This is a genomic window from Ruegeria sp. (assembly GCF_965199275.1).
Taxonomy (GTDB): domain Bacteria; phylum Pseudomonadota; class Alphaproteobacteria; order Rhodobacterales; family Rhodobacteraceae; genus Ruegeria.
Map to the genome: position 1 here is coordinate 1 of NZ_CBDAQX010000035.1, position 54744 is coordinate 54744.

The 54744-nt window shown below is 60.8% G+C and carries 61 protein-coding genes and 3 pseudogenes (1 of these 64 only partly in view); 42 read left to right on the forward strand and 22 right to left on the reverse strand.

What is annotated here, in order from left to right:
• From ACOERD_RS28590 to ACOERD_RS28620, 7 genes are all read left to right on the forward strand, one after another.
• Nucleotides 1–390, forward strand: a 390-nt coding sequence (locus ACOERD_RS28590; protein ID WP_419741270.1) for a hypothetical protein, incomplete at its 5' end; no start/stop codon positions are given.
• 31 nt (nucleotides 391–421) lie between these two features.
• A complete protein-coding gene (locus ACOERD_RS28595; RefSeq protein ID WP_419741271.1) occupies nucleotides 422–721 on the forward strand; it encodes a hypothetical protein in 300 nt (99 codons plus the stop codon).
• Nucleotides 718–1221, forward strand: a complete 504-nt coding sequence (locus ACOERD_RS28600) for a DUF1833 family protein (RefSeq protein ID WP_419740845.1) — start codon at nucleotides 718–720, stop codon at nucleotides 1219–1221. The genes ACOERD_RS28595 and ACOERD_RS28600 overlap by 4 nt, the downstream gene beginning before the upstream one ends.
• A gap of 13 nt (nucleotides 1222–1234) precedes the next feature.
• The gene (locus tag ACOERD_RS28605; protein WP_419740846.1) at nucleotides 1235–1699 is read left to right on the forward strand and encodes a hypothetical protein; all 465 of its coding nucleotides are present in this window, start codon (nucleotides 1235–1237) and stop codon (nucleotides 1697–1699) included.
• Nucleotides 1696–7308 carry a host specificity factor TipJ family phage tail protein gene (locus tag ACOERD_RS28610; RefSeq protein ID WP_419741272.1) on the forward strand — a complete coding sequence of 1871 codons (5613 nt, stop codon included), beginning with the start codon at nucleotides 1696–1698 and terminating at the stop codon, nucleotides 7306–7308. Before ACOERD_RS28605 ends, ACOERD_RS28610 begins: the two co-directional genes overlap by 4 nt.
• 28 nt (nucleotides 7309–7336) lie before the next feature.
• Nucleotides 7337–8047, forward strand: coding sequence for a DUF4376 domain-containing protein (locus ACOERD_RS28615; RefSeq protein WP_419737949.1), 711 nt, complete (start codon nucleotides 7337–7339; stop codon nucleotides 8045–8047).
• A 45-nt stretch (nucleotides 8048–8092) separates the two neighbouring features.
• Nucleotides 8093–8269, forward strand: a complete 177-nt coding sequence (locus tag ACOERD_RS28620; protein ID WP_419737950.1) for a hypothetical protein — start codon at nucleotides 8093–8095, stop codon at nucleotides 8267–8269.
• 131 nt (nucleotides 8270–8400) lie between these two features.
• Here ACOERD_RS28620 and ACOERD_RS28625 read toward each other — a convergent pair whose 3' ends face one another.
• The gene (locus ACOERD_RS28625; RefSeq protein WP_419741273.1) at nucleotides 8401–8583 is read right to left on the reverse strand and encodes a hypothetical protein; all 183 of its coding nucleotides are present in this window, start codon (nucleotides 8581–8583) and stop codon (nucleotides 8401–8403) included.
• Between ACOERD_RS28625 and ACOERD_RS28630 the strand changes: the two genes are divergently transcribed.
• The 4 genes from ACOERD_RS28630 (at nucleotide 8576) to ACOERD_RS28645 (ending at nucleotide 12095) form a co-directional block, all read left to right on the forward strand.
• Nucleotides 8576–10318, forward strand: coding sequence for an IS1634 family transposase (locus ACOERD_RS28630; protein ID WP_419737624.1), 1743 nt, complete (start codon nucleotides 8576–8578; stop codon nucleotides 10316–10318). The two genes, ACOERD_RS28625 and ACOERD_RS28630, sit on opposite strands and share 8 nt — an antisense overlap.
• Before the next feature lie 136 nt (nucleotides 10319–10454).
• Nucleotides 10455–10631, forward strand: a complete 177-nt coding sequence (locus tag ACOERD_RS28635; protein WP_419737950.1) for a hypothetical protein — start codon at nucleotides 10455–10457, stop codon at nucleotides 10629–10631.
• Nucleotides 10621–11217: a hypothetical protein gene (locus ACOERD_RS28640; protein ID WP_419737951.1), complete on the forward strand. Its 597-nt coding sequence runs from the start codon at nucleotides 10621–10623 to the stop codon at nucleotides 11215–11217. Before ACOERD_RS28635 ends, ACOERD_RS28640 begins: the two co-directional genes overlap by 11 nt.
• Before the next feature lie 137 nt (nucleotides 11218–11354).
• Entirely contained in the window at nucleotides 11355–12095 is a 741-nt protein-coding gene (locus ACOERD_RS28645) for a dCTP deaminase (protein ID WP_419737952.1), read from the forward strand.
• Nucleotides 12096–12258: 163 nt separating this feature from the next.
• On the opposite strand, the pseudogene fliI (ACOERD_RS28650) reads toward ACOERD_RS28645, so the two are convergent.
• A pseudogene (fliI, locus tag ACOERD_RS28650) lies at nucleotides 12259–12621 on the reverse strand (flagellum-specific ATP synthase FliI); the annotation flags it as partial.
• A 121-nt stretch (nucleotides 12622–12742) separates the two neighbouring features.
• Between fliI (ACOERD_RS28650) and istA the strand changes: the two are divergent.
• Both istA and istB read left to right on the forward strand, forming a co-directional pair.
• The gene (gene istA, locus ACOERD_RS28655; RefSeq protein ID WP_419737605.1) at nucleotides 12743–14251 is read left to right on the forward strand and encodes an IS21 family transposase; all 1509 of its coding nucleotides are present in this window, start codon (nucleotides 12743–12745) and stop codon (nucleotides 14249–14251) included.
• A complete protein-coding gene (gene istB / locus ACOERD_RS28660; RefSeq protein WP_419737606.1) occupies nucleotides 14238–14969 on the forward strand; it encodes an IS21-like element helper ATPase IstB in 732 nt (243 codons plus the stop codon). Before istA ends, istB begins: the two co-directional genes overlap by 14 nt.
• A gap of 194 nt (nucleotides 14970–15163) precedes the next feature.
• On the opposite strand, the pseudogene fliI (ACOERD_RS28665) reads toward istB, so the two are convergent.
• Nucleotides 15164–16060: pseudogene (gene fliI, locus ACOERD_RS28665) on the reverse strand (flagellum-specific ATP synthase FliI); the annotation flags it as partial.
• A gap of 105 nt (nucleotides 16061–16165) precedes the next feature.
• On the opposite strand from fliI (ACOERD_RS28665), the gene ACOERD_RS28670 reads away from it, so the two are divergent.
• Genes ACOERD_RS28670 through ACOERD_RS28710 form a run of 9 tightly spaced genes read left to right on the forward strand, consistent with a single transcriptional unit; the run spans nucleotide 16166 to nucleotide 20710 of the window.
• Entirely contained in the window at nucleotides 16166–16555 is a 390-nt protein-coding gene (locus ACOERD_RS28670; RefSeq protein ID WP_419741274.1) for a FlgB family protein, read from the forward strand.
• Between the two features lie 12 nt (nucleotides 16556–16567).
• On the forward strand, nucleotides 16568–16954 hold the full coding sequence (flgC, locus tag ACOERD_RS28675) for a flagellar basal body rod protein FlgC (protein ID WP_170479807.1): 387 nt from the start codon (nucleotides 16568–16570) through the stop codon (nucleotides 16952–16954).
• Nucleotides 16955–16966: 12 nt separating this feature from the next.
• Nucleotides 16967–17257 (forward strand): flagellar hook-basal body complex protein FliE, encoded by a 291-nt coding sequence (gene fliE, locus ACOERD_RS28680; protein WP_419741275.1) that lies wholly within the window; start codon nucleotides 16967–16969, stop codon nucleotides 17255–17257.
• Between the two features lie 3 nt (nucleotides 17258–17260).
• The gene (locus ACOERD_RS28685) at nucleotides 17261–17533 is read left to right on the forward strand and encodes a flagellar biosynthetic protein FliQ (protein ID WP_170379938.1); all 273 of its coding nucleotides are present in this window, start codon (nucleotides 17261–17263) and stop codon (nucleotides 17531–17533) included.
• Entirely contained in the window at nucleotides 17533–18243 is a 711-nt protein-coding gene (locus ACOERD_RS28690; protein WP_419741276.1) for a flagellar hook-basal body complex protein, read from the forward strand. The genes ACOERD_RS28685 and ACOERD_RS28690 overlap by 1 nt, the downstream gene beginning before the upstream one ends.
• A gap of 15 nt (nucleotides 18244–18258) precedes the next feature.
• Entirely contained in the window at nucleotides 18259–19044 is a 786-nt protein-coding gene (flgG, locus tag ACOERD_RS28695) for a flagellar basal-body rod protein FlgG (protein WP_419741277.1), read from the forward strand.
• On the forward strand, nucleotides 19044–19460 hold the full coding sequence (gene flgA / locus ACOERD_RS28700) for a flagellar basal body P-ring formation chaperone FlgA (protein WP_419741278.1): 417 nt from the start codon (nucleotides 19044–19046) through the stop codon (nucleotides 19458–19460). Before flgG ends, flgA begins: the two co-directional genes overlap by 1 nt.
• On the forward strand, nucleotides 19460–20191 hold the full coding sequence (gene flgH, locus ACOERD_RS28705; protein ID WP_419741405.1) for a flagellar basal body L-ring protein FlgH: 732 nt from the start codon (nucleotides 19460–19462) through the stop codon (nucleotides 20189–20191). Before flgA ends, flgH begins: the two co-directional genes overlap by 1 nt.
• A 9-nt stretch (nucleotides 20192–20200) precedes the next feature.
• The gene (locus ACOERD_RS28710) at nucleotides 20201–20710 is read left to right on the forward strand and encodes a flagellar basal body-associated protein FliL (RefSeq protein ID WP_170689414.1); all 510 of its coding nucleotides are present in this window, start codon (nucleotides 20201–20203) and stop codon (nucleotides 20708–20710) included.
• Between the two features lie 5 nt (nucleotides 20711–20715).
• Here ACOERD_RS28710 and ACOERD_RS28715 read toward each other — a convergent pair whose 3' ends face one another.
• The 10 genes from ACOERD_RS28715 to ACOERD_RS28760 all read right to left on the reverse strand — a co-directional run bounded on the left by ACOERD_RS28715 (nucleotide 20716) and on the right by ACOERD_RS28760 (nucleotide 29181).
• Entirely contained in the window at nucleotides 20716–21096 is a 381-nt protein-coding gene (locus ACOERD_RS28715; protein ID WP_170689413.1) for a hypothetical protein, read from the reverse strand.
• On the reverse strand, nucleotides 21093–22178 hold the full coding sequence (locus ACOERD_RS28720) for an EscU/YscU/HrcU family type III secretion system export apparatus switch protein (RefSeq protein WP_419741279.1): 1086 nt from the start codon (nucleotides 22176–22178) through the stop codon (nucleotides 21093–21095). The genes ACOERD_RS28715 and ACOERD_RS28720 overlap by 4 nt, the downstream gene beginning before the upstream one ends.
• On the reverse strand, nucleotides 22175–22948 hold the full coding sequence (locus ACOERD_RS28725) for a flagellar biosynthetic protein FliR (RefSeq protein ID WP_419741280.1): 774 nt from the start codon (nucleotides 22946–22948) through the stop codon (nucleotides 22175–22177). Before ACOERD_RS28725 ends, ACOERD_RS28720 begins: the two co-directional genes overlap by 4 nt.
• The gene (gene flhA, locus ACOERD_RS28730) at nucleotides 22945–24972 is read right to left on the reverse strand and encodes a flagellar biosynthesis protein FlhA (RefSeq protein ID WP_419741406.1); all 2028 of its coding nucleotides are present in this window, start codon (nucleotides 24970–24972) and stop codon (nucleotides 22945–22947) included. The genes ACOERD_RS28725 and flhA overlap by 4 nt, the downstream gene beginning before the upstream one ends.
• Nucleotides 24973–25041: 69 nt before the next feature.
• Nucleotides 25042–25275 (reverse strand): hypothetical protein, encoded by a 234-nt coding sequence (locus ACOERD_RS28735; RefSeq protein WP_419741281.1) that lies wholly within the window; start codon nucleotides 25273–25275, stop codon nucleotides 25042–25044.
• Between the two features lie 127 nt (nucleotides 25276–25402).
• Entirely contained in the window at nucleotides 25403–26584 is a 1182-nt protein-coding gene (locus tag ACOERD_RS28740) for an ISNCY family transposase (protein ID WP_419737631.1), read from the reverse strand.
• 69 nt (nucleotides 26585–26653) lie between these two features.
• Nucleotides 26654–27157 (reverse strand): transglycosylase SLT domain-containing protein, encoded by a 504-nt coding sequence (locus ACOERD_RS28745; protein WP_419741282.1) that lies wholly within the window; start codon nucleotides 27155–27157, stop codon nucleotides 26654–26656.
• A gap of 73 nt (nucleotides 27158–27230) precedes the next feature.
• Entirely contained in the window at nucleotides 27231–27659 is a 429-nt protein-coding gene (locus tag ACOERD_RS28750; RefSeq protein WP_170463010.1) for an Lrp/AsnC family transcriptional regulator, read from the reverse strand.
• Between the two features lie 49 nt (nucleotides 27660–27708).
• On the reverse strand, nucleotides 27709–28923 hold the full coding sequence (locus ACOERD_RS28755) for an MFS transporter (protein ID WP_419741283.1): 1215 nt from the start codon (nucleotides 28921–28923) through the stop codon (nucleotides 27709–27711).
• A gap of 3 nt (nucleotides 28924–28926) precedes the next feature.
• The gene (locus ACOERD_RS28760) at nucleotides 28927–29181 is read right to left on the reverse strand and encodes a metal-sensing transcriptional repressor (protein WP_170379951.1); all 255 of its coding nucleotides are present in this window, start codon (nucleotides 29179–29181) and stop codon (nucleotides 28927–28929) included.
• Nucleotides 29182–29314: 133 nt separating this feature from the next.
• Between ACOERD_RS28760 and ACOERD_RS28765 the strand changes: the two genes are divergently transcribed.
• From ACOERD_RS28765 to ACOERD_RS28795, 7 genes are all read left to right on the forward strand, one after another.
• Nucleotides 29315–29929 carry a ribonuclease D gene (locus ACOERD_RS28765; protein ID WP_419741284.1) on the forward strand — a complete coding sequence of 205 codons (615 nt, stop codon included), beginning with the start codon at nucleotides 29315–29317 and terminating at the stop codon, nucleotides 29927–29929.
• Nucleotides 29926–30888 (forward strand): KpsF/GutQ family sugar-phosphate isomerase, encoded by a 963-nt coding sequence (locus ACOERD_RS28770; protein ID WP_170643530.1) that lies wholly within the window; start codon nucleotides 29926–29928, stop codon nucleotides 30886–30888. The genes ACOERD_RS28765 and ACOERD_RS28770 overlap by 4 nt, the downstream gene beginning before the upstream one ends.
• An 11-nt stretch (nucleotides 30889–30899) precedes the next feature.
• Nucleotides 30900–31499: an LPS export ABC transporter periplasmic protein LptC gene (gene lptC, locus ACOERD_RS28775; protein ID WP_170379954.1), complete on the forward strand. Its 600-nt coding sequence runs from the start codon at nucleotides 30900–30902 to the stop codon at nucleotides 31497–31499.
• 45 nt (nucleotides 31500–31544) lie between these two features.
• A complete protein-coding gene (locus ACOERD_RS28780; RefSeq protein WP_419741285.1) occupies nucleotides 31545–31997 on the forward strand; it encodes an LptA/OstA family protein in 453 nt (150 codons plus the stop codon).
• Nucleotides 31997–32755, forward strand: coding sequence for an LPS export ABC transporter ATP-binding protein (lptB, locus tag ACOERD_RS28785; RefSeq protein ID WP_170379956.1), 759 nt, complete (start codon nucleotides 31997–31999; stop codon nucleotides 32753–32755). Before ACOERD_RS28780 ends, lptB begins: the two co-directional genes overlap by 1 nt.
• A 252-nt stretch (nucleotides 32756–33007) precedes the next feature.
• A complete protein-coding gene (hpf, locus tag ACOERD_RS28790; protein WP_170379957.1) occupies nucleotides 33008–33571 on the forward strand; it encodes a ribosome hibernation-promoting factor, HPF/YfiA family in 564 nt (187 codons plus the stop codon).
• A 57-nt stretch (nucleotides 33572–33628) separates the two neighbouring features.
• Entirely contained in the window at nucleotides 33629–34093 is a 465-nt protein-coding gene (locus ACOERD_RS28795; RefSeq protein ID WP_170550318.1) for a PTS sugar transporter subunit IIA, read from the forward strand.
• A gap of 292 nt (nucleotides 34094–34385) precedes the next feature.
• On the opposite strand, the gene ACOERD_RS28800 is transcribed toward ACOERD_RS28795, so the two are convergent.
• Both ACOERD_RS28800 and ACOERD_RS28805 read right to left on the reverse strand, forming a co-directional pair.
• On the reverse strand, nucleotides 34386–36128 hold the full coding sequence (locus ACOERD_RS28800) for an IS1634 family transposase (RefSeq protein WP_419737624.1): 1743 nt from the start codon (nucleotides 36126–36128) through the stop codon (nucleotides 34386–34388).
• Nucleotides 36129–36382: 254 nt separating this feature from the next.
• Complete coding sequence (locus ACOERD_RS28805) at nucleotides 36383–36898, reverse strand: CAP domain-containing protein (RefSeq protein ID WP_419741286.1); 516 nt, start codon at nucleotides 36896–36898, stop codon at nucleotides 36383–36385.
• Between the two features lie 169 nt (nucleotides 36899–37067).
• Between ACOERD_RS28805 and ACOERD_RS28810 the strand changes: the two are divergent.
• A pseudogene (locus tag ACOERD_RS28810) lies at nucleotides 37068–37667 on the forward strand (L,D-transpeptidase).
• Nucleotides 37668–37807: 140 nt separating this feature from the next.
• Complete coding sequence (locus tag ACOERD_RS28815) at nucleotides 37808–37990, forward strand: hypothetical protein (protein WP_170379961.1); 183 nt, start codon at nucleotides 37808–37810, stop codon at nucleotides 37988–37990.
• 75 nt (nucleotides 37991–38065) lie between these two features.
• Here the strand turns inward: ACOERD_RS28815 and hemH are convergent, their stop codons facing one another.
• Entirely contained in the window at nucleotides 38066–39115 is a 1050-nt protein-coding gene (hemH, locus tag ACOERD_RS28820) for a ferrochelatase (protein ID WP_419741287.1), read from the reverse strand.
• Nucleotides 39116–39171: 56 nt separating this feature from the next.
• The gene (locus ACOERD_RS28825; protein WP_419741288.1) at nucleotides 39172–40002 is read right to left on the reverse strand and encodes a class I SAM-dependent methyltransferase; all 831 of its coding nucleotides are present in this window, start codon (nucleotides 40000–40002) and stop codon (nucleotides 39172–39174) included.
• Between ACOERD_RS28825 and ACOERD_RS28830 the strand changes: the two genes are divergently transcribed.
• The 4 genes from ACOERD_RS28830 to ACOERD_RS28845 are packed head-to-tail and all read left to right on the forward strand — an operon-like array spanning nucleotide 39983 to nucleotide 42327.
• Nucleotides 39983–40747 carry a double zinc ribbon domain-containing protein gene (locus ACOERD_RS28830; protein ID WP_419741289.1) on the forward strand — a complete coding sequence of 255 codons (765 nt, stop codon included), beginning with the start codon at nucleotides 39983–39985 and terminating at the stop codon, nucleotides 40745–40747. The two genes, ACOERD_RS28825 and ACOERD_RS28830, sit on opposite strands and share 20 nt — an antisense overlap.
• A gap of 37 nt (nucleotides 40748–40784) precedes the next feature.
• Complete coding sequence (gene grxC / locus ACOERD_RS28835) at nucleotides 40785–41042, forward strand: glutaredoxin 3 (protein ID WP_170455778.1); 258 nt, start codon at nucleotides 40785–40787, stop codon at nucleotides 41040–41042.
• A complete protein-coding gene (locus ACOERD_RS28840; protein ID WP_419741290.1) occupies nucleotides 41042–41872 on the forward strand; it encodes a carbon-nitrogen hydrolase family protein in 831 nt (276 codons plus the stop codon). Before grxC ends, ACOERD_RS28840 begins: the two co-directional genes overlap by 1 nt.
• 14 nt (nucleotides 41873–41886) lie before the next feature.
• A complete protein-coding gene (locus ACOERD_RS28845) occupies nucleotides 41887–42327 on the forward strand; it encodes a MarR family winged helix-turn-helix transcriptional regulator (protein WP_170379967.1) in 441 nt (146 codons plus the stop codon).
• Between the two features lie 110 nt (nucleotides 42328–42437).
• Here the strand turns inward: ACOERD_RS28845 and ACOERD_RS28850 are convergent, their stop codons facing one another.
• Nucleotides 42438–42872 carry a hypothetical protein gene (locus tag ACOERD_RS28850; protein ID WP_419741291.1) on the reverse strand — a complete coding sequence of 145 codons (435 nt, stop codon included), beginning with the start codon at nucleotides 42870–42872 and terminating at the stop codon, nucleotides 42438–42440.
• A 10-nt stretch (nucleotides 42873–42882) separates the two neighbouring features.
• Entirely contained in the window at nucleotides 42883–43629 is a 747-nt protein-coding gene (ubiG, locus tag ACOERD_RS28855) for a bifunctional 2-polyprenyl-6-hydroxyphenol methylase/3-demethylubiquinol 3-O-methyltransferase UbiG (protein ID WP_419741292.1), read from the reverse strand.
• A gap of 49 nt (nucleotides 43630–43678) precedes the next feature.
• Between ubiG and pip the strand changes: the two genes are divergently transcribed.
• From pip to ACOERD_RS28890, 7 genes are all read left to right on the forward strand, one after another.
• A complete protein-coding gene (pip, locus tag ACOERD_RS28860; RefSeq protein ID WP_419741293.1) occupies nucleotides 43679–44656 on the forward strand; it encodes a prolyl aminopeptidase in 978 nt (325 codons plus the stop codon).
• On the forward strand, nucleotides 44653–45471 hold the full coding sequence (locus ACOERD_RS28865) for an ABC transporter substrate-binding protein (RefSeq protein WP_419741294.1): 819 nt from the start codon (nucleotides 44653–44655) through the stop codon (nucleotides 45469–45471). The genes pip and ACOERD_RS28865 overlap by 4 nt, the downstream gene beginning before the upstream one ends.
• 159 nt (nucleotides 45472–45630) lie before the next feature.
• A complete protein-coding gene (gene rimP / locus ACOERD_RS28870; protein WP_170463029.1) occupies nucleotides 45631–46221 on the forward strand; it encodes a ribosome maturation factor RimP in 591 nt (196 codons plus the stop codon).
• Nucleotides 46221–47831, forward strand: a complete 1611-nt coding sequence (gene nusA, locus ACOERD_RS28875) for a transcription termination factor NusA (protein WP_419741295.1) — start codon at nucleotides 46221–46223, stop codon at nucleotides 47829–47831. Before rimP ends, nusA begins: the two co-directional genes overlap by 1 nt.
• Nucleotides 47832–47854: 23 nt before the next feature.
• Nucleotides 47855–48478 carry an RNA-binding protein gene (locus tag ACOERD_RS28880; protein WP_170463031.1) on the forward strand — a complete coding sequence of 208 codons (624 nt, stop codon included), beginning with the start codon at nucleotides 47855–47857 and terminating at the stop codon, nucleotides 48476–48478.
• 8 nt (nucleotides 48479–48486) lie between these two features.
• Nucleotides 48487–50961, forward strand: coding sequence for a translation initiation factor IF-2 (gene infB / locus ACOERD_RS28885; protein WP_419741296.1), 2475 nt, complete (start codon nucleotides 48487–48489; stop codon nucleotides 50959–50961).
• A 258-nt stretch (nucleotides 50962–51219) separates the two neighbouring features.
• Nucleotides 51220–51984, forward strand: coding sequence for a caspase family protein (locus ACOERD_RS28890; RefSeq protein ID WP_419741297.1), 765 nt, complete (start codon nucleotides 51220–51222; stop codon nucleotides 51982–51984).
• A 28-nt stretch (nucleotides 51985–52012) separates the two neighbouring features.
• On the opposite strand, the gene ACOERD_RS28895 is transcribed toward ACOERD_RS28890, so the two are convergent.
• The 3 genes from ACOERD_RS28895 to tdh all read right to left on the reverse strand — a co-directional run.
• Nucleotides 52013–52795, reverse strand: a complete 783-nt coding sequence (locus ACOERD_RS28895; RefSeq protein ID WP_419741298.1) for an alpha/beta hydrolase — start codon at nucleotides 52793–52795, stop codon at nucleotides 52013–52015.
• A gap of 56 nt (nucleotides 52796–52851) precedes the next feature.
• Nucleotides 52852–53727 (reverse strand): tryptophan 2,3-dioxygenase, encoded by an 876-nt coding sequence (locus tag ACOERD_RS28900; protein WP_419741299.1) that lies wholly within the window; start codon nucleotides 53725–53727, stop codon nucleotides 52852–52854.
• A gap of 64 nt (nucleotides 53728–53791) precedes the next feature.
• Nucleotides 53792–54744: the 3' portion of an L-threonine 3-dehydrogenase gene (gene tdh, locus ACOERD_RS28905; protein ID WP_419741300.1), read on the reverse strand. 76 nt of this gene lie beyond the right edge of the window; the window shows 953 of its 1029 coding nt (coding positions 77–1029); the start codon falls outside the window, past its right edge; it ends in the stop codon at nucleotides 53792–53794.

The window sequence follows — 54744 nt, forward strand, 5'->3', positions numbered from 1 at the left end:
GAGGCGGTGCTGACCTCGGCGCAATCGCGGGCCCTGCTGGCGGGGCGCGCGGACAGCCCCGATCAGGCCCGGGCCCAGGCGATCCTGCGCGAGGCGGCGCGCTATCATGCCGGCGGCGTGGCCGGTGTGCCGGGCGTGCCGGGGCTGCGCGGCCACGATATCCCCAGCCTGCGCCTGCCGGGGCGCAGCGGTTCAGAGGCATCAGGGGCCGGGCCGGGACCGCGCGTTGATATCTCGATCGACAATCGCGGCACCGCGCAGCGGGCGGTGGAGGCGCACGCCAGTTTCAGCCCCGATCGCTGGGTGATCGGCCTCGTCGTCGAGGACATCCTCACAAACGGCCCCATCGGCCAGGCCGTCCGCACCACCACCGGGGAGAGCCCCTACTGATGTCCGCCCCCCTCTCTCCCACAAGGCCCGCATGGCCCGCCTATGCACGGATCGACCCGGCCCGGCAGATCCTGCCCGTCACCGTGGTCGAGCGCACCGGCTCCTGGGCAGCCGGGAGGCAGGTATCACGCGCAGCCCCGATGAAGACCTCATCCGGTTCCGCGCCTGGGCCGGGGCCAATGCCCATCGCCCGTTTCGCTTTCCCGACGAGACCGGGGCGCGGGTCATGATGCGCGTGGTGGGCGGGGATGGCGGCATCAGCTACCGCGCGCATGTCTCGCCCGCCGGGCGGCGCAGCTGGGAACTTGAGATGGAGCTGGAAACCACATGAGCAAAGCCGAAAACGCCGCGCGCGCCCGCGCGCGCATTGCCGCAAGCCCGAAAGACAGCCAGTTGGCGGCGCTGGAAATCGCGCACCCGGAGCTTTCCGCCCGGGTGCGCATCATCAATGACGGCCAGAGCCGCGACCGGGTGGTCGGGGGGCGCAAATATATCGCCCTGGGCTTTGAGGCCCGCATCGCCACGGACGCACCCGACCGGGTGCCGGCGGCGGAACTGGCGATTGACAATGTGGGCCGCGAGCTCACCGCCTGGATCGATGGGGCGCGCGCCACCGCCAGCGGCATCCATGGCATCACCGTGCGGGTCATGATCGTCACCGCGCGCGCGGATACCCCCGTTGCCACCCCCGATTATGACGTCACCATGGATGTGCTGCAGATCACCGCCACCAGCCGCAAGGTGACCGCCCGGCTGGGCTTTGATCCGCTCCTGGGCCGCGCGGGTGTAACCCTGCGCCACGATCCCGCCACCTCTCCCGGCCTGTTCTGATGGGGCTGTTCTGATGGAAGCTCAGCTGATGGAGACGCACTGGACAGAGCGCTGGATCGGGCATCGGGCGGAAGATTGCGCCGCGCTGGTCTCGCATGTGCTGCGCGTCGAGTTCGGGTCCGACATCGCCCTGCCCGCCGCGCCGGGCGGCATCCGCGCCAATGACGCGGCCATCCGGGACGCGCTCATGTGTGAAGCCGGGCGCAAAACCGGATGCACAACCGGGCGCGCAACCGAAGGCGGGATCGCCCGGCGCCTGGGTGCGCGCGAGAGGGCGTGCGACGGGGACGGGGTGCTGATGCGCGCGCGCGGACGCCGCGCGGGGCTGGGCCATCACATCGGGCTTTATGCCGACATGACCGAGCCGGCCTGCCTGCACTGGCAACCGGGGCTGGGCACGGTGCTGCACCGGTTGCGCATATTGCCCGCGCGCGGGCTTGTGGTGGTCGGGCTCTATCGCTGGGAGACAGGATCATGACCTCAAAAACACCCTCAAAAACACCCTCGCAAACGCCCTTCAAACCCCCTGTGACGGCCTCTCAGGTCGGCTTTGCAAGCGCCGATCTGTGGCCGCACCCGCTGACCGCGCAGGCCCGGGTGCCGGAGATCATCCTGCCCCTGCCCGCGCGCACCCCTGACGCCCCACCTGAACCCTTGAGCGTGGCCCAGGCGCTGGATCTCGCCTGGCCCGCGCGGGGGTCCCTGCCGGTAAACGTAAGCCTTGACGGGATCGCCCTGCCGCCCGGGGCCTGGGCGCACACGGCCCTGCGCCCCGGCCAGCGCCTCACATTGCGCGCAGCCCTTCAGGGCGATGATTCCAACCCGCTTGCGGCCATCCTGACCATCGCCACCATCGCCATCGGCGGCTGGGCCGCCTCCGCCATCGCCTCAAGCGGCGCGCTTGGTTTTGGGGCCGGCAGCCTGGGGGCACAGGTTGCCGGCGCCCTGGCCGGGGCCGCCATCTCCACCGCCGGCGGGCTGATCATCAACGCGCTGGTGCCCGTGCGCGACGCGGACGGGCTGGACCAGGACGCGCCCGCCCGCCGCGATTATTCGCTGAGCGGCGGTGCCAACCGGGCCCGGCCCTACGCGCCGCTCCTGCTCACCTTCGGACGCCACCGCGTCTTTCCCGATCTCGGCGCAAAACCCTGGACCGAGTTCGAGGATGACGCGCAGTTCCTCAATCTCAGCCTCACATTCGGCCTGGGCAACCTGCATCTGGAGCGCGCCGACCTGCGCATCGGCAACCAGCCGCTGTCGGACTTTCCAGGCGCACAGGCGCAGATCCTGCGCGGGCCCGATCCCACATGGCCTGCCAATGTCGACACCATCCAGGGCGCAGAGCTCGAAGGCCGCCGCCTGATCTCGCGCCGTACAAGCCCCGGCACCAACCGCTTCGATCTCGACATCACCGGGCAGCTCTTCGGTCTGCGCAAACGCTCCGGCAAACCCTACGCTCTCTCCCGCGAGATCGTGATCAGCTATCGCAGGGTGGGCGTGCGCGAGGGCTGGACCCGCCGCCGCGTCACGCTGCGCGCAAATGGCGACAGCCCCCGCGACGGGCTGCGCCGCACCATCCGCATCCACCCCGGGGCGACCGCGCAGTGGGAGGTCCGCGTGCGCCGCCGCACCGCGCCCTCGGGCGCGGATAACGAGATCGACGCGCTGGCCTGGGCCGCGCTGCGCTCCTTCCAGCCCGATACCGCCGACTATAGCGGCCAGACCCGGCTGCGGCTGCGCCTGCCCGCCTCGGCCCAGGCCTCCGGCCAATTGCCCGCCATCCACGCCATCACCCGGCATCTACTGCCCCGCTCGGTCTCGCGCCGCGCCAAACCCCGCGCCACCTCCAACCCGGCCTGGATCCTGCTCGCCTTCCTGCGCGGCGGCTTTCTCTCGGGCCGCCTTGCCTGGGGGCTGGGACTGGCTGACCGGCGCATCGACCTGCCCTCCTTCACCGCCTGGGCCGCCTGGTGCGAGAGGCAGAACCTCACCTGCAATCTCAGCCTCGACCGCCCCGTTCCCTCGGCCCGGATCATCCGCACCATCTGCCAATGCGGGCGGGCCAGCCCCACATGGGCCAGCGGCAAGCTGGGCGTGGTGTGGGACGACCCCGCAACCCCCGCCACCGCGCTCATCACCCCCGGCAATATCATAGCGGGCAGCCTCGAGATCACCTGGTCCGGCGAAAAACCCGCCGATGAGATCGCCGTGCGCTATCTCGACCCGGACGCCGACTGGCAATTCCAGACCCTGCGCCGCACCATGCCGGGCGTCACCACGCCCAAACGCACCGCAACCCTCACGCTGCCGGGCGTCACCACGCCCGCCCAGGCCGCCACCGAAGCCAATCTGCAGGCCGCCCGCCAGCTCTATCACCGCCGCCGTCTCACATGGGAGATGGCCGCCGAAGGGCTCTCCATCGCCCGGGGCGACGTGGTGCGCCTCACCCATTCCCTCATCGATGGCGGCCAGACCGGACGGCTCGTCACGGTCCTGCCGGCTGACGCCGCCAGAAACCTTCCCGAACGCTGGGACCTGGGCCAGAGCTTCGAGATCGCGCAAGACGAGAGCTGGTATGCGATGCTGCGCCTGGGCGATGGTCGCCTCATCACCCGCGCGATCACCGCCGACGGAGCCCTGGTGCGCCCCGCCAGCGCCCTGCCCGATGACTGGCAGCACGAAGAGACGGAGGTGTCGGATGTGCTCTGGCGCGTCTATCCCGGTGACGCCCCGCCCGCGCCCCTGCGCATCGTGGGCTTTGAACCGGTCTCGGCCACGCGCATCCGGCTCGAGGCCATCGACGAGGTGGCCGCCTATCACAACGCCGCCACCGCCGATCTCAGCGCGCCCCTGCCGCTGCCCGCTCCCCAAAGCCCGGCCGTGCTCGATGCCGCGATCACCGATCGGGCGCGCGCCGACGGAACCACCGAAGTGACCCTGCGGCTCACCACATCCGGCCCCTGGCAGGGCGCGACCATCCGCGCCCGCGACAGCCATGGCTGGCGCGTCGTGGCAGACGACCGGCAGGCCGTCACCACATATATCTTCTCAACCGATGATGCCTCCGGCCGCGAGATCGACATCGAGATCACCCCCGGCTCCCGCGCCGCCCCCCTCGGGCCCGTCTTCACCACCACCCATACCCTCATCGGCGACAAAACCGTCCCCATCGCCGCCCCCGAAGGCTTCGGGGTCGAGATGCTGGGCGATGGCGCCCGCCGCTTTACCGCCACCCCGCCCCCTGACGGGCGCGTCGCCGGCTACGCCCTGCGCTACGGGCCCGCGCGCGCTGCGGCCACATGGGAGGCGCTCACCCCGCTCCTGCATGGCCGGATCACCGCCCTGCCGCTCGAGACACGCCTGCCACCCGCCGGGCGCTGGCGCTTTGCGCTCGCCGCCCTGAACAGGGATGGCGTGCCCGGAGAGGCCGCCTTCACCGGCCCCGTCGATCTGGCGGATGCGGTCAAACTGCCCGTCACCCAATATGCGTTCCGCGCCAGCGCCACGCAGAACGCGCCACCCGCCCGCCCGGGGCCTGGCGGCAGCGACAGCGATACCCATCTGCCCGCAGGATGGCAGCGCATACCGGTCAGCCTCACATCCAAGGCCCCCTTCCAGTGGATCACCGAACGCAAGGGCCGCACCGGCGGCGGGCCCTGGACCCGCTGGAGCAGCCCCACGCTCTGGTCCTCCCTGGGAGCGCAGGGCCGGCCCGGACAGGACGGACAGGACGGGCAGGATGGACAGGACGGCGCCAGCGTCGAGCGGCTCTTCACCCGCACCGCCCATGCCACCGCGCCACCGCCGCCGGGGCTGACCGGCTCAGGCACGCAAGAGGCCCCCCATGTCCTGACCACCCCGCTCGGCATCCGGGCGCTCGATATCTTCCCCCTCCTCAAGGGCCTCGACCCGCCGGGCCCGGCCTGGACCGCCACATGGTTCCGCTTCACCGCACCCCGGGGACGCGCCGGCACCTGGCGCATCACCATGGACGGCGCCCCCGACCAGGGCACCGACTGGGCCATCTTCAGCGCCAAGGGCAATGCCGCGCGCCGCGGGGCAGATGATCATCTCGACATCACGCTGAGGGCCGGCGAGCGCTTCACCTTCCGGCTGCTTTTCTACAATCTGCGCTCCCGCGACACCGTCACCGCCATGACCCTCAGCCTCACCCCGCCCGCGCAAACGGGTGAGGCGGCAACAGGGGCGGCAACAGATCCGGCCCAGATGCCCGGCTACACGCCCCCGCCCTGGTCCGCCACGCCCCTGGGTGTCACCGTGGAGCAGCCATATGAATGGATCAGCGAGCGGCGCGGGCGCGCGGGGCTCTGGGGGGCGTTTTCGCGCCCCGCGCTCCTGGGCAGATATGCACGCGACGGCATCCCGGGGGCCGCCGGTCAGCCGGGACGCGACGGCACCGACGGGGACCCGGGCCAGGACGGGCAGCCGGGACGCGACGGGCAGGATGGGCGTGACGGGCAGGATGGCGCTGGGGTCGAGATGATCTTCCGGCGCACCGCCACCCGCCGGGCGCCCGCAAGACCGCAGACAACGCCCGCGCAGTCCAGGGCAAATGATCATGTGCCCCCCGGCTGGTCCGATGATCCCGTCGGGATCACGCGCGACGCGCCCTATCTCTGGGCCAGTCGCCGCACCGGCTCTTCGGGCAACTGGGGCGCGTTTTCGCCACCCGAGCTTTGGGCCCGCTATGCACGCGACGGCGCCCCGGGGCGACCGGGCAGGAAGGGCGATACCGGCGATACCGGCCGGCAGGGGCGACCGGGCCTTGATGGTCCGGGTGTCGAGTTCATCTTTCGCGCCACCAGCACCCCGATCCGCCCCGCCACCCCGCGCACAACAGCCACCCAGCGGCGCCTCGACGATCATGTGCCCGAGGGCTGGGTTGATGATGCCCCTGACGTCAGCGCCGCCAGACCCTATCTCTGGGCCAGCCAGCGCAAAGGCTCCTCCGGCAACTGGGGGGCGTTTTCCCGACCGGTGCAATGGACCAGATATGCACGCGACGGCGCCCCGGGGCGGCCGGGCAGGAAGGGCGATACCGGCGATACCGGCCGGCAGGGGCGACCGGGCAGGAAAGGCGATACCGGCGGCAAGGGAGACAGGGGGGACAAGGGAGACCCCGGCCGCAACGGGCGTGACGGGCGCAACGGCATCAACGGGCGTGATGGCAGCAATGGCGCGCGCGGGGCGGGCAGCTATGCCCGGCGCGTCAGCGCGCGCGGCTGGGTGAACAGCATCGCCGATCGCGCAACCCCCGGCGCCAATGTCACCGGCGATGTGGTCACCCTCACCGACAGCGCCGGAGGCTGGGCCGAAACCCGCGCCTGGACCGGCACCGCATGGCTCCCCGTCACCCATGTCATCAACGGCAATACCGTCATCCCCGGCACGCTGCTGGCCGAGGCCCTCGCCGCCGGCCAGATCGACGGCACCCATCTGCGCGCCGACACCGCGCTCATCACCGGCGGCGTCCAGATCGGCCCCGGCCTCATCACCCTCACCCATCTCGATGACAGCCTCATCGGCGATGTGGCCCGGGGCGCGCGCTGGCGATTGGACGCGTCGGGCAGGGCGCGCACAAGAAAAAACCAGCGCTTCTCCACGCGCCGCAGTGATGGCGGCTCCGATATCGTGGTGCGCAGGGACAGTGCCGACGAGATCATCCGCTACGCGGTCGAGGTCTCGGGCGGCGGGTTCACCCCGCCTTCCTCGTCCTATTGGTACGAACATAGCCGCAACAGCGAGGGTTCAGAATCGGCCGTGGGCACAAGATACAACAGCGCAACCTTCAACGTCCGGCTCGAGGTCCGGCTCGACAATGTCGTCATCCGGACCCTCAGCATCAGCGTCACCACCGGCGCCGCAGGCCGTGCCGTTCTCAGCGGGGTGCTGCCCGCCCGGCTCACCCCGGTCGGCCGGCAGAAAAGGCTCACCCTGCGCGCAACAGGAACCGTACGCACCGGGGGCGCGAGCGTCGCGGGTATCAGAGGCGGCAGCACACGGGTCGCATGGAGTGCTGCCGCATATCTCACCCTCACCGCACGAGAAACCCGCCCCTTCGCCTGATCCCGTCGCCTGACCCAGGATATGACCCATGACACAAAGCCCAGTGACACAAAGCCCAGTGACACAAGACCCCACCGCACAAGACCCCGCGCCACAAACGCTCTCCTACGACGCCTTCGCACAGGCGCTCCTGGCCCTCACCGAGACAGGTCTTGCCCTGCCTCACGACATCCTGCCATGGACCGCTTTCCCCGAAGAGGCCGAGCCCCCGGAGACCATCACCAAAACCATGTGGGACCGCTACACATGGAACCCGCCGCAATTCGCCGCCGCCACACAGCCCGACCCCTATGGCCGCGAAGATGCAAAGGCCGGCGACAAGCCCGCATGGGACAGCCTCACCCGGCACGCCGTGCACCAGGCCTGCGAAGAGGCCCGGCAGCACAAGCACGCCCAACTGGCCGCAGAGCTTGCACGCCGCACCACCTTCACCCACAACGCCCGCACCTGGCAGGGCGATACCAAAAGCGCCGCAGCCATCACCGCCGCCGCCCTGCGCGCCGCCGCAGAACCCAACTGGCCCAAAGACTTCGTCTGGATCGATGCCGCAAACACCCGCGTCCCCATGCGCGCAGAGGACATCACAGCCCTCGCCAAAGCCCTCTCGGCCTGGCAGAGCGCCCGCCGCATCCACGCCCGCACACTCAAGGATGCCATCACCGCCGCCACAACCGCAGAGGCAATCCTTGCCATAAACGTCGCACAAGGATGGCCGGAGCACGCCACCCAGCCCCAATGACGCGCCCGCGCGGATATGCTAAAACACGTACAACGGAGATCGGACATGAGCCAGTACACACCGTCCTCAATGGAATATCTCGCCGCCAGAATCGACGACAAGCGCAAGGAACTCGAGGCGCTCGAGGCGCTCCACAAGACCCTGCTTGAGGCTTTCGGCCGTCGCCTGCCAAATGAAGCCGCCGATCTGGCCCTTTCAGAGATCCTCCTCAATGGCCGCTGACGGGCAGTTCGTCACACGGCTTGTCATGCAGGAGGGCGCGACCAGCAGATTTGAGCCCCGCACCTTCACGCGATGGCTCGGCGTGTTCCTGTCCGACATCGAAGCCATGCTGGGGCCCAGAGATCCCGCCTTCACTGTCCTCGGCATCGAGTTTGTCGATACATGCCATCCTGACTTCCGACCTTTTTGTTGATCTGACTGGGTTTTTGGTTTGTTTTCAGGTGTGGTTGCTCAGAGGCGCGTTGTAGTGCCCCATTATTATAAAAAGTATTGACATGGGCCTTCAGATGGCTAACCTCTTCGCCCATGTTCATCCGCACCAAACATGACGCAAAGCTCAACCGCACACGGATCCAGATCGTTGAATCCGTCCGCACCGGCTCCAAGGTACGCCAGAAGATCCTGCGCCATGTGGGTGTGGCCCATAACGACAGCGAGATTGAGGATATCAAGCGTCTGGCGGGCCGCTTGATGGAGCAATTACGCATTGATCGCTCGCCGCAAATGGAACTGTTCACGCCCACGGAATATGCCGATCTGCAGGCGCTGGTGCGCCGCGCTCCGCGGCCGGACAAGCTTGGCGTTGATCTTGCCGAGTGCCGTGAGGAGGCGCGGGTCTCTCTGGGTCTGCGGGATGTCATGGGGACGATGTATGACCAACTGGGTTGGGGGGCCCTTCTGGGGGCGGCGCGTAAAAGTGCCAATCGCATTGTGAAAGAGCTGGTTATGGCGCGGATCGCACAGCCCGAGAGCAAGCGCGCGACCGTGGAGGCGTTGGAGAACCAGGCAGGCATCACGCTCAATCTGGACGTGGTCTATCGGAGCATGGATTACATCAATACGCCGGTGATAGACGGGATTTGCAAAACCTCTCACGCGGCGGCAGAGAAGTTGCTGGGCGGGCCAGTGACCGTGCTGTTCTACGATTGCACGACCCTGGCCTTTGACACCGAGCGCGAGGACCCGGCCGAGGATGCGGACGGGGTCGAGCAGGATCATCTTCTGGCCAAGGGCTTCAGCAAGGATGGCAAGCATCACCGCGCTCAGGTCATGCTGGCGCTGATCGTCACCTCCGATGGGCTGCCTGTGGGCTATGAACTCTTCCCGGGAAACACCTGGGAAGGTCATACGCTGGAAGCTGCGCTGAAGGCGTTGGAGGGACGCTTCGACGTGGCCAGGGTCACGTTCGTGGCCGATGCCGCCATGCTCAGCAAGGACAACCAGCAGATGTTGCAGAACAAGGGTCTGCCCTACATCCTCGGCTATCGCATGAAGTCCGCCCCGGCCGCCGTGAAGGCGAACATTTTGAGCCCGGAGGGACGCCAGCCTTGGGCTGGACACGGTTCTGAAGAGGCAACCGAGAAGGGCTGGTACAAGGTGATCGACCAGGAGGGAGCGCGGGTCATTGTGACCTGGTCACCCACCCGGGCACGCAATGATGCCCACAAGCGCGACAAGGCAATCGAAAAGCTGCACAAGAAGCTCAAGCGCTCTCGCAAACCCGGCAGCTTCAGCAGCCGGGGATATGGCCGCTTCCTGGCCTTCCCCGACAGCGGGGACGTCACGCTGGATGATGCAAAGATCAAGGCAGCGGCACAATGGGACGGGCTGCATGCCATTGTTGTTCATGGTGCGGACGAACTGGAGGCACAGGACGTCATTGCCCGCTATCACCAGTTGTGGGAGATCGAAGCCTGCTTCCGCACCAACAAGCACGATCTGAAAATCCGGCCCATCTATCACTGGTCGCCGCGTCGGGTCCGGGCCCATATCGCCATCTGCTACATGGCCTTCTGCTGCCTGCAGCACCTGCGCAAGCATCTGGACCTGCTCGGACACCCGATGAGCCCGGCTCGTATCCGCAACGAGTTGAACGCATTGCAGCTCTCGATCCTGCGCCACAAAGGCACCCCTGACCGCTACGGCATGCCAAGCCATGCCACGGTCGATGCCAGACGCATCCTCACCTGCGTCGGCCTGACCTGGAACGAAGCCCCTTTCAAGATACCCCCCGGGCGCACCCGAAAAACTGGCCAGACCAAAGCCTGAGCTCCCTCAACACTCCGAAACAATCGCTGGCGAAAAAAGTCCGTGTAGTGCCTTTTGGCAACCAAGGCATAATAATATCAATGACTTATACGAAAAAATGTCGGAAGTCAGGAAACACGTACAACGGAGATCGGACATGAGCCAGTACACACCGTCCTCAATGGAATATCTCGCCGCCAGAATCGACGACAAGCGCAAGGAACTCGAGGCGCTCGAGGCGCTCCACAAGACCCTGCTTGAGGCTTTCGGCCGTCGCCTGCCAAATGAAGCCGCCGATCTGGCCCTTTCAGAGATCCTCCTCAATGGCCGCTGACGGGCAGTTCGTCACACGGCTTGTCATGCAGGAGGGCGCGACCAGCAGATTTGAGCCCCGCACCTTCACGCGATGGCTCGGCGTGTTCCTGTCCGACATCGAAGCCATGCTGGGGCCCAGAGATCCCGCCTTCACTGTCCTCGGCATCGAGTTTGTCGATACATGCCATGAAATGCCCAAGACATGGTTCCCGGACACCCATCCTCATGGCAAGCATGTCATTGTGCACTTGAACCGGTCCGCAATGCAGGACGGGGCAAGGGCGCGCTGGCAGCTTGCTCACGAATGCGTCCACCTCATTGATCCCGCACAGGGCGTTGCCAGTGTCATGGAGGAAGGCATCGCGACATGGTTCCAGAATACCGCAACCACACGCAGCTTTCACAACGGCAGCGGGCCATATGCAGAAGCCGAACGCCTTGTATCACCCGTGATCAGGGAACTCTGCGAGACCATCAGGTTCCTCAGAACGCAAAACCGCCTGCACCTTGATGATATCGCGCCAGCACACCTTCAGAACCACAACCCGAACTGGTCCGGCGACTTCTGCCGCGCTCTCACCGAGCCGTTTTCTGCGCTGAAGTAATGAGGCTGATCAAAAGCAAAAATGGCAAAACAACAACCCGATTGGGCGCGAAACTGTCGCGGCGAAAATCAACGCGCGGGATTCCATTGTGCGGTCGGGAATGTTAATCTTTCTGCAAGGCAGGAAAAGGCGCAGGCATGGCAATCCTTGGACGAAAAGATATCGGTGACAGAATCGCAACGGGCGCGATCAAAATCGAGCCGTTTGACAAGACTAAAATCGAGCCCGCGAGCTACGATTGTCGAATAGGCGATGTTCTTGCCGCCGGTGCCGGTCGTCATGTCTGGGGAGAGGGCGATGAGTTCATTCTCGAAAGCAACTCTTGGGCGTCTGTATCCTCGGAAGAGTTTTTTGAACTGCCCAACAGCATTTGCGCGTCATACGGCATCCGCTCTGGTCTTGCGAGGAGGGGTGTCATCGCGTTTGGGGGTCCTCAAATCGATCCCGGCTATAAGGGAAAAATTTTTGTTTCCCTATATAATCCGACGCTGGAGCCGATTATTTTGCAATACGGCCAGGTGATCATGTCGGTCATTTTCTATGAGCTATCATCAGAGGACGAGCACGGATATACCGGGCCATATCAAGGGCAAAAGGACTTTCCGTCACAAGATGTCGAATTTATGATGAGAATGCGCAGCCGGAACCTTGCTGATGTTATTGACAACGTTGAAACGCTTGATCACTCGGTCAAAAACCTTGCCAGTAACCTGAAAATCCTGACCTCCGATGTACATGAAATTCGGCAGATTGTGAATGATGCCAAGCCTTGGCTAAAGGTCATCGGCTGGATTTTGGGTGCCGCTGGAGTTGCCGCCGTCGGGTGGATTGTTATGTCACTCCTGCAGAGTTTCTTTGGAACACCCCCCGCGCCCTAGAGTCCTGCTGTACTGCACTGTCAGCAGTGCGCATCCGGTGTGTGACAACAATACTGCCGCACAAAATCCCGATTGAGCACGAAACTGTCGCACCGGAAATCAACGCGAAAATCACATCGATTGGGCGCGAAACTGTCGCGGATTGAGCAATAATTCTGTCGCGCTACACCTCCGGATCGGTTTTGCCAAAGAAGCTGTCTAGCTCATCATGAACACGCACGGCCTGATCCAGCAGCGGGTCCGAACCCTCGGCATAGAGACCGGCCCGGATCATCACTTCGGACTGCTCGTAGCTGCCCACAAGCTTGCGGGTTTCCGAGATCATCTGATTCTGGGCCTCGGTCGCGGCAGCAGGTAGGCTGCGCGACACCGACCTGCTGAGGTCAATCGCAGGGAATCGCCCGCGCTCGGCGATGTCGCGGCTCAGGACGATATGGCCGTCCAGAACCCCGCGCAGGATATCCGCAACGGGTTCGTCCATATCGGAGCCAGCGACCAGAACGCTGAAAACAGCGGTGATGTCGCCGTGCGTGTAGAAAAGCGTGCAATTTTGACCCCCTAAGCGGGGAAATCGGCGTCCAAATTTGACCCCTCCCTATGGTTGTAGACATCCTTTTCATTGAGCAGTCGATGGAGAGGCAAGCGGGATGATTTGCGTGGAAACTATTAGAAAAGTGCGTCGCTTACACCTGATCGAAAAAAAGAGCATCAAGGAAATTTGCCGTTCGCTCAATTTGAGCCGTGCAACGGTTCGAAAGATAATCCGATCGGGAGTGACGGAGTTCAAATATGAGCGCAAATCGCAGCCATACCCGGTGCTCGGGCCTTGGCGCGCGCGTCTGGATGAAACGCTTGAGGAGAACGAGGCGCTTCCGAAGAAACACCGCAAGCGGATGACCAAAATCTGGAAGGAACTCTCCGATGATGGTTTTGGCGGCGGGTATGACAGTGTTCGACGCTACACAAAGAATTGGCGCATTGCGCACGGCCGACAACAGGCGCAGGCGTTCATCCCGCTGATCTTTGATCCTGGGGAGGCGTACCAGTTCGACTGGAGTGTGGAGACGGTTTTGATGGACGGTGCACTCACGACCGTGAAGGTTGCCCATTTCAAACTTTGCCATAGCCGCATGCCATTCTCCATTGCCTATCCGCGCGAGACGCAGGAGATGGTCTTTGATGCCCACGACGAGGCCTTCAAATTCTTTGGTGGAGGCTGCATCAACGGGATCTACGATAACATGACGACCGCCGTCGATGCGATCCTGTCGGGCAAGGAAAGAAAGTTCAACAAGGCATTCTCCCGGATGTGTTCTCATCATCTGGTGAACCCGATCGCCTGTACGCGCGCGGCCGGTTGGGAGAAGGGTCAGGTTGAGAATCTGGTCAAGGAGAGCCGCGCCTATAGTTTTACACCGCGTCTGGAGGTGGCCGACTTCGATGAATTGAATGCCCGGCTGCAAAAAGACGCGATCAAACGCGCAAAAGAACTGCGGCATCCGGAAAACCTGGAGGTGACGGTCTGGGAGGAGTTCCAGCAGGAAAAGCCGCTGCTGACGCATCTGCAGAAGCCCTTCGTCGGGTTCCGTGAAAAGACGGTCGCCGTGAGCCGAACCTGCCTGATCAACTTCGAAAGAAACAAATACAGCGTTGAGGCAAGAGCTGTTGGACGTCAGGTCCAGTTGCAGGTCTACGCCACGCGGATTGTCCTGCGCCAAGACGGTGAGATTGTCGGAGAGCACGAACGGTGCTTCGGCCGAGGAAAAACGATCTTCAACCCTTGGCACTATGTGCCCGTCCTCAAGCGCAAGCCTGGCGCTCTGCGCAATGGAGCACCGTTCCGTGACTGGGACCTACCACCGGCAATGACGCAGATCTGGACCCATCTGCGGGGCACATCCGACGGAGACCGGCAACTTGCCGATATTCTTTTCGCTGCTTACCAGCACGACATTGATGTGGTCGAGGCTGCCTGCGAAGAAGCTCTAAAATCTGGCCTGCGCAAGGCCGATGCGATCCTGAACATTGTCTCTCGGCGCACCAATCCCCCGCCGCCAAAGGCGATTGAGCCGCCTGCCCACCTGCAGCTGAAAATGGCACCGATCGCGGATTGCGCTCGCTATGACAGGCTTGGAGGCTCCCATGCAACTGCGTAAGGAAATTCTCGAACTTGCCCGTCAACTGAAGTTGCCAGGCATCGTCAACTGCTTTGACGAAGTGATGCAGGCCGCAGCCAAAAACAACTGGCGGCCCCAACAGGTCGTGGCCGAACTCCTCACGGCCGAACTGGCCGAAAAGACTGCGCGCTCGATCCGGTATCAGATGGGTGCCGCAAAGTTCCCGGTCTGCAAGTCCTTACCTGAGTTCGACTTCACGGTCAGCCCCGTCAACGAGGAAGTCGTGCGCAATCTTCATGACGGCGATTTTATGGACCAGGCCAGGAATGGCGTGCTGGTCGGTGGAACCGGATCGGGCAAAACGCATCTCGCAACAGCGATCGGGGGCCACGCGGTCAATAACCGCCGGCGGGTCAGGTTCTTCAGCGCTGTGGATCTCGCGAACAAGCTGGAGGCTGAACATCGCGAAGGCAACGCCGGGCGGCTCAGCGAGCAGCTGATCCGCGTCGACCTCGTGATTATAGACGAACTCGGTTATCTGCCGTTCGCAGAGTCTGGTGGACGATTACTCTTCCATCTCATCAGCAAACTGTACGAGCGAACGTCTATTCTGCTAACAACCAACCTCGCATTTGCTGAATGGCCGAGTGTGTTCACAGATGCCAAAATGACCACTGCTCTCCTGGATCGACTGACACACCATTGCGATATCATCGAAACCGGGAACGAAAGCTGGCGAATTAACCACCGCGACTAACCTCGAAATCGGGGAATAAATTCAAAACAGACAGCAGGTCAAACCTTCAGTCGAGCTACGCTCTCTTTTCGGTTTGACCTGCTGTCCACCCCCTCCTGAATCAACCTAAACACGACCCCCTCAACGCCCCTCTTAGCTCCAAGGGGGGGCAAATTTGGACGCCGATGGGGGGTCATTATTCAATGCCGATTGACACCGTGCGCCTGTGTGCCCGGACCGGCGCGCTCACACAGATTAGCGATCAAAGGGGTCACCGACGGTGGGAACCCGCGCAGCGAGGGGGATTCCCCCATCGCCACGGCGATTTCACGATGCGCCTCGGCAAAGCGCGTGACCGAATCGGCCAGGAACAACACATTGAGGCCCTGATCGCGAAGATACTCGGCCACCGACATCGTCGACCACGCGCAGCGGCGACGGGCCAGAGCGGACTGATCCGAAGTCGCCGCCACCACAACCGCGCGTTTCATCGTCTCGGGCCCCATCGCATGGGTCACGAATTCATTCACCTCGCGCCCGCGTTCCCCGACCAGAGCCACGACAACCGCATCCGCCTGCATCGACCGGGCCAGAGTCGCCAGCAGCGTCGATTTCCCGACGCCCGAGCCAGCGAAAAGGCCAACGCGCTGGCCCTGCACGATGGGCAGCATGGTGTTGAGCAAAGACAGACCCGTGGCCATCCGTTTACCCAGAGGCTTGCGCTCTACGGCGGGCGGAGGAGGTTGTACAATGTCCCGCGCGTGCGCCCCCGGCAGCAGCGGTTTTCCGTCCAGCGCCCGGCCAAACGGGTCAATGACCCGACCCAACCAATGCATCCCGGGCGCAAAATCGGGTGAGGCCTTCAGGCTCACACGGTCGCCAAGGCTGACGCCATCGGGCGCAGAGCCGGGAATCATGTGGATATGCTTGGCCCCCACATGCAGAACTTCGCCCTCAAGATCGGGACCCGCGCGACGGTGTAGCGTCAAAAGGTCACCGATTCGCGCGTGTTCGGTCAGGCCGCTGACCTCGATCACCCCATGCGCCACGCCGGACACAAGGCCCACATGGCGCACCGCGGACAGCCTGTCGAATTCGTATTTCAGAAGCATCGGATCGAGATCGGACATTGTGGGTTCTCCAACTGGGTTCTGAAAACGGTTTCTAAAGGAATCGGGGTTAAGCCTTGATTGAAATTGATCGAGGGAGAAGCCCCGATGTTCTCTGACCTGAACGTCTTTAAGACAGCATACGCAATGGCAACCCATGCCGGACAACGGCAGGCGGTCGTTGCGCGCAACATGGCCAACGCTGATACGCCGGGCTACCAGCCCCGCGATATCGAGGCCTTCAAAACCGCATTCGAAAACACCTCAGCCAAGACCGAAATGACCGCCACCCGGCAGGCTCATCTGAACGGCAGCAGCCCATCCGGGCAGACATGGGCCGAGTATGAGGCTGAGCCGCACGGTGATCCCAATGGCAATGGCGTTTCGCTGGAAGGCGAGATGCTCAAAGCGATTGAGGTCAAGCGCCAGCATGACCGTGCCTTGGCGATCTATCGCTCGTCCATTGGCATTCTGCGCACCAGCCTGGGCCGCGGGTAAGGAGCGTTTGATATGAGCGATTTTTCCCATTCCCTATCCGCCTCGGCCAGCGCGTTGCGCGCGCAGGCAGCCCGGTTGCGGCACGTGTCCGAGAACATCTCGAACGCGGATACGCCCGGATACCGGCGCAAAACCGTCCCGTTTGAGACGGTTCAGCAGGATGGCAAGGCAATGGTGCAGGCGGGCCGTGTGCAGCTGGATCGCCGCGACCTGTCGCGCATTCACGATCCAAGCCACCCGCTTGCGGATGAAAGCGGGCACTACCTCGGCTCGAATGTCGATCTGATGATCGAGATCGCCGACGCGCGTGAGGCCCAGCGCAGTTACGAGGCCAACCTCAAGATGTTCGATCAGACGCGGCAGATGTCGTCGTCCCTTATGGAATTGCTTAGAAAATAAAGGAGAGCCAGAATGGATATCCGATCCCTGACCGCCGCACAGAACTACACGGTGGCCCGACCTGCAACGCAGGCCAATCCCGACCATGCAGGCATGGCACAGGGCCTGCGTTCAACGTTTCAGGACTTTGCCACAACCCTCAAGCAAAGCGAGCAGATATCGCAGGCCGCGATGACCGGGCAGGCCGATCCGCATGCGCTGGTGCAGGCTCTGGCCCAGACTGAACTTGCGGTCGAAACGGCCGTGATCGTCCGCAACAAGGTGGTCGAGGCCTATCAGGAAATCCTGAGAATGCCGGTCTGAGCCATGCTGAGCGAAGGCCTTTTCTACGACATCGTCCGCCAGGCGCTTTGGGTCGCGGTGATCACCTCGGTCCCGATCCTGACGGTGGCGCTGATCTCGGGCCTGATCGTGGGCCTGTTTCAGGCCCTCACCTCGGTGCAGGAGATGACGTTGACTTTCGTGCCCAAACTGATCGCCATCGTCGTCGTGTTCTGGATTTCGATGGGGTTCATGACCCAGACACTTGTCACGTTTTTCACGGGAACCCTGGTTCCGCTGATCGCAGGAGGTCGCTGATGGATACCGCCTATGTCACCTTGTCCCGCCAATCCGGGCTGATGAATGAAATGCGGCTGGTGGCGAACAATATCGCCAATGCCAACACCACCGGCTATCGCGCGCAGGGGTTGGTGTTCTCGGAGTTCGTCCGCGACATGCCGGGTAATCCGTCCCTATCCATGAGCCGGGCCGAAGCGCGCAATACCTCTCAGCGGCAAGGGGTCTTGACCGAAACCGGAGGGCAGTTCGACTTTGCCATCGAAGGGGACGGCTTCTTCATGGTGGAAACACCCGAAGGCAACCGCCTGACCCGTGCGGGCAGTTTCTCCCCCAATGCCGAGGGCGACCTAGTCGCACCGGATGGTGCGCGGGTATTGGACAGCAATGGCTCGCCGGTTTTCATCCCGCCCGATGCGGCCTCGATTGATGTGGGCAGCGACGGCACGCTCAGTGTCGAAGGGCAATTGCTGGGTCAGATCGGGGTCTACCGCGTCGAAGACCTCAAGGATCTGGTGCGGGAGGGCAATACGCGGTTCAGCACGACCGGCAATATTGACCCAGTTGATGAGCCGGTTGTCCTGCACCGATTTCTCGAAGGGTCGAATGTCAACGCCATCGCTCAGGTGACTCGGCTGATCGAAATCCAGCGCGCTTACGAATTGGGTCAGAGCTTTCTCGAAACCGAACATGAACGGGTACGCGGCGCGCTCAAAGCGCTGATGCGCTAAGAAAGGAGACATCCCATGCGGGCATTGAAAATCGCGGCGACGGGTATGACCGCGCAGCAAATGCGGGTCGAGACGATCTCGAACAACCTCGCGAATATGAACACCACTGGATACAACGCGCGCCGGGCCGAGTTCGCGGACCTGCACTACCAACAGATGGCACGGGCCGGGGCGGTAAATGCCTCAGACGGGACGGTGCTGCCAACGGGTATTCAGCCGGGTCTGGGCGTGCGCCCGGCCGCTGTAACTGTGCAACTGGCACAAGGGGCCGTGTCGGCGACAGGGAATGATCTGGACGTGGCCATCGAAGGACGCGGCTATCTTGAGGTGACGCTGCCAAACGGTCAGGCCGCTTATACGCGCGATGGCAGTCTGAAACGCTCGGCCGAAGGGCTGATTGTGACATCGGACGGGTTCGCCGTCTCACCCGAGATCACAATCCCCGACGATGCGCGGTCCATTTCGATCAACGCGTCGGGCGAGGTCTATGCCTATTTCGACGATGCGCCCGAAGGCCAACGCCTGGGTGAGTTCATCTTGACCAGTTTCTCAAACGCCAAGGGTCTAGAGGCCATTGGCAGCAACCTGTTCAAAGAGACCGAGGCCTCCGGCGCACCGGTACAGGGCGTACCGGGCGAGGACGGATTGGGCACTTTGCGGCAAGGGTATCTTGAGGACAGCTCGGTCGATGCTGTGCGCGAGGTGACGGAACTGATCGAGGCCCAGCGGGGCTATGAGATGAACGCCAAGGTCATCACCGCCGTCGATCAGATGATGAGCGCAACGACGCAGGTGCGCTGATGCGTGTGTTGCTGCTTGGCCTGACCCTAATGGCGCCGGTTGGGGCCCTTGCCGAGATTGTGGTGCCGACCCGGGCGATCCGCGCGAAAGAGATCATCTCGCCCTCAGATCTTGAGACAAAGCCCCGTGACCTGCCGGGGGCTGTAACTGATCCGAATGCGCTGATCGGGCAGGAGGCCCGCGTCGCGCTCTATCCCGGCCGCCCCATTCGCGCGGAGGATGTCGGCCCACCCGCGCTTGTAGATCGCAATGATCTGGTCGTTCTGGTGTTCAGCAGCCGGCCGCTGTCGATCACCACCGAAGGCCGCGCGCTGGGCCGGGGCGCAGTGGGGGACCGGATTCGAGTAATGAACCTGTCCTCGCGGACAACAGTGACGGGCCTTATCCGGTCTGATGGTCAAATCGAGGTAAAATGATGTCTGGATTGTCAAAACCCCTTCTTCTTGCGGTACTTACGATTTCGGCCTGCGGGCGACTGGATCACCTGGGTAAACCGCCCAGCTTCACCCCGACCGAGGATTCGCCGGAACAGGTGGCGATGCTGTGGCCGGGCCTGCCCTTACATACTCAACCGCAGCGCACGGTGGATCGCTCGTCGCTCTGGAGTGGGGGGCAGCAGTCGCTGCTTGGTGACCAGAGGGCCATCAAGAAAGGCGATATCCTGACCGTCGTGATTGAGCTGGACGAAGAGGCTGAGATCTCCAACAACACCAACAGGTCGCGGTCAGGATCTGAAAACCTGTCAGTGCCGAACCTGTTCGGATTGCCGCAAAGGGCACAAGACAAACTGCCCGAAGGGGCCTCGTTCGACGAGGCCGTTGGGATCGAATCTGAGGCCTCAAGCTCCGGCCGCGGGTCGGTACGGCGGAATGAAAAACTGACCCTGCGCGTGGCCGCGACGGTGATTGATGTGCTGCCGAACGGAGTTCTGTCGATCTCGGGCGCGCAAGAGCTGCGCGTGAATTTCGAACTGCGAGAGCTATTGGTTGCGGGTTATGTGCGCCCGCAGGACATCTCGCGCAAGAATGAGATTACCTATGACAAGATCGCCTCGGCGCGTGTGTCCTATGGTGGTCGCGGGCAGATCACAGATGTGCAACAGCCGCGCTACGGCCAGCAGATCCTCGATACCGTTTTGCCGTTTTAAGGGGCTCTCATGATTAAAAAACTGCTTCCCGTAATCTTTCTGATCATTGGCACGAGCGCCGGCATCGGCGCCGGGACCTTCCTTGGGTCCGGTGAAACGAAGAAAGAGACCGAGGGGCCTGAAAAGGTTGAAAAGGCGAAAAAGGAAACAAAGGAAAAGCATGCCAAGGATAAGGAGAAAAAGGGTGAGGGCGAAGGCTTCGAATACCTCAAGCTCACCAAGCAATTTGTCGTGCCGATTGTGGAGGATGAGGAGATCTCAGCCCTCGTCACCATGTCCCTGAGCCTTGAGGCAAACTCGGCCATCACCGAAACCTTCTACGCGATCGAGCCAAAGCTGCGGGACGGTTTTCTGCAAGTGCTGTTCGATCACGCCAATACCGGAGGGTTCGACGGTGCTTTCACGCATTCCGACAACCTCGGCACCTTGCGAAAATCTCTGCTTGAGGTGGCGAAGAAGGATCTAGGTGACGATGTCTCCAAGGTCCTGATCATGAGTGTCAGCCGCCAAGATACCTGAGGTCGTCACGGTTTGGGCTGTGACTGCGCGCGTTTCTGTTCGGCCTTGAGGGTGTCATTCAAACGTTCAACGGCTTGTTTGCGCCCAAAGGCCTGACGCAGTTGCTGCATGGCTGCAAGCTTCTGTGCCCGGCATCGCGCCAATTCCATGTTCAATTGCCGCCGTGTCGCGGCCTCCCACCCATTCCACAAAACATCGGTTCCGGTGATCTGATACCCATCGGTCACCGCACTGTCCTGACGGGTTTGCACGACCTGTGCGTCAAGACGCGCCAACTGAGCCTGCACACGCGCTTCGGCCTCCAACACGGGGCGCAGCTTCTGATATTCGCTTTGATAGACCGCTTCGGTGACCGATTTCAGGGCGGGCAGTTCGTGGCGTTTCATCCAATCTGTCCTTTCGCGCGCTTTCGCATGGCTTCGGCAAACCGGATCGCAGCAGCGACCGGGCGATAGTGTTCTTCGGCGATCTCCTGCCCGATCTCGACGGTCGCGTGAATAGCGCGCGCCGTTGGCGGGTCCGAATGGATGGGAACGCCCGCCTCGCCCGCAGCCGACCGGATCGCGGCGGCGACCTCGTCGACACCCTTGGCTACACAGACGGGGGCCGCCCCAGCTGTCCGGGACCATTTCAAAGCGACCGCGTAGTGGGTCGGGTTCACGATCACGACGTCGGCTTTTGGCACATCGGCCATCATCGGATTGGTCACAATCTCCTGCGCCCGCGCGCGGCGCTGTTGTTTGACATGCGGGTCGCCCTCGGCGTCCTTGGTCTCATCCTGGATTTCCTTGCGCGACATTCGGTTCTTGCGCATGTGTTCGGCATATTGCCAAACGTAGTCGACGACCCCGATCGCAAGTGCGATGGCGATTACAATGAACAGAAAGCGAAACAGCAGGCTCATCATCAGCAAGATCGAGCTATGGGCCGGGGCCGCGCCGGCGGAAACGATCTCGGTCAGGTTGGCCTTTAGAAACAAGGTCAGACAGGTGCCGTAGATCAGCAGTTTGGCAAAGCTCTTGGAGAATTCGAACAGCCCGCCCCGTCCGAACTTGTTTTTGGCGTTGGATAGGAGTGAGATCCGCGAGATCTTGGGTTGCAACTTGGTGGGTGCAAAAAACAATGCGCGCTGGGCGATGAGGCTCAGCAAAACCGCCGCCGTCGGAAGCGCAAACAGAAGGGCCACCGGCAAAAGCGCGCCCTTCAGCATTCCGGCGACCGGCGCAGATGCAGGCCCCGAAGCAACAAGCTGAGCGATGTCATCCGACTGGTCGATCAGAACCACAAACAATGTGCCCATCTGATCGACTGTAAACTTGCCGACCGTCAGCAGCGCGATCAGCAACCCGGTATAGGCGGCAACAACGGATAGATCGTTGGACTTTGCAACCTCACCTTTTTCGCGCGCTTTCTGCAGTTTCTGCGGCGTCGGGTCAAAGGACTTGTCACTGTCGTCATCGGTGCTCATCGAACAGATTCCAGCGGGTTGAGGGTGAAGGAAAACAACGCGTCCGCCCAAACGGAAAGGATCAGGGGGGCTCCGGCAAACAGCAAGAACAGCCCTGCAAAGGTGATTGCGGGGGCTCCAACGAAGGCAACCATCAATTGTGGCATTGCCCTGTTGATGACCCCAAGAGCAAGATTGTAGATCAATGAGGCGATCACGAACGGGGTTGCCAATGCAAAGGCCAGGCCAAAGCTGTGGGCGACTTGCCTGACGCCCCATTGCGACAGATCAGGGGCCGATAGGGCCTGACCCAACGGGAACATCGCATAGCTGTGGATCAGGAACTCGGCAATTCGGATGTGCAGGCCTATCAGCACCGCCAGGGCCAGCCCGGCCAAGGTTAAGAATATCCCCAACGCAGGGGCCGGGTCGGCGGCCGCACCACCCAAAAGCTGAGACAGGGATGTCGACTGCGCCGCAATGGACCCGGCGGTCTGAAGGGCCAGCACAAACAGGCGCAGCCCCATGCCCAGAATCATGCCGATCAGAACCTCGGTGCCGACCAGACGCGCCATCGGCAGCAATCCAGGACCGTTCTGCGGAGAGGGCACTGCGGGCAGTACGATCAGGGTAAAAGCCACAGCAACCGCAAGCTTGACCCGGACGGGGATGCTGCGTTCGCCAAAGGCGGGCAAGAGGGTGACCACAGCGGACACCCTCAGAAAAACGGCAAACGCATGCCACAGCCCCGTGCCGAGTTGTCCCAACAGCTCGGGCGGCAGGGCGATCATGCGGGTACGGTTCCGACCAGGGCGGGGCGAGCCTCGAGCCCGATTTCTTCGAAGGAGAGGACCGGATTGGACACCCCGCGCGCCTGCATGATCGAGCGCAACAGGCGACGCCGGCGGGTCGAGGTCACGACGGCTGGAAACAACCCGTGATCGGCGGATTGTGCGACGCTGTCCACCACACCGTCGGCCAGCTTGTTGAACAGATTGGGGGGCAGCGCCACGTCCTGCCCGGCGGCAGGGCCGTCGATCTGGTAGCTGGCAAACGTATCCTCCCATTCGGGGGCCAGTTGGATCAGCGGGATTGAGCCATCCTCACGTTTCATTTCGGCCACCAGCTGAAAGCCCAGCCGTTGGCGGACCAGCTCGCAAATGCCTTCGGGCTGAGTGGTGGTCAGGCGCGCTTCGGCCACGCTTTCAAGGATCAGGGCCATGTTGCGGATTGAGACACGCTCATCCAGCAGCAGCCTTAGAACCGCGTGCAGCGTGTCGATCGGTACCTTGTCGGGGATCAACTCATCCAGCAGCTTACGGTTCGCTTCGGCCCGGACGGGATCGCTGAGGCGGGTCATTTCCGACAGCAAACGACGCAGGGATTTCAGTGTCAGCAGGCGTGAGAAGTTCTGCTTGATGATCTCCAGCAGATGGGTCGCCAGAATCTCGGGCGGTGAGACGATGGTGGCCCCGTTCAGGGCGGCATCCTCTTGATCTTTAGGCAGAATCCAGCGGGCGGGGGCACCGTAGACAGGCTCGGTCACGTCATTGCCGTCGGGCAGAAACTCATGCCCGTCCTGCACCAGAGCCAATACCAGATCTGGGTTCAGCATGCCGCGCGCCTGTTCGACGCCCTGCACCTTGATGATATAGGTGCCGGTGGGCAGATCAGCACGGTCGGTCAGGCGAATCTCGGGCAGGATGAGGCCAAAGGTCGAGGCCACATAAGTCCGCATATTCGCAATGCGCGCGTCCAGCCCGGTTCCGGGGTTCAACACCATGCTGACCAGATCGGGCGCAAATTCCAGATGTACGTCGTCCAGATCCAGGATATCTCCGATTGCTTGCGAAACAGGGGTTTCCGCTTCGGGGGCTGGAGTTTGTGCCTGAAGCACCTCGGCCTTCTGCTTTTGATGGACCCTGTAGGCCGCGTATCCCAACACGCCCGCGCCCAGCATGAAGGGCAGGAAGGGCAGGCCAGGAACGAGCGCGAAAAGAACCATCAACACAGCCACTGTGCCCAGAGCGGCCGGGTGCTTTCCCAGTTGCGAGAAAATGGCGTTGTCGGTCGCGCCCTGTGTACCGCCGCGCGCCAGCAAAAGCGCCGAAGCGATCGAGATGATCACCGCCGGGATTTGCGAAACCAGACCATCGCCCACGGTCAGAATGGCGTAGGTTTCAAAGGCCGATGTGACCGGCATGCCATGCACGATCACGCCCATGACCAGCCCCATCACAAGGTTCAGCAGCGTGATCAGCAGCCCGGCAACCGCATCGCCTTTGACGAATTTCGACGCGCCGTCGAGTGAGCCAAAGAAGGTCGTCTCTTGCTGTTCGCGTTCGCGCCGCTTTTTGGCTTGCTGGTGGTCGATGGCCCCGGCGGACATGTCGCTGTCGATGGCCAGCTGTTTGCCCGGCATTCCGTCCAGAGCAAAGCGCGCGCCGACCTCGGCCAGCCGCGCGGCGCCTTTGGTGATCACCATAAAGTTCACGATCAGCAGGACGCAGAACACCACGAGGCCCAGAAAGATACTGCCGCTCATCACGAAATTGGCAAAGCCTTCGATGACGTTGCCTGCCGCATTTGGCCCGGTATGGCCCTGACCGATGATCAGTTTGGTTGATGAGACGTTCAGCGACAGCCTCAGCATCAGTGAGGCCAGCAGGATTGTCGGGAAGGATGAGAAATCCAGCGGGCGTTCGATGAACAGCGTCAGGGTGAAAATCAAAATGGCCAGCGCGAAGGACGCGGCCAGCCCCACATCCAACACCCAGGCAGGCATCGGCAGGATCATCATCACGATGACGGTCATCAGCGCCAGCGCCAATAGGACGGTGGGCGAGAACAGGGACCGGGCGTTTATGGTGGGCACGCTGACCTCCTAGTTGAATGCGATGAAGGCGGTAGCAGCACCCGTCGCCGGAACCAGAGACCCCAGAGATCCACCATTGGATTCAAATGGTTGTACCGGGATCAGCGGAGCGGCTGACCCTGTGAAAGGGTCCCGCGATGCCACATGAGTTTGGGGTGGAACGGACCCGTCCAGCTGAGCCAGAAGGGTCTGGAAGCGACCGCGATAGGCCTCGGCCAAAGACGGCGTACGTGTCGAGAACATTCTGAATTGTCCGGTGTAGGTAACATGCCAATTGTCCGCTTCAGTTGATTGCGCGGTGGCCCAATTCGGAGGGAGCCGTAGGCGACCGTAGATTTGGGCCACCGCGTTCGCGCCACGTCGAAGCGGGTCACGCGACTTTGTGTTTGCTATCCTCCTGTGTGATGGGTGATCCGTCAGGCTGGTAGCGGCCAATGCATCTCGGGCCGTGGAAGATGACCAGTTGACCATCGGGGTATTCGTGGACCCTGACCTTCGCCTTGACGAAATGATGACGGTGCCTGTCTGCCGCGATCTGCATGACCAGGCCCTTGTAGCGCACCGTATTGTCGTTGCCGACGACGCGGTCTTCCTGCACACACAGGGTGTCGCGCACATTGCCTGTAAACGGCACGAAGGCCGAGGTCGTATCCTCCGGCTCCTTTGCAAACAGGGCATTGTGTTCGGGAAGATAGACCTCTTTCAGGAACTGATTGGCCTCTTCAATGGTTGTGATCCCATGGGACCGCAGTTCCTGCGGCAATCGGTTCTGGAACGTGCCAAACATGCGTTCAGACCGTCCACGGGCCTGCGGTGAATAGGCCGGGATCAGCTCAATGCCGAGTTGCTGCAAGGCGCGCCCGACCTGGGTCAGATTGTCCTTGTCCACTTTGCCGCCCGCTTCGGGCGTATGCCAGTAATGAGAGCCCCGATCGGCATAGAGCGAGCAAAACAGACCTTGCGCCTCGATCACCTCTGTCAGCCCCTGAAAACTGCTCATCGTCCCTTCTTCCTCGACAAAGAATGCCGAATAAACCCGGTTGGTGGCATCGTCCATGGTGACGATCAGATCCCACCACTGACCCGGAACCCATTCATGGCTGGAGCCGTCCTGATGCAACATCATGCCAACCATCGGACGGCGGGGCCGCTTGCGCCGATGGGCACCTCGTCGGGGTGCTGCCTGAACCCGGCCGTGGCGCTGCAGTGTAAGCCGCACCCAGTTGTAGCTCTGTGTGAAACCATGGTGGGCCACCAGCTTCTCGTGGAAATGCTTCGGCGTGTAATCCCAGTACTTGGTATCAAACAGTTCAAGCATCTCCATGACCTTATCCGTGGCAACACGATTGTTGGCCAGTTTGCCAAGCCGACGGTCGTACAGACCTTCTGCACCATCCGCCTCAAATCGATCCTCCCAACGCCTGACGGTGCGCACGGATACACCCAGTATCTCAGCCGCCTGTTCTTGCGTCAGCTTGTTCGCGCTTCGCCGCGAATACACATCTTCAAACTTCATCAGTCGAACTTCCTGTAACACTTCTGCTCGGTTCATAACGCCTCCTCTCAGAGACAGAATAGAACCGGACAGATCGCATGTTACATACACCGGACATATCGCGTGTTAGCGACAGGCCAAAGACGGCGTACGCGAGTGATAGGCCCCGGCGGCGGCGGGCCAGGATCCAAGCTCGGCATAGAGGTCTTTGAGAAACTTTGCGGCGTAAGTGGCGTTCTCCTGCGGATCGAACATCGCGTCGATCGAGCGGAAAGCCTTGCCGTGCCAGCGGTAGTTGATCTGAAAACACCCGATGTCAAAGCTGCGTTTGCCGGCTTTGAAAATCCGGAAGACATAGGTTTTTGCCTCAACCTCGGAAGTGAACCAATAGCCCTGCCCTTCGACATTGATGGTCCAGGGCCAGGGTTGTAGCCGCCCGTCATGGGTGCGCCCCGTCTCAACCCGTGAAATGGCGCGCAGGATGTCGAGTGGCACACCTTCGGACAGTGCCGCGCGGCGCGCGGCCTGATCGCAGATATCGCCCGCGCGGGCATCCGGCATGGCACGCCCGGCCTGCGCGATCAGCGCAAGCGTCAGCACAAAGACGATCGAGACGAAACGATGGGGCATTCTGCCGGTCCGGGATTCGGGTCATTCCGGGCCAAGCTAGCCAGTCATCGGTTTACAGAGGGTTATCGCTCCATCATTTTCGGTCGATCCGACGCCCGAACACGACGCTGGTATTGGTGCGCAGAACACCGGGGATTTTGGCCAGCTCATCGACCAGAATATCCAGATCCTCGATCCGGGGGGCCTCGGCAGACAGTAGCAGGTCAAATTCGCCATTGATCGACAGGCAGCGTTTCACCTCGGGGTAGGCCTCAAGCCGTTTGATGATGCGGGTGGTTTCCTTTTGTTGGACTTCAAGCATCACGATCACCTGCACGCGCGGGGTATCGTCGGTGGCGTGCAATTGAACAGAATAGCCTGCGATCACGCCACGCTCTTCCATGCGCTTGATCCGCTCATGCACGGTGGTTCGGGCCACGCCTAACCTAGCCGCGATATTCGTGGTCGATTCACGGGCATTGTGCTGCAGCGCGGTGATAATGCGGCGGTCGAGCTGATCCATGGGGCCTCCGGCAGGGTCGCTTTGGTGTAGAGCAGAAGCGCCCGGAGGCTCAAGGCTTCTGCGCCGAGGGGGCTTTGTCGGATCGCGGCCAGATGATCAGCGCAGCAGCGATCCCCAATGCGGAAGCGCAGGTTATCGTGGTCATGACCACGGTTGCGCCGAAACGGGTCATCAGCCACCCCGATAGCGGATAGAGGACCAGCCAGCAGGCATGGGACAGGGTGAACTGGGCGGCAAAAACGGCGGGTCGGTCCTCGGGCCGGGCCGAGCGGGTCAAAAGGCGGCCCGAGGGGGTCAGGGTCATCGAATAGCCGAAGCCCACGCAGGCCCAGAAGGCCGTGAGCAGCGGTAGGGTGAGTGCTCCGGATGTCATGGCTGCTCCGGCCATTGCCAGCACGCCAAGTGTCGCCCCGGTCAGCATGACCCGGCGGTCCTTGAACCGATCCAGCAGAGAGGGAAGTACGAAGGCCGTGATCATCGAGCCGCCTCCGAACCCAGCCAGAGCAATCGCCACCGCGCTTTCGGACAGGCCGAGGTCCGCGCGCACAAGGACCACCGTATTAACGATCACCATGGAGCTGAGCGCGGCTGCAGACCAGCTGAGTGCCAGAAGGCCGCGCAATCGTGTTGTCGATAGATAGATGCGGATGCCGCGCGTTGTCCGGTCGTATATTCCGCGTCGCTCCGCGGGTTTGGGCGAAGGTAAAACAACGGAGACCACCAGCAGGGCGGAGGCAATAAACCCAGCTCCGGTCCCCCAAAACAGCGTGTCAAAGCTGACAAAGACCAGTAACGCAGCCGCCAGCATGGGGCTGAGCAGGCTTTCCAGATCATAGGCAAGGCGCGACAAGGAAAGTGCGCGCGTGTAGTCCTGCTCATCCGTCAGGACATCGGGAATCGTGGCCTGAAACGCGGGGGTGAACCCGGCCGAGGCCGATTGCAGGACGAAAATCAGCACATAGACCTGCCAGACCTCTGACACGAAGGGCAGGCACAGGGCGACCGCGGCCCGGATCAGATCCAGCACCACCAGCATCCTGCGCCGGTCGAGCTGTTCTGCAAACGCCGCCGCCAGCGGGGCAATCCCCACATAGGCCACCATCTTGATGGTCAGAGCGGTGCCCAACACCATCCCTGCAGCCTCGCCCGCCAGATCATAGGCCAGCAGGCCCAACGCGATCGTCGCCAGCCCGGTCCCCGTCAACGCAATGACCTGAGCTGCCAGAAGGTGGCGATAGGTGCGGTTTTGCAGGATGCCGAGCATTGGTCAGAGGTACTTTGTGATGGTTTTGAAATCTTCGATGGCCGATCCGTCCTCGGATGTCAGGCAATGGTCGATATGATCGTGGATCAGAACCCGTTTGGCATTGGTGATTGCTTTTTCGACGGCGAACAGTTGCTGGGCAACGTCGGAGCAGGGCGCGTGATCTTCGAGCATGGCAATGACTTTCGCCAGATGCCCATGCGCCCTCTTCAGGCGGGCGGTGATTTGCGGGTGCGATTCATGCGTGTGATTGGTCATGATATATCCATATCCCCCCCATGGGGATAATATCAAGCCCATCCAGCGACAGAACGCCCGGCTACAGGCTCAGCGTTGAGTTTGCCGGATAAACCGCCTATCTCGGGGTCGAGACCGCACAAAGGAAACCTCTGTGGCAAACCACCTGTATAAAAACGACCTGCCCGACGGGCTGGACCTTGGGCCGATCGTGGCCATCGACTGTGAAACCATGGGGCTGAATCCGCATCGGGATCGCTTGTGCGTGATCCAGATGTCCGGCGGCGACGGCGACAGCCATATCGTTCAGGTTGAAAAGGGGCAAACCGAGGCTCCGAACCTTTTCGCGATGCTGGAAGACCCCGACGTGCTGAAACTGTTCCATTTCGGGCGTTTCGATATCGCCGCGATGTACCACGCCTTTGGGGCACTGGCCGCACCGGTCTATTGCACCAAGATTGCCAGCCGCCTTGTGCGCACCTATACCGACCGCCACGGGCTGAAAAACCTGTGTCAGGAGTTGATCGGCGTCGATATCTCGAAGCAACAACAGATGAGCGATTGGGGGGCCGAGACCCTGTCTGAGGCCCAGCTGGAATACGCGGCTTCGGACGTGTTGTACCTGCATCGCCTGCGGGATGAGCTGAACAAACGGTTGGCCCGCGAAGGCCGGACCGAGATGGCGCAGGCCTGTTTTGACTTCCTGCCGATGCGTGCGAAACTCGACCTCGCAGGCTGGCCCGAAACTGATATTTTTGCGCACTCATGACCGATACCGAAGCATTCCTGAAAACCGCCCGTCAGGTTGTTACCGATGAGGCCCGCGCGCTGGACGCGCTGGCCGAAAGCCTGAACGAGGATTTTGCCGAAGCGGTGCAGCTGATCCTGCAGGCCACCGGTCGCATCATCATCAGCGGTATCGGCAAGTCGGGCCATATCGGTCACAAGATCGCGGCCACATTGGCCTCGACTGGCACGCCCGCCTATTTCGTCCATCCCGCCGAGGCGAGCCATGGTGATCTGGGTATGGTATCCAAGGATGATGTGGTTCTGGCGATCTCGAATTCCGGCGAGGCACCGGAACTGGTCAACCTGCTGGCCTTTACGCGCCGCTTTGGTATTCCGCTGATCGGTCTGTCCAGCAAGCCGGAAAGCACGCTGATGAAACAGGCTGACGTGCATCTGCTGATCCCGTCCATGGGTGAGGCCTGCGGGTTCGGCATGGTGCCCTCGATCTCGACCACGCTGACGCTGGCCATGGGCGATGCGCTGGCGATCGCGCTGATGAAACACCGCGATTTCAAGCCCGAGGACTTCCGCGCCTTCCACCCCGGCGGCAAACTCGGCGCGCAGCTGTCTACCGTGCGCGACCTCATGCATGCCGATCTGCCCGTGGTGCGGTCCGGAACCTCCATGAGCGAGGCGCTGCTGGTGATGAGCCAGAAGAGCTTTGGCGTGGTGGGTGTGACAGATGATGCGGATCGCCTTTTGGGCATCGTCACCGATGGCGACTTGCGCCGCAATATGGACGGGCTTTTGAACAAGACCACGGATGAGGTCATGACCCGCGATCCTCTGACCATCGCGCCCAACGCCATGGCGGAAGAGGCCGTAGGCATCATGAATGACCGCAAGATCACATCGCTGTTCGTGGTTGATCCTGAAGCGGATGGGCAGGCGCAGGGTCTGTTGCATATCCACGACTGCCTGCGCGTCGGTCTGGGTTAGGGAGTGATACGGTGGATCGCTATTCCCGCATGGTTCAGTTCCTCAAGGTGCTGCTGCCTCTGACGGCGATTGTTTTGCTGTCCACCGTTTTCCTTCTGTCGCGCAGCATCGAGACTGATGTCTCGGTGCCCTTCTCGCAGGAGGATATCGAAGATCGCCTGGCCGGCCAGGTTATTACGCAACCGAACTACCGCGGCACCACCAAAAAGGGCGAAGAGGTCCAGATTGAGTCGACCAGGGTGGTCCAAGGTTCCGAGGGCGAAGAGCCGACGGCATCGCAGTTTCGCGGGCGGTTCGGGATGCTGAACGGCGGTGAGATCAAACTGGATTCCAACTCGGGCCTGATCCGACCCGATAAGGGGACGGCGACCTTTGTTGGTGATGTGGTGATTACCACCTCGGACGGCATTCAGGTCACGACCGATCTGCTGAATACATCGCTGGAAGAAATACGTGGCGACACTCCCGGTCAGGTCGATGGCACCGGCGTCATCGGCACATTCTCTGCCGGTCGTATGCAATTTGGCACTGAAAAAAAGGACGGACCGGTCCATATTCTTTTTACAGACGGCGTGAAGTTGGTATATGAGCCAACAAAAGCAGAAAGATAACCTGTGATCTATTTTCGATTTCTCTTTGTTTGCATGGCTCTGTTGATGGGCCCGGTTTCTGCCATCGCACAGGAAGCGCAGGTTGCATTCGGTTCGGTCAAGGCCGACCCCAGCCTGCCGGTCGAGGTGACCTCGGAATCGCTAAACGTCAATCAGGAGGATGGATCGGCCGAGTTTCTCGGCAATGTGATCGTGATTCAGGGGGAAATGCGCCTGTCGGCTGAGCGGGTTCTGGTGATCTACAGTCAGGACCGCTCATCCATTGAACGGATGGAAGCGACCGAGAATGTCGTTCTGGTCAGCCCTCCGGATGCCGCCGAAGGGGATCAGGCGGAATACACCATCGACACAGGTGTGATCGTGATGAAGGGCAACGTGCTGCTGACACAGGAGCCCAGCACGATTAGCGGCGACCAGATGGTTGCGAACCTGACCTCGGGCACCGCAACGATGACGGGCCGCGTCAAAACCATTCTTCAGCAGGGTGGCGGAAACTGATGGCTGCCCCAACCTTGTCTGTCGCGGAAGGAAGCGCAGGTCTGCGCATCGAGAAACTGCGCAAATCCTATCGGAAAAAAACTGTGATCCGGGATGTGTCCATGACGCTCGACCGGTCCGAAGTAGTCGCACTGCTGGGTCCGAACGGGTCGGGTAAGACGACGACCTTTTACTCCGTCGCCGGGCTGGTTTTCCCCGAAGCCGGTAAGGTCACGATAGACGGGCAGAATGTCACGACGCTGCCGATGTATCGCCGCGCTCGTCTTGGGATCGGCTATCTTCCGCAGGAGATGTCGATTTTTCGCGGCATGAGCGTCGAGGACAATATCGCCTCGGTTCTGGATATCACCGTCAAGCACGCCCATCGCCGGAAAGAGCGGTTGGAGGAGCTGCTGTCGGATTTCTCGATCGAACACCTGCGCCGCGCCCCCGCGCTTGCCCTGTCCGGTGGTGAGCGGCGCCGGGTAGAGATCGCGCGCTGTCTGGCCGCCGATCCGAAATATCTGCTGCTCGACGAACCCTTTGCGGGCGTTGACCCGATCAGTGTGGGGGATATCAGGCATCTGGTGGCTGATCTGAAGAAGCGTGGGATCGGCGTGTTGATCACCGATCACAACGTACGCGAAACGCTCGAGATCGTGGATCGCGCCTATATCCTGCATGACGGGCAGGTTCTGATGTCAGGTACACCTGACGAGGTCGTTGAGAACGAAAACGTGCGCCGGGTTTATCTGGGCGAAAACTTCCGTATTTCATAGGGTTGGGCGATTTTTCGCCGGACGCTTAGCGGAAATCGCGTATATACACCTCTGTTTTGATTGACTCTTCCGCCGCCTCTTGTCTCAATTGGGGTATGGCATTTATTCGGTTCCAGTCTGGATCTCGATACCCCTTCGCTGAAGGGCTGGGACGGCAGCAACCGATCAAAATGTCGATATCCCCCACCCGATAAAAACAAGCATGTTGCGTGACGCAACGTCAGAATGGGTGTGAATTGTGAAGGAGATCACATGCGTTACCAAATCAGCGGAAAACAGATCGACATCGGTGCGGCCCTGCAGACCCACGTGCAGACCGAACTGGGCGAAGTTGTTGGCAAATATGCCCAGCGCCCGACCGACGCCAATGTCGTCTTTTCCCGTTCGGCGCATGAATATGTATGCGAAACTACAGTACATTTATCTACCGGCCTGACCGCTCAGGCCAAGGCCCACGCAACCGAGATCTATGCAGCGTTCGAGGCATGCTGTGACAAGATGGAAACACAGTTGCGCCGTTACAAGCGCCGCCTGAAGGACCATCACAAGGATCGTTCTGAGCCTGTTGAACTCTTTGGGGCGTCCTCTTATATCCTCGCCTCTGACGAATCGAACACGGCAGATGAACCCGAATCGCTACAGCCCATGATTGTGGCTGAGATGGAAACAAAGATCCCATCGCTCAGCGTTGGTGAGGCCGTAATGCAAATGGAACTTGCCGGAGCGCCGGTGTTAGTGTTCCGGAATGAGAACAAGGATGGGTTGAATGTCGTGTATCGCCGCGATGACGGCAATATCGGCTGGATTGATCCTTAAACAGGCAAGTTGAGAGAGATTGGCCCTCGCACGCTAGGGCCGCTATGGAGCATGATCATGGAGCTTTCGAGCATTCTCAAGCCCGAAGCAGTACGTGTGTTATCTGCCGCGTCTAGTAAGAAGCGGCTGTTTCAGGAAATCGGCGACGTCGCTGCCGGTGCTTTGGACCTGGATACCCAGGTCGTCGTGGATTGCCTGCTGGAGCGCGAAAGCCTCGGCCCCACGGGTGTGGGTCATGGCGTGGCATTGCCACATGCGCGGCTGGGCGGGATCGAGTCGGTCTCGGGCGTTTTTGTGATGCTTGAAAAGCCGATCGACTTTAGCGCGGTTGACCGCCAGCCAGTGGATATCGCCTTTGCGCTGTTTGCCCCCGAAGAGGCGGGTGTGGATCACCTCAAGGCTTTGGCGCTGGTGTCGCGCACCCTGCGTGACAGCGCTGTGTGCTCCAAGCTGCGGGCGAACCCCGATCCGGTCAAACTATACGCGATCCTGACCGAAGCGCAGTCCATGCAAGCCGCTTAAAGCCTTGTGAAATAGCAAAAAAGCCCGCGAAAACCGCGGGCTTTTTTTGTTTTTGGAAGGGGCGGGTTGTTAGCCGCCGGTTCCCATTTCCAGCGTCCACCAGATCTTGCCACCGTTTTCCTGATGCCACGCAAAACCCATCTGGGTGGCCTGGGGGTCCAGGATTACAGAACGGGGGCCCCTGACTTCCGACATTTTTTCGTATAAGTCATTGATATTATTATGCCTTGGTTGCCAAAAGGCACTACACGGACTTTTTTCGCCAGCGATTGTTTCGGAGTGTTGAGGGAGCTCAGGCTTTGGTCTGGCCAGTTTTTCGGGTGCGCCCGGGGGGTATCTTGAAAGGGGCTTCGTTCCAGGTCAGGCCGACGCAGGTGAGGATGCGTCTGGCATCGACCGTGGCATGGCTTGGCATGCCGTAGCGGTCAGGGGTGCCTTTGTGGCGCAGGATCGAGAGCTGCAATGCGTTCAACTCGTTGCGGATACGAGCCGGGCTCATCGGGTGTCCGAGCAGGTCCAGATGCTTGCGCAGGTGCTGCAGGCAGCAGAAGGCCATGTAGCAGATGGCGATATGGGCCCGGACCCGACGCGGCGACCAGTGATAGATGGGCCGGATTTTCAGATCGTGCTTGTTGGTGCGGAAGCAGGCTTCGATCTCCCACAACTGGTGATAGCGGGCAATGACGTCCTGTGCCTCCAGTTCGTCCGCACCATGAACAACAATGGCATGCAGCCCGTCCCATTGTGCCGCTGCCTTGATCTTTGCATCATCCAGCGTGACGTCCCCGCTGTCGGGGAAGGCCAGGAAGCGGCCATATCCCCGGCTGCTGAAGCTGCCGGGTTTGCGAGAGCGCTTGAGCTTCTTGTGCAGCTTTTCGATTGCCTTGTCGCGCTTGTGGGCATCATTGCGTGCCCGGGTGGGTGACCAGGTCACAATGACCCGCGCTCCCTCCTGGTCGATCACCTTGTACCAGCCCTTCTCGGTTGCCTCTTCAGAACCGTGTCCAGCCCAAGGCTGGCGTCCCTCCGGGCTCAAAATGTTCGCCTTCACGGCGGCCGGGGCGGACTTCATGCGATAGCCGAGGATGTAGGGCAGACCCTTGTTCTGCAACATCTGCTGGTTGTCCTTGCTGAGCATGGCGGCATCGGCCACGAACGTGACCCTGGCCACGTCGAAGCGTCCCTCCAACGCCTTCAGCGCAGCTTCCAGCGTATGACCTTCCCAGGTGTTTCCCGGGAAGAGTTCATAGCCCACAGGCAGCCCATCGGAGGTGACGATCAGCGCCAGCATGACCTGAGCGCGGTGATGCTTGCCATCCTTGCTGAAGCCCTTGGCCAGAAGATGATCCTGCTCGACCCCGTCCGCATCCTCGGCCGGGTCCTCGCGCTCGGTGTCAAAGGCCAGGGTCGTGCAATCGTAGAACAGCACGGTCACTGGCCCGCCCAGCAACTTCTCTGCCGCCGCGTGAGAGGTTTTGCAAATCCCGTCTATCACCGGCGTATTGATGTAATCCATGCTCCGATAGACCACGTCCAGATTGAGCGTGATGCCTGCCTGGTTCTCCAACGCCTCCACGGTCGCGCGCTTGCTCTCGGGCTGTGCGATCCGCGCCATAACCAGCTCTTTCACAATGCGATTGGCACTTTTACGCGCCGCCCCCAGAAGGGCCCCCCAACCCAGTTGGTCATACATCGTCCCCATGACATCCCGCAGACCCAGAGAGACCCGCGCCTCCTCACGGCACTCGGCAAGATCAACGCCAAGCTTGTCCGGCCGCGGAGCGCGGCGCACCAGCGCCTGCAGATCGGCATATTCCGTGGGCGTGAACAGTTCCATTTGCGGCGAGCGATCAATGCGTAATTGCTCCATCAAGCGGCCCGCCAGACGCTTGATATCCTCAATCTCGCTGTCGTTATGGGCCACACCCACATGGCGCAGGATCTTCTGGCGTACCTTGGAGCCGGTGCGGACGGATTCAACGATCTGGATCCGTGTGCGGTTGAGCTTTGCGTCATGTTTGGTGCGGATGAACATGGGCGAAGAGGTTAGCCATCTGAAGGCCCATGTCAATACTTTTTATAATAATGGGGCACTACAACGCGCCTCTGAGCAACCACACCTGAAAACAAACCAAAAACCCAGTCAGATCAACAAAAAGGTCGGAAGTCAGGAAACTATACGCGATCCTGACCGAAGCGCAGTCCATGCAAGCCGCTTAAAGCCTTGTGAAATAGCAAAAAAGCCCGCGAAAACCGCGGGCTTTTTTTGTTTTTGGAAGGGGCGGGTTGTTAGCCGCCGGTTCCCATTTCCAGCGTCCACCAGATCTTGCCACCGTTTTCCTGATGCCACGCAAAACCCATCTGGGTGGCCTGGGGGTCCAGGATTACAGAACGGGGGCCGGGTTCCTGCATCCAGGCGGCCAGTGTCTTGGTTTCCGTCTCATAGGTTTCCGAGATCGCCTCACCCAGGAATGTCCCGAAATAGCCAACGCGCGCCGCCCGGTCGATTGGGGAAGAGCCATCCGATCCGAAATGCCAGGGGCGATTCTGCCGGGCCATATCCTTGGAATGCGTCGCGGCCGCCGCGTTCAACTGAGAGTTCAGTTGCACGGACTGCAAGCCCTGCGCCTGCCGCAGCGCATTCACCGAATCGAGCATGCGGAACTGCAGCTTCTCGGGGTTGCCACGGATTTTGTAAACTGAGGGCAAGGGGCGCCCATCGGCACCCAGCGCCGTGGTGCTCGTGTCGGTACATGCCGCCAAGGCGACAAGGCAAATCAACAGAAAAGAAAAGATACGCGTCATGATCGACCTGATTATTGTGTCGCTAACGGGCATAACGCGCTAGGCTGTCTTGAGCAAACGCACAATGACCATAGCCTGCATGATTCTGCCGGTTTGGTTTGCGACTGAAGCATTCTGGCAATAAAATGGGCCAGATTTTCCATTTCGCCATAACGAAGGACCTTTTGTCATGGTAAAAAAGCACATTCCTCTTTCGACCCGCCGGGGGTTTCTGGCCGGAGCCTCGTCTCTGCTGGCCGCGCCTGCGATCGCGCAGTACATCCCGGGTGACCCGCTGCGACCTGCACCTGAACCCGAAGCGCCGGTCCGGCGTAATGTCTCAGGATTCCGCGCTCAGGACTGGCGGCCTTATTTCTCGAACACCAGAAACGGGGCCATTCTGGTCGATACCACGTCACGAGCGCTGCATTATTGGTCAAATGATCAATCTGTATACAAACTCTACCCCTCTTCGGTTCCGTTGACCGAGGAAATGACCCGTCGCGGGCGCACCAGCGTCATTCGCAAGGTTGAGGGGCCGAGCTGGTCTCCGACGCCGTCGATGAAGAGGCGAAACCCCGAATGGCCCGATTACATCCCGCCCGGTCCCGATAACCCATAGGGAACGCACGCTTTGTACCTGGGATGGAAGTATTACCGCATCCACGGCACCCATGACACGCGCAAGATCGGGCGGAAATCTTCGAATGGCTGCATCGGCCTGTTCAACGATGACATTGCCGAGCTGTTCTCAATGGCGAAGGTTGGCACGCAAGTGTTGCTAATTTGACGACATTTTCGCTCACCGACTCGATTAATCGGCAAGTTGCAATTGCATTCCAACCGCTTTGCTGATTAGAAAAATATCACGAGGTAAGTCTTAGATGTGCGGTTCCGCGGACTGGAGCCGTGCAGATTCTGGAGGTTAATATGAAAAAACTCGTTCTCGCCGCTGCACTGACCGCTGCTGCTTCGACCGCTTATGCCGGTAACCTGGAAGAGCCGGTTGTTGAGGCACCTGTTGTTGTTGAAGAAACCCAGGGCACGTCGCAGGGCATCATCCTGCCGCTGATCCTGCTGGTTGTAGTTGCCGCAGCTGTTGCAGCAAGCTAATTCGACGAGCAATATCCAGAGAAAAGGCGGTGGAGCTTTCCACCGCCTTTTTTCATGTCCAGTTGTCGGGGCTGGTTAGTCCAGCCAGCCGTTCAGATTATCTTCGATGATCTTGCCCAAAGCAGCAATATGCGAATCATCGTCATTGAGGCAGGGAATATAGGTGAAGTGTTCACCGCCGGCCTCTTCAAAACTTTCCTTGATCTCTTCGTTGATCTCTTCCAGCGTTTCGATGCAATCGGCTGAGAACGCCGGTGCAATCACCGCTATGTTCTTTTTACCCTGTTTCGCCAGATCGGCCACATGGTCGACCGTGTAGGGCTTCAACCACTCCTCAGGTCCAAAGCGTGACTGGAAGGTTGAAACCAGCTGATCGTCCGACCAGCCGAGCCGCTCTTTCAGCAATCGTGAGGTCTTGACGCATTGGCAATGATAGGGATCGCCCTGTTGCAGATAGCGTTCAGGCATCCCGTGATAGGAACAGACCAGCACATCAGGCTTGGTCTCCATCTTGGCATAGGCGCGTTCGACGGATTGGGCCAACGCCTCAATATAGGTGGGTTCGTCGTAATAGGCGGGCACCGTACGGCTGGCAGGTTGCCACGGTTCCTCCATCAGGCAACGGAAGAACTGGTCATTGGCGGTTGCCGTCGTGGCACCGGCATAGTGCGGATAAAGCGGGAAGAACAGGATACGGTCGCAGCCCTCTGCTACCATATTCCGGACTTTGGATTTGGTCGACGGATTGCCATAGCGCATGCAGAAATCGACCATCACCTGATCGCCATAGCGGGCCTGCATCGTATCGCGAAGCTTGGCGGTCTGGTCCTTGGTGATCGTCATCAGCGGGCTTTCACCCTTGTCGTGATTCCAGATCGACTTGTACGCCTCACCCGAGCTGAAGGGGCGCTTTGTCAGGATGATCGACTGCAGAATCGGCTGCCACTTCCACGCCGGGTAGTCGATCACACGGCGGTCTGAGAGGAACTCGTTCAAATAGCGGCGCATTGGCCAATAGCTGTAGTGATCGGGGGTGCCCAAATTGGCCAGCAGGATGCCCACGCGCCCCATTTTAACCTTGGGGTGGTCGGCTGGTGCATGCACGGGGCGTGTGGCGTCAAACATTTGGGTCTTCCTGCATTTTCTAGGTCTGGCCTGAGATAAGGGGAAATGTCCGGTCGTCAATCGGACAGTTTGCCTTCATCGGTACCAAGGGCTTCGGCAAGGCGCATCCGGGCGGATCCGGGGCGCAGCGGTTTGGGTTGGCTGTCGTCGGGCGACCAGCCGGTTAGGCAGATCAGCTCGAACGTGGCGGGCAGGCGGCCTTGAGACGTTGCGAAATGTTCTGCGTAGATGCTCTGCGCGCGTTCGAACACCTTGCGGCGGGTCGGGGATTTCAATCGGTTGGTCAGCACGTTGGTCTCGGCCATCGCGCGCAGGTCCTGCATCAGATGGGTCAAGTCTCGATATTCCGCCGTCATAGGCACCGCATCCGCCACCGGCAGCGCCAGCCCCGTGCGTTGCAGCAGAGCGCCTAGATCCCGCAGCTCTCCCATCGGAGCGATTCGGGGGCTGAGGCCACCGGTCACCTCGATTTCGGCCTGCCCCAGGGCGGCGCGCAGCTGATGCAGGGTTTCTCCGCCCAGACAGACGGTCAGAAGCAACCCGTCTGGGCGTAAGGCGCGGTGACATTGGATCAGCTGGCCGACCGGGTCATTGGCCCAATGCAGGGCCATCGCGTGAACCACCAGATCATGCGTGCCGGGCGTAAGCTCCAGCGTTTCCTCATCCGCCACGAGTGTCGCGCCGGGCAGGGCATCCTGCCAGATATGCGCAAACGGGGTCACTATCGCGGGTGTCGTAAAGGTTCTGTTAACCATGCTCAGCCGATCCTGCACCTCGTCCACAGCGGCGCGGTGCAGAAACAGGGCCTCATCCTTAGCCCGTGCGCGGCGGTGGCGCAGGGTGGCTCGGTCGAACAGAGAGGGTGCATTGGACGCAGGCATTTTCATACCCCGCAGGTATCGCATTTGGCCCCGAGTTCAAACAGCGTTGCGCCTCATCTATCCCCCGCGATGTATGAGCTGCGGAGAGCTGACCGAATCCGACTTTGGCCTTTGTGCCACATGTTGGCGGGACACGCCGTTCATCGGCGGAACGGTCTGCGACAGTTGCGGCATGCCCGTCCCCGGCGAAAGGGACGGCTTTCGGATCGACTGCGACGATTGCCGTAAAACGCCGCGTCCGTGGCAGGACGGGCGCGCGGCGTTGCTGTATAAGGGGCGGGCGAAATCTATGATCCTGGCCTTGAAACATGGCGACCGCCCCGAACTGGCCAAACCCGCCGCGCGCTGGATGGCGCAGGCGGGCCGAGAGGTTCTGAAGCCCGACATGTTGATCGCTCCGGTTCCGCTGCACTGGTCCCGTCTGGTGAAACGGCGATACAACCAATCGGCGCTTCTGGCACAGCATCTGGGGCGCGAGACAGGGTTAGAAATCTGCCCAGACCTGCTGGTGCGAACGGCGCGCACCCCGGTTCTGGACGGCAAGACCGCCGCTCAACGGGCCGAGGCACTGGATGGGGTCATTGCGACGCATCCCAAACGGGATCAGCGCATCAAAGGGCGCAATATCCTTTTGGTGGATGACGTGATGACATCGGGTGCGACGCTCGCAGCCTGTACGCGCGCATGTCTTGCCGCGGGGGCAAATCATATTTTCGTGTTGGTGCTGGCGCGCGTTGCCAAGGATGCCTAATTCGCACAAGATTGTGTGAAATCGAAGGGACGGATTTATGAAACCTGTTGAAATCTACACATCGCCTCTGTGCGGCTTCTGCCACGCTGCCAAGCGCCTGCTGAAGCAAAAAGGGGTCGAGTTCAAGGAAATCGACGTCTTGCTGCATCCAAAGCGCAAGCCCGAGATGATCAAACGTGCCGGCGGCAAACGCACTGTGCCGCAGATCTTCATCGGCCCCGATCACGTTGGCGGCTGTGATGACCTCTATGAGCTCGACCGTCAGGGCAAGCTGGACCGTCTTCTGGCGGCGTGATGAAGACTGCTCTGCTGCAAATCACCTCGTCGGACGATCCGGCTGCGAATCTGCAAATGGTGCGCGCCATGATGGCCGAGGCCGCCGAGCAGGGCGCGCAGTTCATCCTGACCCCCGAGGTCACGAATTGCGTGTCCAACAGCACCACGCGGCAGCGCGAGATGTTGCAGCATGAGGAAGACGACACAACTCTGGCCGGTCTGCGGCCGCAGGCCGCTGAGTTGGGTGTTTGGCTGCTGATCGGATCATTGGGGATCAAGACCCATGATGCGGATGGCCGTTTTGCCAACCGGTGCTTTATGATCGACCCCAAGGGGCAGATCGTGGCGCGCTATGACAAGATCCACATGTTCGATGTGCAGGTGACCGAGACCGAAACTTTCCGCGAATCGGCCAATTACCGCCCCGGCGACAAGGCCGTCATCGCTGAGACGGATTTCGGCAAGGTCGGCCTGACGATTTGCTATGACATCCGCTTTCCGCACTTGCATGCCGCGCTGGCGCAGGCCGGGGCGCGGATTTTGACGGTTCCGGCGGCGTTTTCGCCCGTCACAGGGGCCGCGCATTGGGAATCGCTGCTGCGCGCCCGCGCGATCGAGACCGGCTGCTGGGTTCTGGCCCCCGCGCAAACCGGCACACATCCCAAAACGCGGGGCAAAACCCGCCACACATATGGTCACAGCATGGTCGTCGCTCCTTGGGGAGAGGTTCTGATCGACGCAGGGACCGATCCGGGCATTCACTTTTTCGAATTGAATGATAGTTCTGTGTCCGAGGCGCGCCGTCGCGTGCCCTCATTGACCCATGTGCGGGCTTTTGACGGCCCCTGAACCAGAACCGGACCATGACAGACGACACCAATGCCCTTGCGGTCACGCTTTTCAGCGAGATCCTGACCGCCGACCAGCTATTGCGCAACCGGCTGAGCCGGGTGCTGCCCAAGGGCATGGAAATCTCGCATTTCTCGGTGCTGAACCATCTGGCCTATGCCGGAGGGGAACGGACGCCCGCGCAACTGGCCAGCACCTTCCACGTGACCCGAGGGGCGATGACCAACACTTTGGCCAAGCTGGAATGGGCCGGCTACATCCACATCCGCCCCGACTGGGACGACGCCCGCCGCAAGATGGTCGCGATCAGCCCCGCCGGTCGCCGCGCGCGCGATCAGGCGATTTCGTCGATTGCCCCGCTCATTAATCGTGTGGTTGGAGAGCTGGGGCTGGAGCGGGTGCGGAGTACGTTGCCGGTCCTGCGAGATTTGCGTTTGCAGTTGGAGGGGGAGTAGGGCGCTTTAGCCTTTTCCCGCGAAGCCGATACAAGTAATTTGAGGCCTTCAGGTGGCAGTCGGACCGCTTGAACCCCAATCGAATAGACCGCGGCTTTCACCAAGCGCAATCACAACAGCTTCCATTTGAACTCTCGCATATTGGTTCTGATGGCCCCACAATTGGCGACGATTAGTAGTTCTCCTGATTTCAGAAGCTGAAGATCATGTGCGTCGAGGCCCTCAGGGTCGTACTGCACAAGCGCATAAGCTCGAAACCCACCAGAGCGCCTCACCCAAGCGGGGACTTGTTTTTCATCTCGCAGCTCAGATGTGGCGATCAGTCGAATTGTTAAATCGGCATTCTTGTAGACGGGATCCTTCCTCAACGGGTTGCCTTGAATGGCATATCTCCTGGCGAGAGCCAAACTGCCCGCATCCGAGAGTCGTTGTCCGGTTTCGAAGCAATACCCGTTGGTCCGTTTTGCGCTTCGGTAAACTGAAGTTGAGAAAACGGCTATAGTGATCGCAATCGTAGCGAAAACCAACACGCGGGCGAACGTCATATGTGGTGTCCTATCCCGGTTTCACACTCGCCGTTACATAATTCACGCTCAAATCTCGGTCCGAGATCGACCAGCTCCACAGGATCGGGTTGAAGACAAAGCCCTTGCGGTCCACCGGCTCAAGTCCGGCTTGGCGCAGCAGGTCGAACAGCTCATCGGGGGTGATAAACTTGTTCCACTCATGCGTGCCGCGCGGCAACCAGCGCATGACGACCTCGGCCCCGAAAATGGCCATCGCATAAGATTTCGGGTTGCGGTTGATGGTCGAGCAAATCTCGATCCCGCCGGGTTTCAGCAAGTGTTGTGTGGCAGTCAGGTAGCTCAGTGGGTCGGAAACGTGTTCGACCACTTCCATGTTCAGCACGACGTCGAACTGCTCGCCTGCAGCGGCCATGTCCTCGGCGGTGGTGTGGCGGTAGTCGATCTCAAGCCCCGATTGTTCGGCATGGATGCGGGCGACGGGCAGGTTGCCCGCAGCGGCGTCGGCCCCCACGACAGTGGCACCAAGGCGGGCCATGGGTTCGCTCAGCAGCCCTCCGCCGCAGCCGATATCCAGAAGGCGCAGGCCCTCGAACGGCACAGGCGCGGTCAGGTCGCGGTCAAACTCACCCGCGATTTGCTGTGTGATATAGTCCAGTCGGCACGGATTCAGCATGTGCAGAGGTTTGAATTTCCCATGCGGGTCCCACCATTCCGCTGCCATCGCCTCGAATTTAGCGATCTCGGATGGGTCGACCGTGTTCGGATGCGCTTGCATTCCTGTCTCCGTGTGCTCTTTTACGTCTTAAGGACTATATAGGGCCATAATGGACAAGTACCCGGACCAAAAGCGCGCAGTGCAATATCTCTACCCGCCGATCGATCCTTTTGATCAGCGGTTGGTCAGTGTGGGCGATGGGCACCAGATTTATATGGAGCAAAGCGGCAATCCAGACGGGGTGCCGGTGGTTGTGCTGCATGGGGGGCCGGGCGGTGGCTGCAGCCCTGCAATGCGGCGGTACTTCGATCCACGTGTCTTCCGGGTGATTCTGTTCGATCAGCGCGGATGCGGGAAATCGCGGCCTCATGCCTCGGTCGAGGACAACACGACCTGGCATCTGGTCGAGGATATCGAGCGGCTGCGGTCGCTGTTGGATATCGACGAATGGACGGTATTTGGCGGCAGCTGGGGAGCGACTCTGGCGTTGATCTACGCGCAGACGCATCCGGATCGGGTCAGCCGTCTGGTTCTGCGTGGGGTGTTTCTTGCGACGCAGGCCGAGCTGGATTGGTTCTACGGCGGCGGCGCGGGGAAGTTCTGGCCCGAGCAGTGGGCAAAATTCACCGCCCTGCTGTCCGAGGAAGAGCTGTCGGATACGATTGCGGCCTACAACAAACGCCTGTTCTCGGGCGACCGGGCGACCGAAGTTCTGTACGGGCGCGCTTGGTCGGCGTGGGAGAACGCCTTGGCGTCGATCCATTCGAACGGATCGACGGGCGAAAGCCCCGGCGAATATGCACGGGCCTTTGCGCGGCTTGAGAATCACTATTTCACCAACAATGCCTTTCTTCAGAAGGATGGGCAGATTCTGGATCATATGGATCGCATTGCGCATATCCCCGGACATATCGTGCAGGGGCGCTATGACATGATCTGCCCGCCTCACGCAGCGTGGTCGCTGGCTGAGCGCTGGCCCAATGTCGAACTGAAGATGGTTCGCCATGCAGGCCACGCCCTGTCGGAACCCGGAATAAGTGCCGAGCTGGTCCGCATTATGGACCGCGTGGCCGAGGGGGTGGCATGACCCGGATGGACCGCCGCGCTCTGTTTGCATCGGGTGCCGCCGCTGCGTTGCTGGCGGCCACCGGGGCGTCTTTGGCCGATACTCCGAAGAAAGGTGGCGCGCTGCGGCTTGCGGTTCCGCGAGATGACAGTTTGGAGCAGTTGGCCTGTGGGGCCGTGTTCGACACCCTGACCGAGATCGCGCCGGATGGCACGTTGCGCGGAGAGTTGGCGACAGGGTGGCAGACCGAAGACAACGCGCGCATCTGGCGGTTTGATCTGCGCCAAGACGTCTCGTTCCACAATGGAACGGCGCTGCACGCTGATGATGTTGTGGCCATGCTGGCTGATCTTGGTCAGGCCGAAGCCCTGGCTGCCGATCTCGTGCGGCTGGAACTGGCCGAGGCAAATCTCGGTCTTCCCTTCCTGCTGGCCGACAGCCGCTTTGCCGTAACCCGTGATGGGCAGGCGGTTACGCCTTTGCACGCGGCAAACGGGACCGGTTGCTACCGGGTCGAGCGGGCCGAGGATGGGCGTCATTTCCTGGGTCGCAAAGTTGCCGGCCATTACAAGGACGGTCAGGCCGGTTGGGCCGATACAGTGGAAATCATCGTGATCCCTGACGCGCGTGTTCGGGCCGAAGCTTTGCGCGACGGATATGTGGACATTGCCGCCCTGCCCGAAAGGGGCGATCTGAAATCCCAGCGGGGGCTGCGGTATTACCCCAGCGAATCGGATATGGCGCTGGCGGTGGCGGCTCAGGTCGGGATGCCGAGGCAGATCGGCAAAGCGACGCTGGATGATGGCCGTATCGCCGAACGGTGGTGGTTGGCGTAAATCCGATCACGAATTGCGCCGGGGGTTGCAGACTCGGGAAGTCCTGCGTATATGCAGTTGCAACAGCGGCGCGTTGGACTTCTGGTCCAAGGCTCCACCGGAAAATTCGACGGGCCGCGCGCCCGTTTTTTTGTGCCCGATTGAAGGGTAGAGAACCTGATGACAAACGACCTGATAGCCAAAGCGGCCATTGACCGGCGACTGGCCGAGATCATCACCCCCGTGATTGAGGATCTGGGGTATGAGCTTGTGCGCATCCGCCTGATGAGCGGCAAGCAGACCACGCTGCAGATCATGGCCGACAAGCCCGATGGCGGTATCGAAGTGGATGACTGCGCCGAGATTTCCAACGCCGTCAGCGCCACGCTGGATGTCGAGGACCCGATCCTCGACGCCTATACGTTGGAGGTCTCGAGCCCAGGTATCGACCGCCCTTTGACCCGCCTCAAGGACTTTGAGAATTTCGAAGGGTATGAGGCCAAGATCGAAACGGCCGAGCTGATCGACGGTCGCCGCCGCTTCAAGGGTGAATTGGCCGGGATCGAAGGGGATGAGGTTCTGATCAACATCCCCGAGGGGTCTGAGACGATCACCATCGGTCTGCAATTCGACTGGCTGAGCGACGCCAAGCTGGTCCTGACCGACGACCTGATCAAGGAAATGCTGCGCCAGCGCAAAGACGCGGGTGCCCTGAACGAAAACGCTTTCGACGAGATTGAGACCGAAGGGTCCGAAGAGGAGACGAACTGATGGCAATCACCTCAGCCAACCAGCTGGAGCTGCTGCAGACCGCCGAGGCCGTGGCCCGCGAAAAGATGATCGACCCCGGTTTGGTTGTCGAAGCGATGGAGGAATCGCTCGCCCGTGCCGCCAAGAGCCGTTACGGCGCGGAAATGGACATTCGTGTCTCCATCGACCGCAAGACCGGCAAGGCGACCTTTACCCGCGTCCGCACCGTGGTCGAGGAAGAGGAACTGGAAAACTACCAGGCCGAGATGACCGTCGAGCAGGCACGTCAGTACATGGAATCGCCTGAGGTTGGCGATGTCTTCGTGGAAGAAGTTCCTCCGGTTGAGATGGGCCGTATTGCTGCACAGTCCGCCAAGCAGGTGATCCTGCAGAAGGTCCGCGAGGCCGAACGTGATCGTCAGTACGAAGAATTCAAGGATCGCGCAGGCACCATCATCAACGGTGCGGTCAAGCGCGAAGAATTTGGCAACGTCATCGTTGATCTGGGCGGTGCCGAGGCTGTTCTGCGCCGCAATGACAAGATCGGCCGCGAAAGCTATCGCCCGAATGACCGCGTGCGTGCGTACATAAAAGAGGTTCGCCGCGAGGTGCGTGGCCACCAGATCTTCCTGTCGCGTACCGCGCCGGAGTTCATGGCCGAGCTGTTCAAGATGGAAGTGCCGGAAATCTATGACGGCATCATCGAGGTCAAGGCCGTGGCCCGTGACCCCGGCTCGCGCGCCAAGATCGCCGTGATCTCGTATGATGGCTCGATTGACCCTGTGGGCGCCTGCGTTGGTATGCGCGGCAGCCGCGTGCAGGCCGTTGTGAACGAGTTGCAGGGCGAAAAGATCGACATTATCCCGTGGAACGAAGATCAGCCGACCTTCCTGGTGAACGCACTGCAGCCTGCCGAGGTCTCCAAGGTTGTTCTGGATGAAGAAGCCGGCAAGATCGAAGTGGTTGTCCCTGAGGAACAGCTGTCGCTTGCAATCGGTCGCCGTGGTCAGAACGTGCGTCTGGCCAGCCAGTTGACCAACCTGGACATCGACATCATGACCGAGGCCGAGGAATCGGCGCGTCGTCAGAAAGAATTCGAAGCCCGCGCCCAGCTGTTCATGGACAGCCTGGATCTGGACGAGTTCTTTGCCCAGCTGCTGGTTTCCGAAGGCTTCACCAACCTCGAAGAGGTTGCCTATGTTGAGCTGGACGAACTGCTTGTCATCGACGGCGTCGACGAAGGCACCGCGCAGGAACTGCAGGCGCGTGCCCGCGATTTCCTTGAGGCGCAGGCCAAGGCCGCACTGGATGCCGCACGCGCATTGGGTGCCGAGGACAGCCTTATTGAATTCGAAGGACTGACACCCCAGATGGTAGAAGCGCTGGCCAAGGATGATGTGAAGACTCTGGAAGACTTCGCAACCTGTGCTGACTGGGAACTGGCCGGTGGCTGGACCACGGTCGATGGTGAGCGTATCAAGGATGACGGTGTGCTTGAGCCGTTCGGCGTAACGCTGGAAGAGGCGCAGGATCTGGTCATGACTGCTCGTATCATGTTGGGCTGGGTTGATCCGGCCGAGCTGGAGCAGGCAGAAGAAGACGTTGAAGCCGAAGAGGAGGCTGAGGCCTGATCTCAGGGCCTCGGGTGGCTGAGATGGGTCGCGGTGGCGTCCATAAAGATCGGTCCGACGGACCTGAGCGCAAGTGCATCGCCACGGGCGAAGTTCAGCCCAAATACGGGTTGATCCGCTTCGTGACGGGGCCGGATGGTCAGGTCTATCCTGATGTCGCGGCGAAATTGCCGGGGCGCGGGGTCTATGTGGCGGCAGATCGCGCAGCCTTGGACAAGGCGGTCAGCAAAAAGCTGTTCTCGCGCGGGTTCAAGACGCAGGTTTCGGCCCAAGCTGACCTGGCCGATGAGGTCGAAAAACAAGTCGCGCGTCGTGTGGTTGAGCTTCTCAGCCTGGCGCGCAAGTCCGGCGATGCGGTCGCCGGATACGAAAAGGTCAAGACGTGGCTGGACCGGGAAGAGGCTCAGGTACTGATTCAGGCCAGCGATGGTTCGGGGCGCGGCAAGTCGAAACTCAGCACGCCGCACTTCGGAAAATACATCGGATGGCTCACGGCAGACGAGTTAGGGGCGGCATTTGGGCGCCAAACCGTGATTCATGCGGCGCTGGCCTCTGGCGGACTCGCCAAACGTGTTGTAGAGGAAGCGCAGCGCCTGCGTGGCTTGCGCGAAACGGATGACGGCGGCAGGGGCCGCGCGGAAGGGTAAGAAGCTTTATGAGCGATAATGACGGCAAAAAGACATTGGGTCTTCGTGGCGGGGCACGCCCCGGAAATGTGAAACAGAGTTTCAGCCACGGACGCACCAAGAATGTCGTGGTGGAAACCAAACGCAAGCGCGTGGTGGTCCCCAAGCCGGGTGCCGGAAAGCCGGGTGGCGGAGCAACGCCCTCGGGTGATCCGTCGCGCCGTCCTGCCGGGATCTCCGACGCGGAAATGGCCCGCCGGATGAAGGCATTGCAGGCCGCCAAAGCGCGCGAGGTCGAAGAGGCCGCCGCTCGTGAGGCAGCTGAAAAGGCGCGTGAAGAAGAACGCGCCCGTCGCCGTGCGGAACAAGAGGCCAAGGAACGCGAACAGCGTGAGGTCGAAGAGAAAGCCCGCGCCAAGGCCGAAGAAGAAGAGCGCAAGCGCCAAGAGGCGGAAGAAGCTGCCAAACGCGCTGCTGCCGCCCCGGCCCCGGAAGAGCCCAAAGCGGCCCGTAGCCCGGCCAGCAAGCCTGCACCTGCGGCTGCTCCGCGCAAACAGGATCGTGAGCGTGAACAGCGCGGTCGTGGCAAAGGCCGCGACGACAACCGCCGCTCAGGCAAGCTGACACTGGGTCAGGCCACCGGTGGCGAAGGCAACCGCCAACGCTCGATGGCCGCGATGAAGCGCAAGCAAGAGCGTGCGCGTCAGAAAGCTATGGGGGGTTCGGTCGAACGCGAAAAGGTCATTCGTGACGTTCAGTTGCCCGAGGCCATCATGGTCTCAGAGCTCGCCAACCGTATGGCCGAACGTGTGGCTGATGTTGTTAAGTCGCTGATGCAGATGGGCATGATGGTTACTCAGAACCAGACCATCGACGCTGACACTGCGGAACTGATCATCGAAGAGTTTGGCCACAAGGTCACTCGCGTCTCCGATTCGGATGTTGAAGACGTCATCAAAGAGGTCGAAGACAGCGAAGATGATCTTCAGCCACGTCCGCCGGTCATCACCATCATGGGTCACGTTGACCACGGTAAGACTTCGCTGCTGGATGCAATCCGCGACGCGCGCGTTGTAGCAGGTGAGGCCGGTGGCATCACCCAGCACATCGGCGCCTATCAGGTGAAAACCGATGGCGGCACCACGCTGACCTTCCTGGATACCCCGGGCCACGCGGCGTTTACCTCGATGCGTTCGCGCGGTGCTCAGGTCACGGATATCGTGGTGCTGGTTGTTGCGGCAGATGACGCCGTGATGCCGCAGACCATCGAGGCGATTAACCACGCGAAAGCGGCCGGAGTGCCGATGATCGTGGCGATCAACAAGGTCGACAAGCCAGATGCGAATCCGGACAAGGTGCGGACCGATCTCCTGCAGCATGAAGTGATCGTCGAGAAAATGTCGGGTGAAGTTCAGGACGTCGAAGTCTCGGCCATCACCGGTCAGGGACTGGATGAACTGCTGGAAGCCATCGCGCTGCAGGCCGAAATTCTGGAGCTGAAAGCCAACCCCGACCGCGCCGCCCAAGGTGCTGTGATCGAGGCGCAGCTGGATGTGGGCCGTGGCCCCGTAGCCACCGTTCTGGTTCAGAACGGCACGCTGCGTCAGGGCGATATCTTCGTTGTGGGTGAGCAATACGGTAAGGTCCGTGCGCTGATCAACGACAAGGGCGACCGCGTGAAGGAAGCCGGTCCCTCGGTTCCGGTCGAGGTTCTGGGTCTCAACGGTACGCCCGAGGCCGGTGACGTTCTGAACGTGACCGAGACCGAAGCGCAGGCCCGTGAGATCGCTGCCTATCGTGAGCAAGCTGCGAAGGACAAACGCGCCGCTGCCGGTGCCGCGACGACCCTTGAGCAGCTGATGCAGAAGGCCAAGGAAGACGAAAACGTCACCGAGTTGCCGATTCTGATGAAGGCGGACGTACAAGGTTCGGCCGAAGCCATCGTTCAGGCGATGGAAAAGATCGGCAACGATGAGGTACGCGTGCGCGTTCTGCATTCGGGTGTAGGTGCGATCACCGAGACGGATGTCGGTCTGGCAGAAGCCTCCGGCGCACCGATCTTCGGGTTCAACGTCCGTGCCAACGCATCGGCGCGGAACACTGCGAACCAAAAAGGTGTCGAGATCCGCTATTACTCGGTGATCTATGACCTCGTGGATGACGTGAAAGCAGCCGCATCCGGCCTGCTGAGCGCCGAGATCCGCGAGAAGTTCATCGGTTACGCCGAGATCCGCGAAGTCTTCAAGGTCACAGGCGTCGGCAAGGTTGCTGGCTGTCTGGTCACCGAAGGCGTTGCCCGCCGCTCTGCAGGTGTCCGCCTGCTGCGCGACAACGTGGTGATCCACGAAGGCACGCTGAAGACACTGAAGCGCTTCAAGGACGAAGTGGCCGAGGTTCAGTCGGGTCAGGAATGCGGTATGGCGTTCGAGAACTACGACGATATCCGCGCAGGCGACGTGATCGAGATCTTCGAGCGCGAAGAAGTCACCCGCACGCTGGATTGATCCGGTTCTGCAAGTAAGTTTGAAAACAGCGGCTCGAGTTGGGCCGCTGTTTTTTTTGGCACATCGCGATCTATCTCATTTCTTAAGTCAACGTGTTCCGTGTCACATGCAAACTCTGCAGGGGTTGGCATAAGTTTGAATATGGACTTTCGAGTCCCGGTGTTGATTTACTGTTGGTCGTGATTGACCGGACCGGCAGCACTTAAGGACCAAACGAAGAGACATGCTTTTCTCGTTCGACAGGATTTGGAGATAGATTTGACGCGTATTTTTACAGCACTCTGTCTGGTCATCACTCTGATCGCCGGGCCCGCATTGGCGCATGAGCGGTTCGCCCTCGTGATCGGGAATGCTGGGTACACAACTGTCCCGGCGCTGGACAACCCCGTGAATGACGCGCGCTTGATGAGCGAAGAGCTGCGCGGCGCGGGCTTTACGGTCACGACACTAACGGATGCAAGCCGCGCCGAGATGGAGCAGGAGGTCGAAGCTTTTGCCAGCACCGTGCGCGCGGCGGGGTCCGAGGCTTTGGCTGTGTTCTATTTTGCCGGGCACGGGGTGCGCAGTGATGAGTTCAACTACCTTCTTCCATTAGGCGTGAACATTCAGTCCGAGGCCGATATTGCAGACCAGGCTGTCCCGGCCGAGTGGGTTCTGGATCGCATTCACACACCTCAGGCCGTGAGTGTCATGATTCTGGACGCGTGCCGCGACAATCCTTTTGGCAGTGAAACGGACGGTGCACTGGATGTCGGCGACGGGCTTGCGCGTATGACAGCCCGCACCAACAACCTGATCGCCTACGCCACCGGACCCGGCGACGTAGCACTGGACGGGACTGGGACCAACAGCCCCTACACAGCAGCCATTGCGCGCGCGATCGGGACCCGAGGTCTAACACTAGAGCAGATGTTTGATCAGGTGCGCACGGAAGTGATCGGCGAAACGGACGGAGTGCAATCCCCCTGGGCGCGGTCCTCCCTGAACATACGGATTGGCATCAAGGACCCGAGTTTGAATTGACAGGGGCCAGCCCCGTGCATCGGGAAGACTAGGACGTTCCAGACTGCTTTGAAGCTGTGAACGTTGCTGGATGCATGATGATATCGAAATGTTGCATCCCGTTTTTCAAATCGAAGCTGACAGAATGTCCGGCCTTGCGCAGGTGTTCGGCGTAATCGCGGCTTTGGCGGATGAATTCCGGTGTGTCCCTTTCGGCCACGGTCACGTGGTAGCGCGGTCCGGGGCGGGGTACGTGACGGATAGGGGACAGGTCATTGACCTCAACAGGTGTCAATTGCAGCGGATCGTTGACCGAGGTAAGGCTGATCGGCTCCAGATCGTAGACCCCGCTGATCAGGATCACGTCGCGCACCCGCAACCCGGCGCGGGCCAGCGCGTTTGCAGACTGCGCCATAACCATGCTGGCCAGCTGCGCCCCGGCGCTGTGCCCTGACAAGGTTATTCTGCTGGGGTCAAACCCCAGCGACTCAGCCTGCGACGCCAGCCAGAGCAACGCATCACGACATTCATCAATCATGTCCGCGATGCGGGCATCAGGGGCCAGAGTGTAGTTCAGTGTCGCAAAAGCATGGCCTCCCTCAATCAGCGCCGGCGCCATCATGGCGGACTCGCGCTGGCTGAGGGCTTGCCAATAGCCGCCATGGATAAACACATGCAGCGGCGCGCCTGCCTCGGCCGCTGGGAAATAATCCAGAACCTGTGCCGAGCCTGCGCCATAGGTCAGTTTTTCCTGAACCGTCAGACTGGCCCTAGCCTGCGCGCTGAGGGCGCTATAGCTGGCAATGTAAGGCGTCAGATCACCACCGATCATTGATCTCGGCGAATATTCCTGTTCCAGTTCAGCCTGTGAAAACCCACGATACAGCATCAGTCCCCCGCATAGATCAGTTCTGTGCGCATATCATACAAATCGTGGAAGAAGCGCAATTCCAATGCTTTGCGTAAGAAGCCGACGCCGCTGGAGCCTCCTGTTCCCGGCTGCATCCCGATGACACGTTCAACGGCGGTCGCGTGATCGAACCGCCACCGTTGGAACAGGCATTCCACATCCATCAGCTTCTCTGCCAGCGCATAAAGCTCCCAGTGTTTTTCGGTGTCGCGAAAGACCTGAACCCAGATTTTCACCACCCGAGGATCACCGGAGTAGGGCTGCGCATAGTCCCGCTCCAGCAGGTCTTGCGGCACGTCGAAGCCCTGGCGGGACAGCATGTGCAGCACCTCGTCATAGAGCGACGGTTTGGTGAGTGCTGCGTTCAGCATCTCCATCACTTCGGGATCATGGGCGTGAACCTTCAGGGTCGATGGGTCCTTGTTGCCCAGAATGAACTCGATCTGGCGGTAGCCATAGCTTTGGAACCCGGAGGAACTGCCCAAAGCGTTGCGGAAGGTCATGTAATCGGCGGGCGTCATGGTCAGCAGAGATTCCCAGGCCGCGATTAGCTGATGTTGAATGGCTTTGATGCGGTCGAGGTTTTTCATCGCCGGACCAAACGCGTCCTGCTGCAGGAATCGGCGTACCTCGACCAGTTGATGGTGCATCAGTTTCAGCCACAGCTCGCTGACCTGATGGATGATGATGAACAACATCTCGTCGGGCTGGGCGGGGTCCTGAAACGTCTTCTGCAGGTTCAGCAGCGTCTTGAGTTGCAGAAAATCGCCATAGCTTTTGCGATGGGTCTCGGTGAAATCGGTGACCAGAGAGTCTTCGATCCCGCGTTCCAGATACCTGTCAGTGTCGCTCATTTGCTCCTCCAAACGCCTGAGGTTACCCGATGTGTAAGGGGTCAGCCCGCGCAGCGCCAGAGGGTCAGGTCCAGTCGAGAACCACCTTGCCGGATTGACCAGATTTCATGGCCGCAAACCCTTCGGCAAAATCGTCGACTTTCATCTGATGGGTGATCACGCGGCTAACATCCAAGCCATTTTGCAGCATGGCGATCATCTTGTACCAGGTCTCGAACATCTCGCGCCCGTACACGCCCTTGATGGTGATGGCCTTGAACACGATGCGGGACCAATCGACTGGGGACTTGCCGGGCGGAATACCCAGCAGGGCAATCTTGCCACCCATAACCAATGCCTCGACCATTTGGTCCAGCGCGACTTGCGAGCCGGACATTTCCAGCCCCACATCGAAACCTTCCTTCAATCCCAGCTCGGCGATAACGTCCTGCAGGTCCTCTTTGGAGACATCGACTGCGCGAACCGTTGGCACAACGTGTTCGGCCAGTTTCAGGCGGTCGGGGTTGATGTCGGTGATGACCACATTGCGGGCACCTGCGTGGCGGGCGACGGCTGCGGCCATGATGCCAATCGGTCCAGCGCCTGTGATCAGCACATCCTCCCCTAGCAGATCAAAGCTGAGCGCGGTGTGAACGGCGTTTCCCAGCGGGTCGAGAATGGCTCCGATTTCGTCTGGCACGTCGTCGGGTAGAGGGACGACATTGAAGGCAGGCAGTTTCAGATATTGCGCAAACGCGCCTTGTTCGTTGACGCCTATGCCACGCGTGCCGGGGTCGAGGTGGAACTTGCCCGCGCGGCTCTGACGGCTGTCTGTTCCGATCAGGTGCCCCTCGCCCGAGCAGCGCTGCCCGATCTCAAGCCCGGTTACGTTTCGGCCGATCTCAACGATCTCTCCCGCGAATTCATGGCCGGTGATCATCGGAACGGGAACCGTGGCAGCCGCCCAATCATCCCAGTTCCAGATATGAATGTCGGTCCCGCAGATGCCGGTCTTGTTGATCCGGATCAGCACCTCAT

Excerpts from the sequence above, each read along its gene's own strand:
- flgA (WP_419741278.1), top strand. The coding sequence starts at position 19,044 with ATGCGTGTGTTGCTGCTTGGCCTGACCCTAATGGCGCCGGTTGGGGCC.
- hemH (WP_419741287.1), bottom strand. The coding sequence starts at position 39,115 with ATGTTTGACGCCACACGCCCCGTGCATGCACCAGCCGACCACCCCAAG.
- ACOERD_RS28760 (WP_170379951.1), bottom strand. The coding sequence starts at position 29,181 with ATGACCAATCACACGCATGAATCGCACCCGCAAATCACCGCCCGCCTG.
- ACOERD_RS28800 (WP_419737624.1), bottom strand. The coding sequence starts at position 36,128 with ATGTTCATCCGCACCAAACATGACGCAAAGCTCAACCGCACACGGATC.
- ACOERD_RS28720 (WP_419741279.1), bottom strand. The coding sequence starts at position 22,178 with ATGAGCACCGATGACGACAGTGACAAGTCCTTTGACCCGACGCCGCAG.
- lptB (WP_170379956.1), top strand. The coding sequence starts at position 31,997 with ATGGCTGCCCCAACCTTGTCTGTCGCGGAAGGAAGCGCAGGTCTGCGC.
- flgG (WP_419741277.1), top strand. The coding sequence starts at position 18,259 with ATGCGGGCATTGAAAATCGCGGCGACGGGTATGACCGCGCAGCAAATG.
- ubiG (WP_419741292.1), bottom strand. The coding sequence starts at position 43,629 with ATGCAAGCGCATCCGAACACGGTCGACCCATCCGAGATCGCTAAATTC.
- ACOERD_RS28745 (WP_419741282.1), bottom strand. The coding sequence starts at position 27,157 with ATGCCCCATCGTTTCGTCTCGATCGTCTTTGTGCTGACGCTTGCGCTG.
- ACOERD_RS28610 (WP_419741272.1), top strand. The coding sequence starts at position 1,696 with ATGACCTCAAAAACACCCTCAAAAACACCCTCGCAAACGCCCTTCAAA.
- ACOERD_RS28615 (WP_419737949.1), top strand. The coding sequence starts at position 7,337 with ATGACACAAAGCCCAGTGACACAAAGCCCAGTGACACAAGACCCCACC.
- flgC (WP_170479807.1), top strand. The coding sequence starts at position 16,568 with ATGAGCGATTTTTCCCATTCCCTATCCGCCTCGGCCAGCGCGTTGCGC.
- ACOERD_RS28850 (WP_419741291.1), bottom strand. The coding sequence starts at position 42,872 with ATGACGTTCGCCCGCGTGTTGGTTTTCGCTACGATTGCGATCACTATA.
- flgH (WP_419741405.1), top strand. The coding sequence starts at position 19,460 with ATGTCTGGATTGTCAAAACCCCTTCTTCTTGCGGTACTTACGATTTCG.
- ACOERD_RS28840 (WP_419741290.1), top strand. The coding sequence starts at position 41,042 with ATGAAGACTGCTCTGCTGCAAATCACCTCGTCGGACGATCCGGCTGCG.
- ACOERD_RS28685 (WP_170379938.1), top strand. The coding sequence starts at position 17,261 with ATGCTGAGCGAAGGCCTTTTCTACGACATCGTCCGCCAGGCGCTTTGG.
- ACOERD_RS28755 (WP_419741283.1), bottom strand. The coding sequence starts at position 28,923 with ATGCTCGGCATCCTGCAAAACCGCACCTATCGCCACCTTCTGGCAGCT.
- ACOERD_RS28620 (WP_419737950.1), top strand. The coding sequence starts at position 8,093 with ATGAGCCAGTACACACCGTCCTCAATGGAATATCTCGCCGCCAGAATC.
- ACOERD_RS28735 (WP_419741281.1), bottom strand. The coding sequence starts at position 25,275 with ATGTTCTCGACACGTACGCCGTCTTTGGCCGAGGCCTATCGCGGTCGC.
- rimP (WP_170463029.1), top strand. The coding sequence starts at position 45,631 with ATGACAAACGACCTGATAGCCAAAGCGGCCATTGACCGGCGACTGGCC.
- ACOERD_RS28815 (WP_170379961.1), top strand. The coding sequence starts at position 37,808 with ATGAAAAAACTCGTTCTCGCCGCTGCACTGACCGCTGCTGCTTCGACC.
- pip (WP_419741293.1), top strand. The coding sequence starts at position 43,679 with ATGGACAAGTACCCGGACCAAAAGCGCGCAGTGCAATATCTCTACCCG.
- ACOERD_RS28880 (WP_170463031.1), top strand. The coding sequence starts at position 47,855 with ATGGGTCGCGGTGGCGTCCATAAAGATCGGTCCGACGGACCTGAGCGC.
- ACOERD_RS28635 (WP_419737950.1), top strand. The coding sequence starts at position 10,455 with ATGAGCCAGTACACACCGTCCTCAATGGAATATCTCGCCGCCAGAATC.
- infB (WP_419741296.1), top strand. The coding sequence starts at position 48,487 with ATGAGCGATAATGACGGCAAAAAGACATTGGGTCTTCGTGGCGGGGCA.
- ACOERD_RS28690 (WP_419741276.1), top strand. The coding sequence starts at position 17,533 with ATGGATACCGCCTATGTCACCTTGTCCCGCCAATCCGGGCTGATGAAT.
- ACOERD_RS28750 (WP_170463010.1), bottom strand. The coding sequence starts at position 27,659 with ATGGATCAGCTCGACCGCCGCATTATCACCGCGCTGCAGCACAATGCC.
- ACOERD_RS28770 (WP_170643530.1), top strand. The coding sequence starts at position 29,926 with ATGACCGATACCGAAGCATTCCTGAAAACCGCCCGTCAGGTTGTTACC.
- ACOERD_RS28605 (WP_419740846.1), top strand. The coding sequence starts at position 1,235 with ATGGAAGCTCAGCTGATGGAGACGCACTGGACAGAGCGCTGGATCGGG.
- ACOERD_RS28600 (WP_419740845.1), top strand. The coding sequence starts at position 718 with ATGAGCAAAGCCGAAAACGCCGCGCGCGCCCGCGCGCGCATTGCCGCA.
- flhA (WP_419741406.1), bottom strand. The coding sequence starts at position 24,972 with ATGACCGTCATCGTGATGATGATCCTGCCGATGCCTGCCTGGGTGTTG.
- fliE (WP_419741275.1), top strand. The coding sequence starts at position 16,967 with ATGGATATCCGATCCCTGACCGCCGCACAGAACTACACGGTGGCCCGA.
- ACOERD_RS28780 (WP_419741285.1), top strand. The coding sequence starts at position 31,545 with ATGGGCCCGGTTTCTGCCATCGCACAGGAAGCGCAGGTTGCATTCGGT.
- istB (WP_419737606.1), top strand. The coding sequence starts at position 14,238 with ATGCAACTGCGTAAGGAAATTCTCGAACTTGCCCGTCAACTGAAGTTG.
- ACOERD_RS28795 (WP_170550318.1), top strand. The coding sequence starts at position 33,629 with ATGGAGCTTTCGAGCATTCTCAAGCCCGAAGCAGTACGTGTGTTATCT.
- ACOERD_RS28710 (WP_170689414.1), top strand. The coding sequence starts at position 20,201 with ATGATTAAAAAACTGCTTCCCGTAATCTTTCTGATCATTGGCACGAGC.
- ACOERD_RS28640 (WP_419737951.1), top strand. The coding sequence starts at position 10,621 with ATGGCCGCTGACGGGCAGTTCGTCACACGGCTTGTCATGCAGGAGGGC.
- ACOERD_RS28595 (WP_419741271.1), top strand. The coding sequence starts at position 422 with ATGGCCCGCCTATGCACGGATCGACCCGGCCCGGCAGATCCTGCCCGT.
- ACOERD_RS28825 (WP_419741288.1), bottom strand. The coding sequence starts at position 40,002 with ATGAAAATGCCTGCGTCCAATGCACCCTCTCTGTTCGACCGAGCCACC.
- ACOERD_RS28740 (WP_419737631.1), bottom strand. The coding sequence starts at position 26,584 with ATGAACCGAGCAGAAGTGTTACAGGAAGTTCGACTGATGAAGTTTGAA.
- ACOERD_RS28805 (WP_419741286.1), bottom strand. The coding sequence starts at position 36,898 with ATGACGCGTATCTTTTCTTTTCTGTTGATTTGCCTTGTCGCCTTGGCG.
- ACOERD_RS28670 (WP_419741274.1), top strand. The coding sequence starts at position 16,166 with ATGTTCTCTGACCTGAACGTCTTTAAGACAGCATACGCAATGGCAACC.
- ACOERD_RS28845 (WP_170379967.1), top strand. The coding sequence starts at position 41,887 with ATGACAGACGACACCAATGCCCTTGCGGTCACGCTTTTCAGCGAGATC.
- nusA (WP_419741295.1), top strand. The coding sequence starts at position 46,221 with ATGGCAATCACCTCAGCCAACCAGCTGGAGCTGCTGCAGACCGCCGAG.
- ACOERD_RS28900 (WP_419741299.1), bottom strand. The coding sequence starts at position 53,727 with ATGAGCGACACTGACAGGTATCTGGAACGCGGGATCGAAGACTCTCTG.
- ACOERD_RS28630 (WP_419737624.1), top strand. The coding sequence starts at position 8,576 with ATGTTCATCCGCACCAAACATGACGCAAAGCTCAACCGCACACGGATC.
- ACOERD_RS28895 (WP_419741298.1), bottom strand. The coding sequence starts at position 52,795 with ATGATCGGTGGTGATCTGACGCCTTACATTGCCAGCTATAGCGCCCTC.
- ACOERD_RS28625 (WP_419741273.1), bottom strand. The coding sequence starts at position 8,583 with ATGAACATGGGCGAAGAGGTTAGCCATCTGAAGGCCCATGTCAATACT.
- hpf (WP_170379957.1), top strand. The coding sequence starts at position 33,008 with ATGCGTTACCAAATCAGCGGAAAACAGATCGACATCGGTGCGGCCCTG.
- ACOERD_RS28865 (WP_419741294.1), top strand. The coding sequence starts at position 44,653 with ATGACCCGGATGGACCGCCGCGCTCTGTTTGCATCGGGTGCCGCCGCT.
- grxC (WP_170455778.1), top strand. The coding sequence starts at position 40,785 with ATGAAACCTGTTGAAATCTACACATCGCCTCTGTGCGGCTTCTGCCAC.
- istA (WP_419737605.1), top strand. The coding sequence starts at position 12,743 with ATGATTTGCGTGGAAACTATTAGAAAAGTGCGTCGCTTACACCTGATC.
- ACOERD_RS28715 (WP_170689413.1), bottom strand. The coding sequence starts at position 21,096 with ATGAAACGCCACGAACTGCCCGCCCTGAAATCGGTCACCGAAGCGGTC.
- ACOERD_RS28725 (WP_419741280.1), bottom strand. The coding sequence starts at position 22,948 with ATGATCGCCCTGCCGCCCGAGCTGTTGGGACAACTCGGCACGGGGCTG.
- ACOERD_RS28645 (WP_419737952.1), top strand. The coding sequence starts at position 11,355 with ATGGCAATCCTTGGACGAAAAGATATCGGTGACAGAATCGCAACGGGC.